Source organism: Hydrogenophaga sp. SL48 (assembly GCF_021729865.1).
Taxonomy (GTDB): domain Bacteria; phylum Pseudomonadota; class Gammaproteobacteria; order Burkholderiales; family Burkholderiaceae_C; genus Hydrogenophaga.
Map to the genome: position 1 here is coordinate 5,252,672 of NZ_CP063400.1, position 55,223 is coordinate 5,307,894.

The following is a 55,223-nucleotide window of genomic DNA, read 5'->3' on the forward strand; positions in this document are numbered from 1 at the left end:
CGCCGGTGTCATCGCGGGCATCGGCCGCGTGAGTGGGGTGGACTGCATGATCGTCTGCAACGACGCGACGGTGAAGGGCGGCACCTACTACCCGCTGACCGTCAAGAAGCACCTGCGCGCGCAGGAAGTGGCGCAGCAAAACAACTTGCCCTGCATCTACCTGGTGGACTCGGGCGGCGCCAACCTGCCGAACCAGGACGAGGTGTTTCCCGACCGCGACCACTTCGGTCGCATCTTTTTCAACCAGGCCAACATGAGCGCCAATGGCATCGCGCAGATCGCGGTGGTCATGGGCTCGTGCACGGCGGGCGGTGCCTACGTGCCAGCCATGAGCGACGAGACCATCATCGTCAAGAACCAGGGCACCATCTTCCTGGGCGGCCCGCCGCTGGTGAAGGCCGCCACGGGCGAGGTGGTCACGGCCGAAGACCTGGGCGGTGGCGACGTGCACACGCGCCTCTCGGGCGTGGCCGACCACCTGGCGCAGAACGACCTGCACGCGCTGGCCCTGGCGCGCCAGGCGGTGAAGAACCTCAACGCGCGCAAGGTGCCACCGATCACGACCATCGACCCGGTCGCGCCGCTGTACCCGGCCGAGGAGCTGTACGGCGTGATCCCGACCGACACGCGCAAGCCGTTTGACGTGCGCGAGATCATTGCCCGCATCGTCGATGGCAGCGACTTCGACGAGTTCAAGTCGCGCTTCGGCACCACCCTGGTCTGCGGCTTCGCGCGCATCGAAGGCATGCCGGTCGGCATCATCGCCAACAACGGCATTTTGTTCAGCGAATCGGCGCTCAAGGGCGCGCACTTCATCGAACTGTGCTGCCAGCGCAAGACGCCGCTGGTCTTCCTGCAGAACATCACCGGCTTCATGGTCGGCCGCAAGTACGAGAACGAAGGCATCGCGCGCAACGGCGCCAAGATGGTGACGGCTGTGGCCACCGCCGCGGTGCCGAAGTTCACCGTGATCATCGGCGGCAGCTTCGGCGCCGGCAACTACGGCATGTGCGGCCGCGCCTACAGCCCGCGCTTCCTCTGGATGTGGCCCAACGCGCGCATCAGCGTCATGGGCGGCGAGCAGGCCGCGAGCGTGCTGGCCACCGTCAAACGCGACGGCATCGAAGGCAAGGGCGGCAGCTGGAGCGCGGAAGAAGAAGCCGCGTTCAAGGCGCCCATCAAGGAACAGTACGAGGTGCAAGGGCACCCCTACTACGCCACCGCCCGCCTGTGGGACGACGGCGTGATCGACCCGGCCGACACGCGGCGCGTGCTGGCGCTGGGGCTGAGCGCTTCGCTGAACGCGCCGATCCCTGAGACGAAGTTTGGACTTTTCCGCATGTGATGTGTATGATTTTCTGATTTCATACACATTTAAGGAGGTTCGACATGCGAACCAATATCGTGATCGACGACAAGCTCATGGCGGATGTGATGGCCAGTGGCGACTTCAAGACCAAGCGCGAGGCGGTGGAAGAGGGCTTGCGCATGCTCAAGCGGCGCAAGGTCTATGACGGTTTGCTGGCCTTGCGCGGGAAGTTGCAGTGGGACGACTCCGACGAGGGCTGGGCAAGGTACCGGGCGGAACAGCAGGCCTTGAAGATGGCAGGCTCGCCTTATGACCGCGACATTGACGCGGCAGCAGATGTCCAGGCGGTCGTTCACCCGCAGGCGCTTCAAGAGCCAGCGCCGCCATCGCTGGCGGTCAAAGCCCGAAAGAAACCATGATTCTGGTGGACTCCAGCGTCTGGATTGATTTCTTCAACCAGGCCCAAACCCCGGAATGCCTGCAACTGGTGCGCTGGCTGGAAGCTGGCGATGTCTCCGTTGGAACGGCCGATCTGGTGGTGTTTGAGGTATTGCGCGGCTTCCGCAACGACAAAGCGTGTCTGGCTGCCCAGAAACTGATGCTGGAGCTGCCCGTGATGGACATTGGCGGAGCGGCCAACGCGCTCAGCGCGGCGGCGCTGTACCGACGTCTGCGCGCACAGGGCCGCACCGTGCGCAGTCCGATCGACGTGCTGCTCGCCAGCTACTGCATCACCCACGGCCACACGCTGCTGCACCGGGACGCCGATTTTGAATCGCTCAGAACTTTGGGAGGGTTGGACACATGGCCGCAATGAGCCCCTCTTTGAGTCCCTTTCACACCCACTTCACCCGACAGGCGCGTTACCACGTCTGGGCCACGCACCGCCTGCTCGACGCGGTTTCCCGTCTGACCGATGAAGAGTACCGGCGCGACGTGGGCCTGTTCTTCAAGAGCATCCACGGCACGCTGAACCACCTGCTGGTGGGCGAGCACCTGCTCTGGTACGCGCGCTTTTCCAAAGGCGCTTCGCCGCTGCTGGCGCTGGATGCGGAAATCGAACCCGACCGCGAACGCCTGGGCCAGGCGCTCAAGGGCGGCGCCGCCAACTGGGAACACCTGATCGCCAGCTGGCCCGCCGAGCGCTTCGACGGCCAGCTGGACTACCAGACCATGAAGGGCGTGCCGCAGTCGCTGCCGTTCGCGGCCACGCTGGCGCACGTGTTCAACCACGCCACCCACCACCGCGGCCAGATCACCGCCGCGCTCACCGCCCTGGGCCAGCCCGGCCCGGAGCTGGACTGGGTGTACCACCTGCAACTGGAAGCCGCCGAGGCGAAGAATTCGTGAGCACCGCCATGACCCCAGCCCTGACCATCGCGGTGCAAGACCGCATCGCCCGCATCACGCTCAGCCGCCCCGAGGTGCGCAACGCCTTCAACGACGAAGTGATTCAGGAACTCAAGGCCGCATTTGAAGCCGTGAGCGAACGCGACGACGTGCGCGCCGTCGTGCTCGCAGCCGTGGGCCCGGCCTTCTGCGCCGGGGCCGACCTCAACTGGATGCGCCGCATGGCCGACTACACGCGCGACGAAAACGTGGCCGATGCGGGCCAGCTCGCGGCCATGCTCCAGACCATCTACGAATGCCCCAAGCCCACCATCGCGGCCGTGCAGGGCGACGTGTTCGCCGGTGGCATGGGCCTGGTGGCAGCCTGCGATATGGCTGTGAGCGTGGACACGGCGACCTACTGCCTGAGCGAAGTGAAGCTCGGCCTGATCCCGGCCACCATCAGCCCCTACGTGATCCGCGCCATGGGCGCGCGCGCCTCGCACCGTTACTTCCTCACCGCCGAGCGCTTCAGCGCGCAGGAGGCGCACCGCATCGGCTTCGTGCACGAGCTGGTGGGCGCCGAGGCGCTGGACGCGAAGGTGAATGAACTGGCCCAGGCGCTGGTGAGCGCCAGCCCGGCCGCCGTGCGCGCCTGCAAGCGGCTGGTGCAGGACGTGGCCGAGCGCACCATCGACGCCGGCCTGATCGCGGCCATGGTGCAAGGCATTGCCGACATCCGCGCGAGCGAACAAGGCCGCGAGGGCGTGCAATCGTTCCTGCAGAAGCGCAAGCCCGCGTGGCTGGCGGGCTAGGCGGTTGCTTCCCTGAAGGAGAACACCATGGACGCACTCTGGACCACCCTCGTCAACTGGCTGCACGGCCTGGGCCTGCACGCGGGCACGGGCGTGGTCCATGAAGTCGGTGGCCAGGTGGTCGAGGGCGTGAGCGCCGCCGCCGGCCAGCTCGACATGCCCAGCCTGCTGGCGCTGGCCGCCGCGCTCGGCTGGGTCAGCGGCTTCCGGCTCTACGCGGTGGTGTTCATCGTCGGCATCGCGGGCTGGGTCGGCTGGATTCCGCTGCCCGAAGGCCTGCAGGTGCTGCAGCACCCGGCCATGCTCATCACCAGCGGTGCACTGCTGTTTGTGGAATTTTTCGCTGACAAGATTCCTGGGCTCGACTCGCTGTGGGACATGGTCAACAGCGTGATCCGCATTCCCGCCGGTGCCGCGCTGGCGGCTGGTGCGCTGGGCGCTGACGGCAGCACCATGGCCCTGGTGGGCGCGCTGCTCGGCGGCACGCTCGCGGCCAGCAGCCAGGCCGCCAAGACCACCACGCGCGCGGCCATCAACACCTCTCCCGAGCCCTTCTCCAACATCGCCATGAGCCTGGTCGAAGACGGCCTGGTGGTCGGCGCGGTCTGGCTGGCCACCAACCACCCGCTGGTGTTCGGCGTGCTGCTGGTCATCGCCGTGGTGCTGATGTGGATCGTCACCTGGATGCTGTTCAAGTTCCTGCGCGCGGTGTTCCGCCGCGCGCAATCCCTGTTTTCTTCTGCTACCGCCTGAGGCCTCGAATGTTCACCAAGATCCTGATTGCGAATAGAGGCGAGATCGCCTGCCGCGTCGCCGCCACCGCCCGCCGCATGGGCGTGCGCACCGTGGCCGTGTACTCCGACGCCGACGCCAGCGCCAAACACGTGGCGGCCTGCGACGAAGCGGTGCACATAGGCGGCAGCGCGCCGAAAGACAGCTACCTGCAGTGGCAGCGCATCCTCGATGCCGCCAAGGCCACAGGTGCCCAGGCCATCCACCCGGGCTACGGCTTCCTGAGCGAGAACGAAGCCTTCGCCAACGCCTGCGCCGAAGCCGGCCTGGTGTTCATCGGCCCGCCTGCGTCTGCCATCCAGGCCATGGGCCTGAAGGCCGAGTCCAAGCGCCTGATGGAGAGCGCCGGCGTGCCGCTGGTGCCGGGCTACCACGGCGCCGACCAGGACCCGCACATGCTGCAGCACGAGGCCGACCGCATCGGTTACCCGGTGCTGATCAAGGCCAGCGCCGGCGGCGGCGGCAAGGGCATGCGCGCGGTGGAGAAAGCCGAAGACTTTGCCGCTGCGCTGGCTTCATGCAAACGCGAGGCCATCAACAGCTTCGGCAGTGACGCGGTGCTGGTGGAGAAATACGCCCAGCGCCCGCGCCACATCGAGATCCAGGTGTTCGGCGACACGCACGGCAACTGCGTGTACCTGTTCGAGCGCGACTGCTCGGTGCAGCGGCGCCACCAGAAGGTGCTGGAAGAGGCGCCCGCGCCGGGCATGACGCCCGAGCTGCGCCAGCAGATGGGCCTGGCGGCCGTGGCCGCGGCGCGCGCCGTGAACTACGTGGGTGCCGGCACGGTGGAGTTCATCGTGGAGCAGCCGCCCGAAGGCGGCATGCGCTTCTATTTCATGGAGATGAACACGCGCCTGCAGGTGGAGCACCCGGTGACCGAAGCCATCACCGGCCTCGACCTGGTGGAGTGGCAGCTGCGCGTGGCCAGCGGCGAGCCGCTGCCGCTGACACAGGAGCAGCTGCACATCGACGGCCACGCCATTGAAGCGCGCATCTGCGCCGAAACGCCGGACAACCAATTCCTGCCCGCCACCGGCCGGCTCGACGTCTACCGCAAGCCCGCCTGCACCAGCTTCGAACGCGGCTCGGTGCGAATCGACGACGGCGTGCGCGAGGGCGACGCGATCAGCCCGTTCTACGACTCCATGGTCGCCAAGCTGATCGTGCACGGCCGCACCCGCGCCGAGGCGCTGGCCCGGCTCGACGCCGCGCTGGCACAAACACGCATCGTCGGCCTGTCCACCAACGTGCAGTTCCTGCGCCACGTGGTCGCCAGCCCCTCGTTTGCCCAGGCCAACCTGGACACGGCGCTGATCCCGCGCGAAGCGGGCGTGTTGTTCCACCAGGACAAGGTCGGCCGCAACCTCGCCGTGGCCGCCGCCGTGGCGCAGACGCTGCTGGCCGAGCGCGCGAGCGAAGGCAAGGACCCGTTCTCGCGCCGCGACGGCTGGCGACCTCATGGCCTGACGGTGCGCCGCTTCGACTTCGAATACCAGGGCGAGGCGATGCAGGCGAGCCTGACCTACCTGCACGACGGCGCGCTGCAACTGGCATTCGGTGAAACCAGCGGCCTGCTGGCCTTCGATGCCCTGCCTGCGGAAAACGGCACGCTGATGGACCTGCGCTTCATGGGCCAGCGCCAGACGGTGCAGACCTGGCAGCGCGAAGAGATCGTGCACATCTTCTGTGCCCTGGGCGCCACCCAGATCACCGAACTCGACGCGCTGGCCCACGCCGGCGAAGCGGCACACGACGTGGGCCGTCTCACCGCGCCCATGCCGGGCAAGGTGGTGTCGTTCTCGGTCAAGGCCGGCGACGTGGTGAAGAAGGGCCAGCCCCTGGCGGTGATGGAAGCCATGAAGATGGAACACACCATCGCCGCGCCGGCCGACGGCACGGTGGCCGAGCTGCTCTATGCGCCGGGCGACCAGGTGGCCGAGGGCGCGGAGTTGCTGAAGATCGCTGCAGCAACCGCGTGACAGCGCTGGTCTTGCTGCTTGGCTAAGCTTGCCGCATGAACATCACCTTCTGCTGCACCGACACCAAAGCCGAACCCTGGCTCGATGGCTTGCGCGCCGCACTGCCCGGCGCACAGGTCGAGGTCTGGCAACCCGGCGCGCCGCAAGCCGACCACGCCGTGGTCTGGGCGCCACCCCAACAGTTTCTCGACGAACAGCAGGCGCTCAAGGGCCTGTTCAACATCGGAGCCGGGGTGGACGCGCTGCTCAAGCTGCGCCTGCCGCCCGGCGTGAAGGTGGTGCGTCTCGATGACGCGGGCATGTCGGTGCAGATGGCCGAGTACGTGTGCCACGCGGTGATCCGGCACTTCCGTGAATTCGACGGTTACGAGGCCGACGTGAAGGCGGGCCGGTGGTCGTACCGCAAGCCGCGCGAGCGCCAGGACTTCTCCGTCGGCGTGATGGGCCTGGGCGTGCTCGGCGAGCGCGTGGCCCAAGCGCTGCGGGTGTTCGAGTTTCCGGTGCACGGCTGGAGCCGCAGCCACAAGGCCATCGAGGGCGTGGTCACGCACAGCGGAGAGGCCGGGTTCGATACCTTCCTCTCAAACTGCCGGGTGCTGGTGAACCTGCTGCCGCTCACGCCCGACACGCGGGACATCCTGCGCCGCGAGACGCTGGGGCGCCTGAAGCCCGACGCTTATCTCATCAACGTGGCGCGCGGCGCGCACCTGGTCGAGGACGACCTGCTCGCGCTGCTGGAGAGCGGCCACCTGGCCGGCGCCACGCTCGACGTGTTCCGCACCGAGCCGCTGCCCGCCGAACACCCGTTCTGGAACCACCCGAAGATCACGGTCACGCCACACACCTCCGCGCGCACGCTGCGCGAGGAAAGCATCGCGCAGATCGCGGGCAAGATCGCGGCGCTGGAGCGCGGCGACCCGGTGGCCGGGGTGGTGGACCCGGTGCGCGGATACTGAGAGGCGGAGAGATGAGCTCCACGACCTCCACCTCCACCGTTCGCCGGTTCTTCGGCCTGCTGGGCTGGATCCTTCTGGTGCCCAGTGCCCTGACCGCGCTGGGCTCGGCCTGGCTGCTGGCCTCCAGCCTGAACTTCTCGGGCGAGATGCAGACGGCACAGGGTCGCGTGGTGGGGCACCACGACAGCTTCGTGGGAACGTCGACCCGCCGCGCGTTGGCCCAGCAGAGCATCGTGGAATTCGTGGCCAGCGATGGCCGCACCCTGCGGTTCACGGATTCGGTGCTGCGGCAGCTGCAGGCGGTGCACGAGGTCGGCGAAACGGTCACGGTGCGCTACCCGGCTCACGATCCGTCCAGGGCCGAGATCGGCAGTTCCGGCATGTTGAAGGTCTTCATCGGCTCGGTCCTGCTGCTGTTCAGCGGCGTCGGCATGGCTGTCGGCTGGCTGTTGCTGCGCCTGCGACCCAGGCCGGGCGATGCCACCGCCATGGCCTGAGGCCGGCCGCTCCCACCGGGCCGGCGGCACCCATCCGGGGGTCACCGCCCTCTGATAGGCTGTTCCGCTTTCATGTCACCAGGGATGTCCTTCATGCACCGTTGCCTCTCGCGCCCCCCGGCGCTGTTTCCCGCCCTGATCGCCGCCGCGCTCGCGCTCGGCGCCTGTTCGGCGAAGGACGAACCACAGGCCGTGTCCGCCCCGACGCGCGACGCCGCGCCCGAGATGTCCGCCAAGATGATGGCGGGCGCGCCCGCGCCCATGGCTGCCGCGGCGGGTGGCGCCGAGGCCGTGTCGCCGCGCCACATCGCCGTGAGCCACGCGCTGGAGGTGGTGGTGCCGGCCGCGCAGATCACCGAGGCCTGGAAGGCCGTGGCCGACACCTGCGCCAAGCTCGATTGCGAGGTGGTGTCCTCGTCCGTGCGCAAGGAGCTGCGCGACCAGCCCGGCGGCGCCGAGCTGGAGATGCGTGTGAACCCGAAGGACGCGCCGCAGCTGCTGGGCCAGATCGACGGCGTGGGCCGTGTGGCCTCGCACAACACCAGCAGCGAAGACAAGACCGCGCAGGTGGTCGATGTCGAGGCGCACATCAAGAACCGCACCGAGTTCCGCGACAGCCTGCGCGCGCTGCTGCAGCAACCGGGCGCCAACCGCAAGCTGTCGGACGTGCTGGACATCCAGCAGACCCTGTCGCAGACCCAGGCCGAACTCGACAGCCACGCCACCCAGCTCAAGCTGCTGATGCAGCAGACCACGCGCCAGCACGTGCAGGTGGCGTTCCGCCCCGAGGTCACGCTGACCGAAGGCCGCGCCGCCAACCCGATCTGGACCGCGCTGCGCGACGCCGGTCAGGTGATGGCCGACAGCGTCGCCAGTCTGATCACCCTGGTGGCGGCGTTCATTCCCTGGCTGGTGCTGCTGGTGCCGCTGGGGTGGGCGCTGCGCCGCGCCTGGGCCTGGCGGGCACGCCGCCGGGCGCCGCCCGCCGCCTGATTTGTCCTGAAAGAGGTTTCCCCATGTCCATGTCCATGCCCACCCGTGTCCAGCTCATCGACGTCGGCCCGCGCGACGGCCTGCAGAACGAAAAGCAGCCCGTGCCCGCCGCGGTCAAGATCGAACTCGTGCACCGCCTGCAGGCCGCCGGCCTGAAAGAGATCGAGGTCACCAGCTACGTGAGCCCGAAGTGGGTGCCGCAGATGGCCGACAACCACGAAGTCATGAGCGGCATGCGGCGCCAGGCGGGCGTGCGCTATTCGGTGCTCACGCCCAACCTCAAGGGCTTCGAGGCGGCCCTGATCGACCAGCCTCACGAGATCGTGGTGTTCGGCGCGGCCAGCGAGGCCTTCAGCCAGAAGAACATCAACTGCTCCATCGCCGAGAGCATCGAACGCTTCGCGCCCGTGGTCGCGGCGGCGAAGGCGGCCGGCATCGCCGTGCGCGGAGCGATGAGCTGCACCGTGGGCTGCCCCTACGAAGGCGAGATATCGCCCGAGCGCGTGAGCTACCTCGCGGGCCTGATGAAAGGCATCGGGGTTGAACGGGTGGACGTGGCCGACACCATCGGCGTGGGCACGCCGCGCAAGGTGCAGGCCGCCCTGGAGGCGACGCTGAAGCACTTCGAGGTGGACCACATCAGCGGCCACTTCCACGACACCTACGGCCAGGCGCTGGTCAACACGATGGCCTCGCTGGAGCTGGGGGTCTGGAACTTCCAGTCCTCCGTGGCCGGGCTGGGCGGCTGCCCCTACGCCAAGGGCGCCACGGGCAATGTGGCGACCGAAGACGTGGTGTACCTGCTGCACGGCATGGGCATCGAAACCGGCATCGATCTCGACGCGCTGGTCGACGCGGGCCAGTACATCAGCGAGTTCCTGGGCCGCCCCAGCGGCTCGCGCGTGGCGCGCGCGCTGCTGGCCAAGCGGGCCAGCGCGTGAAGTGAAACACCCCCGCCGCGCTTCGCGCGACCCCCTCAAAAGGGGGCGGCACTGACCGTCCGTCCTGAGCTTTTCGAAGGGCGGCCCGGCGGTGCCCTGGGTGGCCCCGTTTCATGCGGCGGGGTTGCGCTCCGGTGCCCTGGATAACTGATTCGGCTCTGAGTCAGCGGTCCGTGGCCAGCCAGGTGCGCACCTGGCTGCTGGTGGCCTGCGTGACGCCGGGCAACTGGCTCACGACATAACGCGCCTGATCGACATCGCCAGGCTGCTGGGCCCAGCCTTGCAGGCGGGCCGTGCCTTGCGACACCTCGACGGTGATGTCCTTGGCCTTGTCTCCCATGGCGCTCACCAGGGCCTGCTGGGCGCTGGCGGCGGTGGTCGTGGCGTCGGCGGCGTGGGCCTGGATCGATCCGGCAAGACCCAGGGCGATGGCGAGGGCGGCGAGAGGGGCTTTCATGGTGCGGTTCCTTTTCATGAAGTGGGCGCGCCACCGTTGGGCGGTGGGCGGCGGTTCCGGGGAACGGTTGGAATGCCGGTGGCCGGGTTCGTTCACTGTCCGGAAGGCACCCAGGGTGAATACCTGATGAGCGGCAAAGCTGTGCGGTGATGGTGTCACGGCGTCTGTGCCCGGCCCGGCCTACCGCCCCTCGAACTTCGCCGCGCGTTGGTCCAGCCGGGCGCGCATGCCCTCGTGTTTGTCGGCCGTGGCGAAGGTGGTCTGGAACGCCGCGCGCTCGAAGGCCAGGCCGGCAGACAGCGGCGTTTCCATCGCCATCAGCACCGACTCTTTCACCAGCCGCAGCGCCACCGCCGGCAGCGCCACCAGTTGCGCGGCCAGGGCCAGCGCGCGCGGCTCGACCGCCGTGTCGTCCAGCACCTCGCTCACCAGGCCCCAGCGCTGCGCGGTCTCGGGGTTGATGGGGTCGCCCAGCAAGAGCATCTGCAGCGCGGCGTGTTTGCCCACGGCGCGCGTGAGCCGCTGCGTGGCGCCGCCGCCGGGCATGATGCCGACCTTCACCTCGGGCTGACCGAAGCGCGCGCCGTGCCCGGCCACGATCAGGTCGGCGTGCAGCGCGAGCTCGCAACCGCCGCCCAGCGCGTGGCCGTTGACCGCCGCGATCACCGGTTTGCTGCAGGCGGCGATGGCGCCCCAGAGCAGGTCGTGGCGGCGCTGCAGCAGGTCCACCGGTGTGGCGTCCACGTACTCGTTCAGGTCGGCGCCGGCGCAGAAGGCGCGGGGGCCACCGGCCAGCACGATCACGCGCACCGAGGCGTCGAGGTCGAGCCGGCGGAAGGCCTCGGCCAGCGCGCGGCGCAACGCCAGGTTGAGCGCGTTGAAGACCTCGGGCCGGTTCAGGCGCAGCAGCGCCACGCCCTCGGCCGGGCGCTCTTCCAGCAGGATGTCTGGCGGGGTGTCGCTCATGCCGCGTCTCCCGTGAACCGGGGCGCGCGCTTCTCGAAGAACGCGGCCACGGCCTCGGCGTGGTCGGCCGTGTGGTGCGCCAGGCCCTGCAGGCGGCCGGCGGCGTGGAGTGCTTCGTCCAGCGTGCCGGTGCGCGCCTGCTGCAGCAGCTGGCGCGTCCAGCGCAGCACCTGCGGCGGGTTGGCTGCGATGCGCCCGGCCAGGCGGAAAGCCTCGTCGAGCAAGGCCTCGGGCGCGACCACGCGCGACACCAGGCCGAAGCGCAGGGCCTCTTCGGCGTCGATGGCGTCGCCGGTGAGCGCCATCTCGGCCGCGCGCGCGTGGCCGATCACGCGCGGCAGCAGCCAGCAGCCGCCGTCGCCAGGGATGATGCCGACCTTCACGAAGCTCTCGGCGAAGCGCGCGGTGGTGGAGGCGATGCGCAGGTCGCACATGCAGGCCAGGTCGTTGCCCGCGCCGATCGCCGGGCCGTTGACCGCCGCGATGATGGGCACCTGCAGCGCCTCGAACGCGCGCGGGATGCGCTGGATGCCTTCGCGGTAGCGCTGCGCGATCTCTTCGGGCGAGCCAGCGAACATGCCGCTGCGGTCGCGCATCTCGGCCACGTTGCCGCCCGAGCAGAAGGCGCTGCCCGCGCCGGTGAGGATGGCCACGCGCACGTTCAGGTCCGCGTTCAGCGCGGCAAAGGTCTGCTCGAAGGCCGCGAACATGGCCTCGCCGCTCAGGGCGTTGCGTGTGTCGGGCCGGTTGAGGGTGAGCAGCGCGACGTGGCCGCGCTGTTCGAGGCGGATGGGTTCGTTCATGCTTTGGTTTCCACGTTTTCAATCGCCATGGCCACGCCCTGACCCACGCCCACACACATGGTGATGAGCGCGTAGCGCCCGCCGCTGCGCTGCAGCTGCCGCGCGGCGGTGAGCACCAGGCGCGCGCCGCTCATGCCCAGCGGGTGACCGAAGGCGATGGCGCCGCCGTTCGGATTCACGTGCGGCGCGTCGTCGGGCAGGCCGAGCGCGCGGGTCACTGCCAGGCCCTGCGCAGCGAAGGCTTCGTTGAGTTCGATCACGTCGAAGTCGCCGATGCGCAGACCGGTCTGCGCCAGCAGCTTGTGCACGGCGGGTACCGGGCCGAAACCCATCACGCGCGGCGCGATGCCGGCGCTGGCGTAACCGATCACGCGGGCGACGGGCTGCAGGCCGTGGCGCTGCACGGCCGCTTCGCTGGCCATGAGCAAGGCGGCGGCGCCGTCGTTCACGCCCGACGCGTTGCCGGCGGTGACGCTGCCGTTTTGGCGGAAGGCGGGTTTGAGGCTCGCCAGGCTCTCGGCCGTGGTGTCGGCGCGCGGGTGTTCGTCTTCGCTGACCGGTGTCACCGCGCCCTTGCGGCCGGGCACCTGCACCGGAACGATCTCCTGCGCCAGCACGCCCGAGCGTTGGGCAGCTGCCGCGCGCTGCTGGCTGCGCAGCGCAAACGCGTCCTGGTCGGCGCGCGAGATGCCGTGTTCTTCCGCCACGTTCTCGGCCGTCTCGCCCATGGCGTCCACGCCGTGCAGCTGCACCATGCGCGGGTTCACGAAGCGCCAGCCAATGGTGGAGTCGTGGATCTCGGCGTGGCGCGAAAACGCCGCCGTGGGTTTGGGCATCACCAGCGGCGCGCGGCTCATGCTCTCCACGCCGCCCGCGATGGCGAGCTGCAGGTGCCCGCAGGCCAGGCCGCGCGCGGCCTGCGCCACGGCCTCCAGCCCCGAGCCACACAGCCGGTTGACCGTGATCGCCGCCGCCGTCACCGGCAGGCCCGCGAGCAGCGCGCTCATGCGCGCCACGTTGCGGTTGTCCTCGCCCGCCTGGTTCACGTTGCCGTAGACCACCTCGTCGAGCTGGTCCCAGTCCAGCCCGGGGTGGCGGACCATCAGGGCCTGCATCGGCAATGCACCGAGGTCGTCGGTGCGGATGCCGGAGAGCGCGCCGCCGTAGCGGCCGATCGGCGTTCGCACGCCGTCACAAAGAAATGCGTTCATCACAAAGAAGATTCGGAAGAAACGAAGGGAAGTTCAAACCAGGACGCCGCGGAACCGGCTTCGCCGGGCCGCCAGCGTCGCCCCCCTGGGGGGGTGGCGGCGAAGCCGACGCGGGGGGGGTTACAAGCCGAGCAAGTGCTCGGCGTTCCCGTGCATGATTTTTTCCATCACCTCGGGCTTGTAGCCCAGCTCGTCCCACTCACGCAGGATGCGCTCATAGGGCAGGCTGGGGTAGTCACTGCCGAACATGATCTTGTCCTGCAGGCGGCCGCGGATGTCCACCTTGAGGTTGCCCGGGAAGTGCTTGGGCGCCCAGCCCGACATCTCCCAGTACACGTTGCCTTTGTGCAGAGCCACGGCCGTGGTCTCGTCGACCCAGGGCCAACCGGGGTGGGCCATGATGATCTTGAGGTTCGGGAAATCGGCCGCGAGCTGGTCGATGTGCTCGGGGTGGGCGTGGCGCACCAGCGCGCCGTTGCCGCCCGGCATGCCGGCACCCATGCCGGTGGTGCCCACGTCCACCATCACCGCCGCGCCCATGGCGTTGATCTCTTCGAACAGCGGGTAGTGGCGGCGGTCGCTCACGGCGAAGTGCTGCATGATGGGGTGGAAGTGAAAGCCGATGAAGCCCAGTTCCTTGATGGCCTTGCGGGCCTGGATCATCGCGATCTCGCCCTTGGCCGGTTCCACCGCGCCCCAGCACTGGATCACGCGCTGCGGGTGGCGTTTCCACATGCCGTGCACGTACTCGTTGGTGCAGGGCGGGGCGGCCACGGTGGTCTCCAGGTCGAGCGCCACGAGGCAGGCCTCGACGCCCGCGCCGGTGAACTCGGCGATCACGTCCTTTTCGCTCTTGCCCACCCAGTCGCGTTTCCAGTAGCGGGCGAGTTCGGCCGGGTAGGGCCCTTGTGATTCGATCCAGGTGGGGGTGCCCGGGTAGCAGTGCAGGTCGATGATGCGCATGGTGTGTCTCTTGTGGTGTGGGGTCAGTGGGCGGTGGCGGCGGAAGCTGCGGCAGTTTGTTCGGCCTGCAGCTTCTGGGCGACCAGTTCGCCCAGCGCTTTCTTGGACACCTTGCCGAAGGTGGAGACCGGGAAGTCGGGCAAGACCTCCAGCCGCTCGGGCAGCTTGAACTTGGCGATCTCCTTGGTCAGCAGGAAGCCCACCAGTTCCTTGAGGTGCAGGGCCTTGCCCGGCTTGAGGATCACGAAGGCGCACATCTTTTCGCCCATGGCCGGGTCGGGCATGGGCACGCAGGCCACGTTCTGCACCGCGGGGTGCATGAGGATCAGGTTCTCCACCTCTTCGGCGCTGATCTTTTCGCCGCCGCGGTTGATCAGGTCCTTCTTGCGGCCCTCGACGATGTAGTTGCCGCTCGGGTGCTTGCGCATCAGGTCGCCGGAGCGGTAGAAGCCCTCGGGCGTGAACTGGCGCGCGTTGTACTCGGGCACGCCGTAGTAGCCGCGCAGCGTGTACGGCCCGCGCACGGTGAACTCGCCCACCTCGCCGTCGGGCACGGGGTTGCCTTCGTCGTCGAGCAGAAGCACCTCGTCGTCCTCGCACACCGGGCGACCGCAGGTTTCCAGCTTGACCTCTTCGGGGTCGCTGGCGCGCACGAACATCAGCGTGCCTTCGGACATGCCGAAGTTCTCCTGCACGAACACGCCGGGGATCAGCGCACGCGTCTTGGCGCGCACCTCGGGCTGCATGCGCTGGCCGCCGCTCTGGATCACTTTCAGGCTGTCGAGCCGATGGTCCTCGACCGCCGGGTCGTTGATCAGGCGGATCAGCAGCGCGGGCACGACCTTCAGGTGCGTGACCTTGTGCTTTTCGATCAGCGCGCACATCTCGGCCGGCCGCGTGTTGCCGTGCAACACCACCTTGGCGCCCTTGAACATGAAGCCCTGGATGCCGGGGCAGGCCAGCGGCAGGTTGTGCGCGATGGGCAGTACCAGCAGCAGCGTGGAATCGGCCGTGATCTCGGTCACCTCGGCGGCCACCTTGGAGTTGTAGGCGTAGTCGTTGTTGGTGCGCGGGATCAGCTTGGGGATGCCGGTGGTGCCGCCCGAGAGCTGGAAGATGCAGGGGTCGGTCGGGTCGATTTTTATGTCGGCCAGGCGCGAGGCCGGCAGCGTGGCGGGCTTCTTGATCAGCTCGCGCAACGACACCTCGCCCGCGCCGGCCTCACCCAGCACGATGCGGAACCTCAGCGACGGGTTCTCGGCCTGCACGCGGGTGATCACTGGCGCAAAGGCGAAGTCGCCCGACGTGTCGGGGTAGACCGCCGTCGTGGCGCCGGACAGCTGAACGAACTGGCTGATCTCGGCGTAGCGGTGGGTGACCAGGGCCGCGATGGGGATGCAGCCGATCTTCTGCAGCGCGAAATACAGCACCACGAACTCGTGCACGTTGGGCAGCGTGGGCACCACGCGGTCGAGTGGCTGCAGGCCGAGTTCGAGCAGGTTGAGCGCGAGGTTGGAGCTGACGCGGTCGAGCTCGGCGTAGGTGTAGATCACGTCGCCGTCGATCAGCGCCACGCGGTCCGCGTGCTGTCTGAACACCGCGTCGAATTCCTGCGCCAGCGACCGGTCCTGCCAGTAGCCCTTGGCGCGGTAGCGCGCGGCGTAGTCGGGAGGAAAGGGAACGAATCCTTCAAGCATGGAAGTCTCCTGAAAAACAAAGAACGCAAGAGGTCTGGCCGGCGGTAACGCCCAGGGCACCGCCGGGCTGGCTTTGCCAGACGGCCAGTGCCGCCCCCTTGAGGGGGTCGCGCGCAGCGCGGCGGGGGTGGGTCAGGTTGAACTGGTGAAACCGCCGTCGATGACGACGACCTCACCCGTGACGAAGCGCATGCCGGTGATGAGGTTCAGCATCACCTCGGCCACGTCGTCGGCGGTCACGCAGCGCTTGAGCGGCGTGGCCTTGGCGCGGGCACCCATGAGCGCGTCGTACTTGTCGCCCAACATGCGTTCCATCCAGTCGCCCTCCATCCAGCCGGGGGCGACGGCGTTCACGCGGATGTCCGGCCCCAGGTTCCAGGCCATCATCTTGGTCAGGCTCACCACGGCGGCCTTGCTGGCGGCGTACGGTGGCGGCTGCGGGCCGGGGCGCAGGCCCACGATGCTCGCGGTGTTGACGATGGACGGCTCACCGCCCTGTTCCTTGCTTTTCCTCAGCAGCGCCACGGCCGCACGGCTCACCTGGAAGTTGCCGCGCACGTTGACCGCGAAGGTGCGGTCCCAGGCGTCCATGTCCAGGCTCTCCAGGTCCTTGACCTTCCAGGTCGCGGTGGTGCCGGCGTTGTTGATCAGCGCGTCGAGGTGACCGAAGGCCTCGCCCACCTTCGCCAGCATCTGGCGCACCGCCGCGTCGTCGCTCACGTCGCACTGCAGCAGCAGGGTTTGGGCGCCCAGGGCCTGGGCTTCTTCTGCCACGGCCTGCGCGGCCTTGGCGCTCGATGCGTAGTTGATGGCGACGTCAAAACCGGCGGCCGCGAGGGCCAGCACGGCGCTGCGGCCGATGCCGGTGCCGCCGCCGGTGACGAGGGCCTTTTTGCGGGTGGTCATGGGAAGGTGCTCCTGTCTCAAAAGGGATGGGCCGAGTTCGTCCCGGGCACCGGCTTGTCCGGTACCTTCGGGCCGAGAAAAGGGAAGGGCGGTTTACTGCGCTTGCACGCCGAGCTCGTTCACCAGGCGCTTCATCGCGCCCTGCTGCTGCACGAAAAACTCGTGCGCGCCGGCCACGCTGTCCTGGCGCGGGTACACGCCCATGTCGCCCAGGCGGGCGGTCACCTCGGGCGAGGCGGTGATGCGGTTCACGTCGGCGTTGATGCGCTCGACGATGGCGGCCGGCGTGCCGGCGGGCACGATGATCTGGAACCAGCCGATGGCCTCGTAGCCCGGGTAGGTCTCGGCCACGGCCGGCACGTCGATGCCCGGCAGGCGCTTGGCCGATGTCACCCCGATGGCGCGCAGCCGGCCCGACTTCACGTGCTGCAGCAGGCCGGGCACGCCGTCCACGGTGAGCGTCGCGTCGCCCGACAACACCGCCGTCACGGCCTCGGGCGGCGCGCGGAAGGGGACGGTGAACAGGCCCATCGCGCCCGCCTTGCTGACCATTTCACCGGCCAGGTGGGGGAGCGAATTGAGCTGCGGTGCCGCGAAGTTCACCTTGCCGGGGTGGGCCTTGGCGTGCTTCGCCAGATCGGCCACCGACTGGATGCCGCTGCTCGACGGTACCGCGAGCATCAGCGGGCTGATGCCCACCGTGGCGGCCGAGGTGAGGTCGGTGTCGGGGTTGAACTGGGGGTTCTTGAACACCAGCGGCGTGATGGTGCCCATGGCTGCGGGCACGAAGCCGATGGTGTAGCCGTCCGGGGCCGAGCGAGCCAGCGCCGACATGCCGGGGATGCCGCCCGCGCCGGGCTTGTTGTCCACGATCACGCCCTGGCCCCAGGCGGCGGCCAGCTTCTCGCCCACGATGCGGGCGATCACGTCGGGCGCGGCGCCGGCACCGGCCGGCACGATCAAACGCACCGGCTTGCTGGGCCAGGCCTGGGCCATGGCCTGGGTGCTGGCCAGCGCAAGCAGGGAGAGGGCGGCCTGCAGAACGCCGCGCTTGGAAATCAGGGTCATGTCGTGTCTCCGGATCGTTGGTGTGGTGAGTCCCCGGCATCGGGGCTGGAGCGGACTGTAGGCACGCACGCCGTTTCAAATAAGATGGCGCGATCCACAAAGCGATTCACAAATCGCATCCCCCCTGTCGCACACACCCGCCCATGAAACTCGACCAGTTGCAGCACCTGATGGCCATCGTCGAACACGGCAGCCTGCGCTCGGCGGCCAAGCGGCTGGACGTGCCGCAGCCCGCGCTGACGCGCAGCGTGCGGGCGCTGGAGAGGGAGCTGGGGGTGAGCCTGTTTGCGCGCCAGACCACGGGCATGGTGCTGACCGCCGAAGGGGTGCGCTTTCACCGGCGGGCCTGCGTGATCACCAGCGAGGCGCGGCGCGCGCGCGAGGAGGTGCAGCAGCCCGGGCCCAACTACGAGGGCACGGTCTCGGTGGCGCTGTCCATCATGCCGCACCTGGGCATGCTGCCCGACGCGCTGCCGGTGTTCCGCCGCACCTACCCCAAGGTGAAGCTCAACCTCACCGAGAGCCTGATGCCGGCGGTGGAAGGCGCGCTGCGCGACGGCAGCGTGGACTTCTACCTGGGCGCCGCGCCCTGGCTGAAACCCGCGCCGGGGCTGGCGCTGCAGCACCTGTGCGACAACACTCGCGTGGTCGTCTGCCGCAAGGGGCATCCGCTGGCGCGGGTGCGCAGCCTCAAGGCGCTGGCGGGCGCCGAGTGGGCGACCACCACCATCGACCACAACGCCGAAGAAGACCTGGCGCGGCTGTTTGCTTCCCACGGGCAGGCCGCGCCGCGCGTGATGTTGAGCGCGCACTCGGCGCTGTCGGTCGAGGTGGCGCTGGTGCAGACCGACCTGCTCGCCATGCTGCCCAAACAGTGGATGAGCTTTGCCATGACGCGCGACCTGCTGGACGTGATTCCCGTGCGCGAGCGCCTGCCCGCGCCGGCCATTGTGTTGGTGCGCCGGCCGGATTTGCCGTTGTCGCCGCCTTCGGAGTTCTTCTGCGACGTGCTGCTGCGCGGCCTGCCGCGCGGCTGAGCCTCAGCGCGCCACGGCGCGCCGGATGAAGTCGCCCAGCGGTCCGCTCACCGTGGTGTCGGCGGTGCCGATGGAGGCGCCGGGCGAGAAGTGGTTGTGGTGCCGCCACCAGTGCAGCGCGGGCTGGAAGCCGTGTTGCCCCACCAGCCGCGCGAACAGCTCGCCGGCCTGCACCTGCATCTGCAACAGGTCGCGTTCGGCGGCGGCGACCAGCAGCGGGAAGGGCGCTGCGTCGATCTGCTCCACGACGCTGGCCTCGTCCCAGGTGGCGGTGTCGGGGCCGAAATAGGCCTCGTTGCGCGGGTCGGGCGAGGGGATGTGCAGCGCCTCGCGTGCGAGCCCTTCGAGCCGTGCGTGGTAAGGGCCGGAGAGCAGGGCGGCGCCGGCGATGCGCCAGCCCGGCGGCTGGAAACGGCGCATCAAAGTGGCCGCGGCCACGTGCGCCGCACCCGCCGATTCACCCACCAGGACCACACGCCCGGGATCGGCGCCCCAGGTCGGCGCCAGCGCCTGCAGGGCCAACCAGACGGCCGCCACGTCCTCGGGCCCGCTCGGCCAGCGGGCTTCGGGCGCGAGCCGGTAGTTGGCGAGCACCGTGACCAGGCCCTGCCTGGCGCCCCACCAGCCGATGTTGGCCCGGTCCTGTTTGTCGCCGCGCAGGAAACCGCCGCCGTGAAAAAACACCAGCAGGGGCGCCCCTTCGGGTGCCGGCCCAGCCGGCAGGTAGACGTCGAAGCGGTGGCGCGGGTGCCCGCCGTAGGGCAGATCTGGCCGGCAGCGCAGGCCGTCGCGTGGCTGTTCGGCGAGCCAGGGGGCGTACAGGGCCTGCACGCCCGGCGGGGTGGCGGCCGGGCCCAGGGCGGCGAGCGCGGCGATCAGGGCCGGGGGCATGGGGTCGTGGGGCGGCGGGGTGGTCATGCGGTGGGGTGGGGTCTGTGGTTCGCGCGATGGTGGCGCGGGACGGGGGTGCGGGGAAGATGGCGAACGGCACCGGGCGATCTGTTTCCGGCATCTCCCTGCGTCGGGCCCAGCCGCTTCCGGGCGCCCCGCAGCGCGCCGGGGCCTTGCAGAAACGGGCATCATCTCGGGCTGATCAAAACTTGGAGTGGGTTGTGGAACTGAACGTCTGGTTGGCCTATTTCGCGGCGGCCTGGGTGATCGCGCTGTCGCCCGGCTCGGGCGCGGTGCTGTCGATGACGCACGGCCTGGCCTATGGCGTGCGCCGCACGGGGGCCACCATCGTGGGCCTGCAGCTGGGGCTGATGGTGATCCTGCTGGTGGCCGGGGTGGGCGTGGGGGCGCTGCTGATGGCCTCGGCCACCGCCTTCACGGTGGTCAAGGTGGTGGGCGCGGCCTACCTGATCTGGCTGGGCTGGCGGCAGTGGGTGTCGCCGGTGGACCCGGCGCCCGCTGCGCCGTCCGGGTTGACCCAGGCAGCCGCGCCAGCGGCCCGCGACAGCGCCGGCCCCAGCGTCCGCGAGCGCGTGTTGCTCGGCTTTTTCACCAACGTGACCAACCCCAAAGGCATCGTCTTCATGGTCGCGGTGCTGCCGCAGTTCATCGACCCCGCGCGCAGCCTGGGGCTGCAGCTGCTGATCCTGCTGGTGACCACGGTGTTCACCGACGTGCTGGTGATGCACGGTTACGCGTTCCTCGCCTCGCGCGCGCAGCGCTGGCTGGCGACCGCCAAGGCGCGCCGCGCGCAGAACCGCGTGTTCGGCGGCGTGCTCATGGCCATGGGCGCGAGCCTGTTCATGGTCAAAAGAGCCGTGGCCTGAATGCCTGCGGCCGACCGATACCATTCGTGCGCATGAACGAACCCGTCTTGAACCCCCCCGAACGATCCGCCGGCGTGCAGCGCGTCACCGACGCCCTGGCCGCGCTCGGCCACCCGCACGCGCCCGTGATGCTGAGTGACGCCGCGCGCACCGCGCAGCAGGCGGCCGATGCCCTGGGCGTGGCGCTGGGCCAGATCGCCAAGAGCATCATCTTCCGCCGCAAGACGGACGACGTGGCCGTGCTCGTCATCACCTCGGGCGACCTGCGCGTGGACGAGAAGAAGGTGCAGGCCATCGTCTGCGCCGAGGGGGGCAAGCTGGGTCGGGCCGACGCTGATTTCGTGAAAGACAAGACCGGCTTCTCCATCGGCGGTGTCTCGCCGCTGGCGCACGCCACGCCGCCCGTGACGCTGATCGACGACCAGCTGTTCCGCTTCGACGTGATCTGGGCGGCGGCGGGCCATCCGCACGGGGTGTTCCGCCTCACGCCCCACGACCTGCAACACCTCACCGGCGCGCCCGTGCACGACGTGACCGTGCCCGCCATGCCCTGACCCCCATGTTCCTCAAGAAGCTGTTTGCCCGAACCCCGGCGCCCGTGCCCCGGGTGCTGCCCCTGATCAACCTCGAGGACGCGCGCGCGCGCCACGTGGACCCCGAGGTGCCGTCGCCCTGCATCTCGGTGTGCCAGATGAACCCCGCCACCGACCTCTGCAGCGGCTGCTACCGCACGGTGGACGAGATCGCGGCCTGGAGCGGGCTGGACGATCCGGAGCGGCTCGTCGTGTGGGAGCGCATCGAGGCGCGGCAGCAGCCCCAGGTGTGAACCGGCATCGGATCGAAAGGCCCTCACCATGACCGCGACCGACTTCGACCCCGCGCCCCCGTCCGTCACCCTGCACGAGCTGACCTTTTTCTACGACCCGATTTCGCCCTACGCGCACCTGGCGTTCGAGAGGTTGCCGCAGGCGCTCATGGGCCTGAGCGTGCACGTGCGCTACCGGCCTGTGCTGTTCGCCGCACTGCTGAAGGCACACGGGCAGCTCGGCCCGGCCGAGATCCCGGGCAAGCGCGAATGGACCTACCGGCAGATGGCCTGGCTCGCTCACCAACAGGGCGTAAGGCTCGACATGCCGGCGGCCCACCCGTTCAACCCGCTCTCGCTGTTGCGGCTGGGGTTGTGCACCGCCACCGACGACGCGCCCGGTGACACCAACCGCTACGTGACCGGGCTGCTGTTCCAGCACGTGTGGCACGGCGGGCTGGACGCCACCGACCCCGCGCGCCTGGCCGCGCTGCAGGCCCGGCTGCAGGACCACATGGCCGAGCGGCAAAAGCCCTGGCACGCGCCCGACAGCGACACCGTGAAACAGCGGCTGCGCGACAACACCGAGGCCGCGCTCGCCGCCGGACTGTTCGGCGTGCCGTCGATCGTGGTGAACGGGCGCGTGTTCTGGGGGCAGGACGCCCTGCCCATGCTGCGTGCCTGCCTGGACGGCGACCCCTGGTTCCAGTCCGGCGCCTGGGAGGCGGCGGACCAGCTGCCGGCCGGGGTGCGCCGAGGTTGATCCCCGCGGTTTTCTTGATCCGGCGCATGGCGCGGACCCCGGTGCTTGACTAGACTGCTCGCAGGTTGACGCCGCGTGCCACGTCGCGCGATGGGACCGCACCGCCATGCCCCTCACTCACAAGGAGATCCGCCATGTTCAAGAAAATCCTCGTTCCCACCGACGGTTCCGCGCTCGCGCAAAGCGCGGCCACCACCGCCGCCCAGCTGGCCAAAAGCCAGGGCGCTGAGGTGATCGGCGTCTATGTGATCGACCCCTTCCCCTACATCGGCATGGGCGAAGCATCGGCGGCCGGGCTTCAGTCTTACCTGACCGAGTCCCGCAACCTGGCGGGGCAGGCGCTCGACGCGCTGGGCAAGGTCTGCGCCGCCGAAGGCGTGCCCTTTGCTGGCGACACCATCGAGCGCAATGTGGTCTACGAAGGTGTGATCGAAACCGCCCAGGCCGAGGGTTGCGACCTGATCGTGATGGCTTCGCACGGTCGCCAGGGCATGAAAGCATTGATCCTGGGGAGCGTGGCTCAGAAGGTGCTGACCCACGCCAGTGTGCCGGTGATGATCGTCAAGGGGTGACGACGGTGCAGCGGCTTCGCCACACGCGGCGGCAGGAACACAGTCTTTTGGGTGACAAGTTCCTGGCCAGAGTGTAGCGATTCGTAACAGATGCGGGATGTGTAACGTTTCAAGGAACGGGGTCGGATGAGGCTACGTAGAGTCGCCTCTCATGCGAACGCACCTTCCACCCGATTCGTCCTTCTGTCCGACCGGTTTGTTGCGGTGGATGGCCTGCGTCAGCCTGCTGGCCGTGCTGGCCTCATGCGGAGGTGGAGAGGCCGAGAGAGGCGCTGGCACTGACACCGCCGCCAAGGCGTCGGCGGCTGCCGACGACGGCGGTGGCGCGCAGGGCTCCTTGTCGGAAGGATCGCCGTCGTCCTGGGCCGGGGTGATGGGCCCGATCGACGACACCCTGTCGAAGATCGGGATTTCGGGCGGGCCCAAGGCGCTCACCTCCCAGGGGGACGCTGTCAGGCTGGCCCATCAGGCCACGTTCGGCCCGACCGAGGCCCTGGTCCGAGAGATCGGGGAAGAGGGCGCCACGCACTGGATCGCCGACCAGATGAGCCTTCGGCGGACCTTCAAACGGTCGCTCACCGGCACCGAGGTCGTGCCGATGCCGCTGTCGCGCTACACCAGCGGTGGCACCAACGCGGTTCACAAACACACCAGCAGCACCGTGGAGTTCTGCCAGGGCAGGGGAGACAACTGCTGGCGCGACTGGTCATCGAGCACCCCGCTGGTCTGGGACTTCTACCGCAACGCCGTCAACAGCCCCGACCAGCTGCGCCAGCGCGTCGGCCTGGCCCTGCAGCAGCTGATGGTGGTGTCCAACTTCGAGGTGTCGGGTACCTACGGACTGCGCAACTACAACAACATGCTGCTGGACCACGCGTTCGGCAACTACCGCGACCTGTTGCGCAAGGTGATCCTCTCGCCGGTGATGGGCGATTACCTGGACCACGTCAACAACGACAAGCTGGCGCCCAACGAGAACTTCGCGCGCGAGCTGCTGCAGCTGTTTTCGCTGGGCACCTGCGAGCTCAACACCGACGGCACGCTCAAGAGCGGCGCCTGCATCCCGACCTACAACAACGAGCAGGTGCGCGCCTACGCCTTCGCGCTCACCGGCTGGACCTACCCCGCCGGCGGCGCGACGCCCTGGGGCTGCTGGCCACGGGGAGCGAACTGCCAGTTCTACGACGGCGACATGGTCACGGTGGCGGCCTTTCACGACACCCAGCCGCGCGCGCTGCTGTCGGGTGTTTCGCTGGCCTCGGGGCACAGCGCCGCCACCGCGCTCGACGCGGTGCTCACCAGCCTGATGAACCACCCCAACATCGGGCCCTTCGTCAGCCGCCACCTGATCCAGCAGCTGGTCACCAGCAACCCGAGCCCGGCCTACGTGCAGCGTGTGGTCACGGCCTTCAACACCGGTCGTTTTGATCGCTTCGGGAGGGGGGTCAAGGGCGACCTCGCGGCCACCGTGGCCGCCGTGCTCCTCGACGGCGAGGCCCGGTCGGCGGCGACCAGCAACGGCGGGCGCCTGCGCGAGCCCATCCAGCTGTTCACCGGCGCCGTGCGCGCCCTCAACGGTCGCACCGACGGCGACGCGCTGGGCTGGTGGTGGGGCGAGGAGTTGCGGCAACACGCCTTCCGCTCGCCCTCGGTCTTCAACTTCTACCCGCCGGACTACCCGGTGGCCGGCACGCCGCTGGTGGGGCCGGCCTTCGGCATCCACAACGCCAACACCGCGCTCAACCGCCTCAACTTCCTGAACTACCTGATCATGTGGGACGGCTCCAATCCCTCGTCCAGTGTGCCGAACGCGGTGGGTACCAAGGTGAACCTGAGCGCGTTCACGACCGATGCGACCAACCCGGAGCGGCTGGTGGACCGCCTGTCGTTGCTGGTGCTGGGCGAGCGGTTGCCCGATGCGTCTCGGAACGCGGTGCTCACCGCCGTGAGCAGCATCACGCAGAGCAACAGCGGTAGCGCTTACCTGACCACCCGCGTCAAGCAGGCCGCCTTCCTGGTGTTGGCCTCCCCGCAGTACCAGATGACCCGTTGAGATCCACATGACACACCCCCATTCCATGGAAGCGCTGCTGATGAACCGCCGTCGCTGGCTGAAGCTGGGCGGGGCCTCCCTCGCGGGAGCCTTCGGTGCGGGCAGCCTCTCGGCCCTGCTCCAGAACCCGGTCAATGCCCAGGCCGACGGCTACCGGGCGCTGGTGTGCGTGTTCCTCTACGGCGGCAACGACGGCATGAACATGGTGGTGCCGACCGACGCCACGCGCCATGGCCAGTACGCCGCCGTCCGGCAGACCCTGGCGCTGCCGCAAAGCAGCCTGATTCCGATCACCGGCACCGGCTTCGGCCTGCACCCGTCCATGACGGCGCTGGCCTCGGTGTGCAACGCTCAGAAGATCGTGCCGGTGATGAACGTGGGCCCGCTGTTCGGCCCCTTGACCAAGGCAGAGTTCCGCAGCCTGCCCGACACGCACCAGCTCATCCCCGACAACCTGTTTTCCCACTCCGACCAGCAGATCCAGTGGGAGTCGTCGAGCGCGACCTCGCTGGTGCGCACGGGCTGGGGCGGGCGCGCGGTGGACGCCATGATCACCGCGAACCCCTCGATGAACCCGGTGATCTCCGTGGGCGGCAACGGCCACTACGGCCTGTCGGCTTGGGGCACACCGCTGGTGCTGCCTGGCCCGGGTGGCACCTTCGGTGTCGACAACCTGACGAGCACGGGGGCCACCACCGTGGCGCGCAAAGCGGCACTGGAGGCGATGTATGCCTCGGCCAACCTGGGCAGCGCCAACGTGCTGCTGGGCAGCTACGCGCAACAGCAGCGCACGGCTTTCGAGATGTCGACCCGGCTCGGCACGATCGTGAAAGTCAGGCCCGCGCCGACAGCGCCCACCGCGATCGACACCGCGTTTGCGCCGCTCACCGACGCCAGCGGCAACATCACCACGCCCCTGGGCCGCCAGCTGTACCAGGTGGCCAAACTCATCCAGGGCCGCGCGACAGTGCAGGGCGACAAACAGATTTTCTTTGCGCAGCAGGGCGGCTTCGACACCCACAATGAGCAGATCGCCGCCACCAGCCTGGTGGGCGAGCACGCCCGGCTGATGCAGTCCCTGGCGGATGCCATGGCCTGCTTCTACAACGCCATGAATGCCATCAACATGGGCCACAACGTGACCCTGTTCACCCAGAGCGACTTCGGCCGGACCTTCGCGCCCAACAGCAGTTCCGGCACCGACCACGCCTGGGGCAACCACCACCTGGTCATGGGTGGGGCGGTCAACGGGGGCGCGGTCTACGGCACCTACCCGACCTTGGTGCTGGGTGGGCCGGACGATGTGGGCGAGGCCAGCTGGGAGCGGCAAGGCCGCTGGATTCCCACGACCGGCGTCGACCAGTACGCCGCCACCTTGCTCAAATGGTTCGGCGCCAACGACAGCCAGCTCAACACCATCCTGCCCAACCTCACCAACTTCGGTTCGGCCCGCGACCTCGGCTTCCTGGCCGCCTGATCGCGGGCGGCGGTGCGTTCACCGCCGGAAGCGGCCCGAGTCGTCGATGATGGACAGGTCGACGAACTCCAGGCCGGTGTGGTCGCTCGGGCCGTAGCCCAGCTCCAGCCCGCCGAGGTCCAGCTTCTTCAGGCCTTCCAGTGCGTCGCGCAGCTTGGCCCGCGTCGGGTTGGCGCCCGCGCGCTGCAGCCCGGCCACCAGCACCTTGGCGGCCGCATAACCCTCCAGCATCGCCGGACTCAGGCCTTCCAGGCCCTTGGCCTTCGCGAGGTCGCCTGCCTCCTTCACGATGGCCGCGGCCAGCGAACGCTCGTTGGGAAACACCTGGGTGACGATGGTGCCGGTCGCGTTGGCGCCCAGCGACTTCACGAAGCCGCCCGAGGCGTTGTTGGAGTTGGTGATGATCTGCGCCCGCGAACCGGCTTTGCGGATCGCCGCGATGCCGTCCGCGACGGCCACGCCCGACCCGATGAACAGCACGGCCTGGGCCCCCGAACTGGCCACCAGTGGTGCGAGGCGGCTGTAGTCGGGCTTGGCCCGGTCGAACTTCTCGATGAACAGCGGTGTCTTGCTGACGGAGGCAAAACCCTTCTGGGCGCCCTCGAGCAGGTCGGCGCCGAAGCTGTCGTCCACGTGCACCACACCGATGCGGTGAATGCCGATCAGGCTCAGGTGCTGCACCGCGCGCTCCGATTCGCGCTGGTAGGGCGCGCGCACGTTGAACAGCCAGGGGTGCGTGGGTTTGTGCAACGCCATGGCGCCGGTCGACGGCGCCACCAGTGGCACCTTGAATTCATCGAGCAGGGGAATGATGGCCTGGGTGTGCGGGGTGCCACGGGTGAGGAAAAGGCTGAGCACCTGCCGGTCGGTGATCAGGGTGCGGGCGTTGTCGGCCGCGAGTTTCGGGTCGAACTTGTCGTCCAGGGACTCAAGCTCGATCTTCTGTCCGTTGATGCCGCCTTTGGCGTTGATCGCGTCGAAATAGAGCTTCGCGCCATCGGTCGTCTCCTTGACCCCGGCGGCCACGGCGCCGCTGAAACCGGCGGTCTGGCCGATGCGCAGCTGTGCCCAGGTGGGGGTGGCCAGGGCCGAGAACAAGGCCGCTGCGGCGAGGGTCAGGCGCAGATGGCCTGGGCGGGGGGTGTTTTTCATCTCGTTGTCTCCTTCTGTGCACACAGTCTATGGGGCCGGTGCCGCTTGGGGATTGTGGAAATGACGTAACGCCGCAGCGGCCCGATGGCTGGCGCTCCTAGAATGTTTGCCTCTCCACCGGAAGCCCCTTCATGTCTGATGCGCACCCGCTCCTGAACCCCTCTTCTTCGCCCGAGCCTGGGGAGGCCGCGCAGGCCCCCGCAGAAACCGGGCTGATCCGCATCCGGGGCGCGCGCCAGCACAACCTGAAAAACATCGACCTCGACATCCGCACTGGTGAGCTCACGGTGGTGACCGGGCCCAGCGGCTCGGGCAAGTCCAGCCTGGTGTTTGACACGCTGTTCGCCGAGGGCCAGCGCCGCTACGTGGAGACCTTCAGCGCCTACGCGCGCCAGTTCCTCGACCGCATGGACAAGCCGGCGGTGGATCGGGTGGACGGCGTGCCGCCCGCCATCGCCATCGACCAGACCAACCCGGTGCGCAGCTCGCGCTCGACGGTGGGCACGATGACCGAGCTGAACGACCACCTGAAGCTGCTGTTCGCGCGCGGCGCCGACCTGTTCGACCGCGAGACCGCGCTGCCGGTGCGGCACGATTCGCCGGAGTCGATCTACGCCGAGTTGCAGAAGCGTTGTGTGGGATTCACCGCCGGGCCGCCCCAAGGTGAATCAGCCCCCTCGGGGGGCAGCGAACCACGCGCAGCGGGGAGCGTGGGGGCAAATGGTTCCGATCCCCGGCTGGTCGTGACCTTCCCGGTCGAGCTGCCCGCCAGCACCACACCCGAAGAAATCGAACAGTGGCTCTCTGCCAGCGGTTACACGCGGGTGCAGGCCGAACGGATCGTCCAGCGCGCTGCGCCGGCGCCCGATGCCAAAGCGGCGAAAGCCGCCAAAACCACCAAGGCCAAGGGTGCTGCGCCCAGCGAATCGGTGAAGGTGCTCGACGTGGTGGCCGACCGCTTCCGCATCGGCACCGCCGAGCAGGTGCGTGTGATGGAGGCCATCGAAGCCGGCCTCAAGCGCGGCAGCGGCAAGCTGATGGTGTATGTGCTGGGCGAGGAGGGAGCGAGCCGCCCCGACGCCGGGCCGCCCCAAGGCGGGGCAGCCCCCTCGGGGGGCAGCGAACCACGCGCAGCGGGGAGCGTGGGGGCCTCCATCGTCTGGCGGTTCTCGACCGGCCTGCATTGCCCCGAAAGCGACATCCGCTACACCGACCCGACGCCGTCGATGTTCTCGTTCAACTCGGCCGTGGGCGCCTGCGAGGCCTGCCGCGGTTTCGGCCGCGTGATCGGGGTGGACTACGGGCTCGTGATCCCGAACGACAAGCTCACCTTGCGCAACGGCGCGATCAAGATCTTCCAGACCCCCGCCTGGAAAGAAGCGCAGGACGACCTGATGCGCCACGCTGAAAGCGCGGGCATCCCGCGCGACACGCCCTGGAACAAACTCACGCCCGAGCAGCAGCACTGGGTCAAGGCCGGTTCGCCGAACTGGAACGGCAAGTGGAACCAGCACTGGTTCGGCATCGCGCGCTTCTTCGAGTACCTGGAGAGCAAGGCCTACAAGATGCACATCCGCGTGCTCTTGTCCAAGTACCGCAGCTACACCGAATGCCCGAGCTGCGGCGGCGCGCGCCTGAAGACCGACAGCCTGCTCTGGCGCATCGGCACCAAGGCCCAGGCCGACGCGGTGCTGCCGCCCGAAAGACGCTACCTGCCGAAGGGCGTGAAATGGTCGCGTGCGCAGCTGGAGGCTTTGCCCGGCCTGTGTCTGCACGACCTGATGCTGCTGCCGCTGGACAAGTTGCGGGTGTTTTTTGCGGCGCTGGACAAGACGCTGGTCCCGGCGGGCTCGGACCTCGCGGGGGCCGGCCAGGCGCAGGCGGTGCGCCTGCTGTTCGAAGAAATCAACACCCGCATCCGCTACCTGTGTGAGGTCGGCATCGGTTACCTCACGCTGGACCGCCAGAGCCGCACGCTCAGCGGCGGCGAGGTGCAGCGCATCAACCTCACCACGGCGCTCGGCACCTCGCTGGTGAACACGCTCTTCGTGCTCGACGAACCCAGCATCGGCCTGCACCCGCGCGACATGGCGCGCATCAACGACGCCATGCTGCGCCTGCGCGACGCGGGCAACACGCTGGTGGTGGTGGAGCACGACCCGGCCGTGATGCTGGCCGCCGACCGCCTGATCGACATGGGCCCAGGCCCGGGCGAGCGCGGCGGACAGATCGTGTTCGACGGCACGCCCGAAGCGATCCGCAGCGCCGACACGCTGACCGGCGCCTACCTCGGCGCGCGCAAGACCGTGGGCATGGGCTTCAAGCGCATGGTGACCGACAGCACGCCCAGGCTCATCCTCGAAGGCGCGCGCGAACACAACCTGCAGAACGTGAGTGTCGAGTTCCCACTGCAGCGGCTGGTGGTGATCACCGGCGTGTCCGGCTCGGGCAAGTCGAGCCTGATCCAGGACGTGCTCGCGCCCGCGCTGCTGCGCCACTTCGGCAAGTCCACCGACGCGCCGGGCGCACACGACCGCCTGCTCGGCGCCGACTTCCTGAGCGAGGTCGTTTTCGTCGACCAGTCGCCCATCGGCAAGACCGCGCGCTCCAACCCGGTGAGCTATGTGGGCGCCTGGGACGCCGTGCGCGCCCTGTTTGCCGACGCGCCGCTGTCGCGTCAGCGCAGCTACACCGCGAGCAAGTTCAGCTTCAACAGCGGCGACGGGCGTTGCCCCACCTGTGGCGGCTCCGGCTTCGAGCACGTGGAGATGCAGTTCCTGAGCGACGTGTATTTGCGCTGCCCGGATTGCGACGGCAAACGCTACCGGCCCGAGATTCTGGAAGTGAAGATTGAACGCGGTGCCCGCTGGTTCAACGTGGCCGACGTGCTGGACCTCACCGTGAGCGAGGCCGCCGCGCTGTTTGCGGCCGATCGCGAAGTCATCCGCGCGCTGCAGCCCATCGTGGACGTGGGGCTGGAGTACGTGAAACTGGGTCAGCCGGTGCCCACGCTCTCGGGCGGCGAGGCGCAGCGCCTGAAGCTCGCGGGCTTTCTCGCCGAGGCCGCCAAGACGGCGAGCGCCAGCCGCCAGCCGATCTCGCGCAAGGGCACGCTGTTCCTGTTCGACGAACCCACCACCGGCCTGCACTTCGACGACATCGCCAAGCTCATGCGCTCGCTGCGCAAGTTGCTGGACGCCGGGCATTCACTGATCGTGATCGAGCACAACCTCGATGTGATCCGCGCCGCCGACTGGCTGATCGACCTCGGTCCCGAGGGGGGTGCGGGCGGTGGCCTGGTGGTGGCCGAGGGCGCGCCCGAAGAGGTGCGGCAACACGCCAGCAGCCACACCGCCAAGGCCCTGCGCGACTACGCCGAGTCCATGGGCGAGGTGCACGCGGTGCACGAAGGCCGGCTGGTCGACTACCTGAAGCAGCCGCAGCGCCAGCGGGCTTCGGCCGCGCGCGCCGCGGGCCACAGCAACGCCATCCGCATCGTCAACGCCAAGGAGCACAACCTCAAGAACCTGAGCGTGGACATCCCGCGCGGCCAGTTCAACGTGATCTCCGGCGTGAGCGGTTCGGGCAAGTCCACGCTGGCCTTCGACATCCTGTTCAACGAAGGCCAGCGGCGCTACCTCGAATCGCTCAACGCCTACGCGCGCAGCATCGTGCAGCCGGCCGGCCGGCCCGAGGTGGATGCGGTCTACGGCATCCCGCCCACGGTGGCGATCGAGCAGCGGCTCAGCCGCGGCGGGCGCAAGAGCACGGTGGGCACCACCACCGAGGTCTGGCACTTCCTGCGCCTGCTCTACGTGAAGCTGGGAACACAGCATTGCGTGCACGACGGCGCTGCGGTCATGCCGCAGAGCCCCGAGAGCATCGCCGCCGCCATCCTCACGCGCTACGCCGGCCAACACATCGGCCTGCTGGCGCCGCTGGTGGTCAACCGCAAAGGCGTCTACACCGAGCTGGCCGACTGGGCGCGCCCTCGCGGCCACACGCACCTGCGCGTGGACGGCGAGTTCCTGCCCACCAGCGGTTTCCCGCGCATCGACCGCTTCAAGGAGCACACCATCGAACTGCCGGTGGCCGACGGCGTGGTGGACCCGGCCAACGAGGCCTGGTTGCGCAGCCAGCTCAGCAAGGCGCTGGAGATCGGCAAAGGGCAGGTGCATGTGCTGCACCAGATGCAGGGCCTGGCGCAGGCCATGGTGGACGGCACGTCCACCGTGGGCCTGGGCAAACTGGAGGTCTTCTCCACCAACCGCGCCTGCCCGGTCTGCGCAACCAGCTACCCCGAGCTGGACCCGCGCCTGTTTTCGTACAACAGCAAACACGGCTGGTGCCCCGACTGCGTGGGCACGGGCCTGGCGCTCTCGCGCGAGCAGCGCAAGGCGCTGGACGATTCGGTGCGCGACGACAACGAACGTGGCCGCGAACAGAGTTTCGCCGAGCCCGAGGTGGAAGACCTGGCCGATCGACCCTGCCCGGCTTGCGAAGGCACCCGTCTCAATGCGCAGGCCCGTGCGGTGAAGTTCGGCGGTGTGGGGATCACCGACGTGGCCCGTCTGTCGGTGAATGAAGTCCGCTCTTGGGTGCAGGGCTTGCTGAAAGTGGCCGCGCTGACGAGCCGCGAAGCCGACATCGCGCGCGACCTGCTGCCCGAGATCGAAAGCCGCCTCGCCTTTCTCGAAGAGGTGGGCCTGAACTACCTCACGCTCGACCGCGGCGCGCCCACGCTCAGCGGTGGCGAGGCGCAGCGCATCCGCCTGGCCGCGCAGCTCGGCAGCAACCTGCAGGGCGTGTGTTACGTGCTCGACGAACCCACCATCGGCCTGCACGCCCGCGACAACGCCATCCTGCTCAACGCCCTGCACAAGCTCGGCGAGATGGGCAACACCCTGGTGGTGGTGGAACACGACGAAGACACCATCCGCCGCGCCGACCACATCATCGACATCGGTCCCAGCGCGGGCAAACGCGGTGGTCGTGTGGTGGCGCAGGGAACGGTCGCCGACCTGTCTGCGAATGAAGAGTCCGTCACCGGGCGCTACCTGCTGCACGCGATGAAACACCCGCTGCAGCCGCGGCGAGCCGTGGATGCGGCGGCTCCTGCACTCGAAGTCCGCGGCGCCAAGCTGCACAACCTGCAGAACCTCAACGTCGCCGTCCCCCTGCAACGCCTGGTCGTCATCACCGGCGTCAGCGGCTCCGGCAAATCCACCATCGCGCGCGACGTGCTGCTCACCAACGCGGCCGCCGCGGTGTCCGCCCGCAGCACCTTCGCCGGTCGTCAGGCCTGGGACAACGACGGCGTGCGCCCGGCCTGGGTGGGCTGCGACAAGCTGCTGGGCTCCGAGGTGGTGGACCGCGTGCTCGAAGTCGACCAGACCCCCATCGGCAAAACGCCGCGCAGCTGCCCGGCCACCTACATCGGTTTCTGGGACACGGTGCGCAAGCTGTTTGCCGACACGCTGGAAGCCAAGGCGCGCGGCTACGGCCCGGGCCGCTTCAGCTTCAACACCGGCGAAGGCCGCTGCCCGGGCTGCGAAGGGCAGGGCATGCGCACCATCGAGATGAGCTTCCTGCCCGACGTGAAAGTGCCCTGCGAGGTCTGCCACGGCGCGCGCTTCAACCCCGAGACCCTGGCCGTGAGCTGGAAGGGCAAGAGCATCGGCGACGTGCTGCAGATGGAGGTGGACGAGGCGGTGGGGTTCTTCGCCAGCATGCCCAACATCAGCCACCCGCTGCAGCTGCTGAAAGACGTGGGCCTGGGGTACCTCACGCTCGGCCAGCCCAGCCCCACGCTCAGCGGCGGCGAGGCGCAGCGCATCAAGCTCGTCACCGAACTCAGCAAGGTGCGCGACGACGTCACGCGCCGCGGCCAGAAGGCGCCGCACACGCTGTATGTGCTCGACGAGCCGACCGTGGGCCTGCACATGGCCGACGTGGAAAAGCTCATCCGCGTGCTGCACCGCCTGGTGGATGGTGGTCACAGCGTGATCGTGATCGAGCACGATCTGGACGTGATGGCCGAAGCCGACTGGATCATCGACCTCGGCCCCGAAGGCGGCTCGGGTGGCGGACGCATCGTGGCGGCGACCACGCCGGAAGCCGTGGTGCGGCTGGGCACGCACACCGGCAAGGTGTTGGGGCCCGTGCTGGCCCGTGGCGCTCCAGTGGCGCTGGTGGCCTGAGGTCTTCCGGGGCCCCGGCGGTGTGGTGCCGCCGTTCAGGGGCGCCCGGCGCCCGGCACGCTGACCGTCGTGGTCCAGATCGCGGCCTCGCGTGCCGCCTGGCGGGCGTGTTCGTTGAAGTCCGGGGCGACACAGACGAACAGGGTGCGCCCGTCCGGGCCGCCCAGCGTGCAGGCGAACGCGCCCTGGTCGCCGGTGGAAAGGCTGTCGAGCACCTCGCCGCCGGGGGCCATGCGCACCACGCGGTGGCCGACGGCGTCGGCGAACCAGACCGCGCCGTCGGCGTCGAGTGTGGCGCCGTCGGGCGCGGCCTTCAGGCTGCCCAGCACCGAGGCCATGTCGGTCAGCGCAGGCAGGTCGCCGAAGCGGGCCCAGTCGCGGCGGGGGCCCAGGCTGCCATCGGCCCGGATGTCGAAGGCCGAGATGCGGTTGCCCATGGTCTCGCCCACGATCAGGGTCTGGCCATCGGGCGTGATCATGCTGCCGTTGGGGAAGTAGAGCCCGGTGGCCGCTTCGTGCACCGAGCCGTCGGGATCAACCCGCGCCAGCGTGGCCGTGTGCGGCGTGCCGCCGCCCATCAGGTCGAAGCCGAAGTTGCCGACGTAGGCGCGGCCCTGGGCATCGACCACCATGTCGTTGGCGTGGCCGCCCGCCACCGACGACAGGTCGGCGTGGGTGACGAGTTGGCCGTCGGCTTCCTGCCGCAGGACCCGGCGGTCGCGCATCGACACCACCAGCAGGCGGCCGTCGGGCAGCCAGCCCATGCCCGAGGGTTGCCCGGGCACCTCGGCCACCGGCGTCACCTCGCCCTGCAGGTCCACCCGCACGATCTGGTGGGTGTAGAAGTCCGACAGCCAGAGCTGCCCGTCGTGCCAGCGTGGGCTTTCAAAGAAGGTGTAACCCGAGATGAACGGCGAAAAAGGCGCGGGGATGCTCATGGTGTCTCCTGAATGTTGTGGGGGCGGGAACGGCGCCACCTTAGGGCACGACCCTGGCCGGCCGCAAGCAGAACCAATCACCTGCGCGACGCGGCGCTCCGCGAAGCCCGTGCGGTACCCTGCGCCGATGGAACACCAGGTCATCCACATCCACCCGGCCGCGCCACCCCAGCCGGCCGAGGGCGCGCCCTGCAACGGCTGCGGCGTGTGTTGCCTGGCCGAGCCCTGCCCGCTGGGCCAGCTGATCTCGCGCAAACGCACGGGTGCCTGCGACGCGCTGCGCTGGAGCGACGCCGAGGCTCGGTACCGCTGTGGCGTGCTGAGCGACACCGCGGGCGTGCTCGGTGCCCGCTGGCGCTGGGCCGCGCCGCTGCTGCGCCGGCTGGCACGGCGCTGGATCGCGGCGGGCATCGGCTGCGACGCGAGCCTGCAGAGCCAGCGGTGACAATGTCCGCATGCTGATCTGGCCCCTTCCCGCCCTGCTGACCTGGGCACTTGCCTGGGGCGTGTTCCTGGGGTTGCGAGCGAGCGGGCTGGGCGCCGTGGCGGCCTTCGTGCTGGCGCTGCTGGTCTCGGGCCTGCCGGCCTGGACGGGGCGCACGCCGTGGCGCCGCGTGTTCATGCTGGGCGGTTTCCCGCTCTCGCTGCTGGCCACAGGCGCGGCGGGCGGTCTGCCGGGCTGGGTCTGGCTGCTGCCGCTGGCGCTGCTGCTCGCGCTGTACCCGCTCAACACCTGGCGCGACGCGCCGCTGTTTCCCACACCCACCTTGGCGCTGAAGGGCCTGGCCCTGAAAGCGCCGCTGCCCGAGGGCGCGCAGGTGGTGGACGCGGGTTGTGGGCTCGGTGCCGGCCTGAAGGCCTTGCGCGGCGAATACCCGATGGCCCAGCTTCACGGCCTGGAGTGGAGCTGGCCGCTCACGCTGCTGTGCGCGCTGCGCTGCCGCTTTGCCCGCGTGCGCCGGGCCGACATCTGGGCCACCGACTGGTCAGGGTATGACCTGGTGTACCTGTTTCAGCGCCCCGAGAGCATGGCCCGCGCGATGGAGAAGGCGACCGCCGAACTGCAGCCGGGCGCCTGGCTGGTGAGCCTGGAGTTCGAGGCCGTGGGCTGGAAGCCGAAGGCCAGGCTGGAGTCGGTGGCTGGCAAGCCGGTCTGGCTCTACCAGGCGCCGTTCCAGCGCTGAAATGGTCTCCCCCCGCAGCGCTTCGCGCTACCCCCACGGGGGCTGAGGGCCGTGGCTCCAAGCCTGCCTGCGTAGGCTTGGACAGCCCGAAGAAGCCTCACCGTCCGGCAAAGCCGGCCCGGCGGTGCCCTGGGTGCACCGCGTCATGGGCAGGTTGTGGCGCTTCCCGCGGCCTGGAAAACAGATTGGGCTTCAGCGCCAGATCACCCAGACCCAGGCGAGCGCCAGCAGCGCCATCCCCCACAGCAGCAGTCGGGTGCGCACCCGCAACACCTCCACCGCGGCCACCAGCCTGGCGTTCTGCTCGGCGAGTTCGGCCAGGGTCTGTGTGAGCTGGTCCTGCGCCTGGGCCTGGCTGTCGATCTGTTGCTGTGCCGCGAGCAGGCGCTGGTGCAGCGCTGCCGCGCTGGGCGGTTCGGCCGAGGGCATGGGGATCACGCTGTCGCCAGCAGCGGGCACGCTCTTGGGGGCGCGCTGACGCTCCATCAGCTTGCGCGCGGCGTTCAGCACCTTGGGCGCGTGTTCGATCACGTCGCCCCAGGGGATCACCTTGAGCGCAACGAGCCAGGGAATGGCCATGGGGGAGTCCTTTGTGGGTGGAAAAACGGCTGCGGTGGGAGCGGGCCAGCAGCTTAACCCGCGTGCCAGATGCGTCCGGGCTTGCGCAGCGTCAACCCTTGGAGCGGTTGGGTGGCATAACATGCTCAACTGCGCATATACAGATAAATGGAATCATCATGGACTGGACGACCGGGATCGAACGCTGGGGCGAACCCACGGTGCTCGCGCTGTGCGGGCTGGCGGTGGGGCTGGGTTTCGGCTTTTTTGCACAGCGCTCGCGCTTTTGCCTGCGCGCGGCGGTGGTGGAGTTCTGGCACGGCAAGTTCGGCGAGAAGCTGGCCGTGTGGCTGCTGGCGTTCGCCACGGCGGTGGTGGTGGTGCAGCTGTTCGTGGTGAGCGGGACGCTGGACGTGAGCACCGCGCGCCAGCTCGCCACCCGCGGCAGCCTCTCGGGCGCGCTGGTGGGCGGGCTGATCTTCGGCGTGGGCATGGTCATGACCCGCGGCTGCGCCAGCCGCTTGCTGGTGCTGTCGGCCAACGGCAACCTGCGGGCGTTGCTCTCGGGCCTGGTCTTTGCGGTGACGGCGCAGGCGGCGCTCGGCGGCGCGCTGGCGCCACTGCGCGAGGCCATCGCCGGCTGGTGGGTGGTGGACGGTGGCCCCTCGCGCAGCCTGCTGGCCCTGATGGGCGTGGGCCCGATGGACGGTCTGGCCTTTGGGGCGCTGTGGCTGGTGGTGGCCGGGTTCTTTGCCCATCACAGCGGCTGGAGCTTCTGGAAGTGGGCCGGCGGCGTCGGCACGGGCCTGATGGTGGCGCTGGCCTGGGCCGGCACCTACCAGGTGATGAGCCACTCCTTCGAACCGGTGCAGATCCAGGGGCTCACCTTCAGTGGCCCCTCGGCCGAGTGGCTGATGCGCGTGCTGGCCGAGCCCGGTGAGCCCTGGACCTTCGGTCTGGGCCTGATGCCCGGGGTGTTCGTCGGCTCGCTGATCGGTGCGCTGGTCGGGGGCGACTGGAAGCTCGAAGGTTTCGGCGGCGGCTACACCATGCCGCGCTACATCGTGGGGGCCATCTTCATGGGCTTCGGTTCCATGCTGGCCGGCGGCTGCGCGGTCGGCGCGGGCATGACGGGCGGTGCCATCTTCGCCGTGACCGCCTGGCTCACGCTGGGCGGCATGTGGGTGGGCGGCGGCCTGGCCGACCGGCTGTTCGACAGGGCGCACGCCCCCGCGCCGGCCCCGGCCGTGCCCTGATCAACCCGCTCGGTGGGCGCGGCGCAGCAGCCACCAGCCCGGCCCGGCCACCGCGAGCAGCAGCGCGGGAAAGCCCAGCACCGGCGCCCAGTCCAGCATGGCCGCGCCCAGGGCCGGCGCCAGCACGCCACCCAGCGTGTACGACAGCACCAGCACGGCGGTGCTGTTGACCAGGGTGATGCCTTCTTCGCGCGAGCCGATGTCGATCATGGCCAGCGTGTAGAGGCAGCCACCCGCGCCGCCCCACAGAAACGCCACCGGCGCGGCCAGCCAGGGCGTCTGCGCCACGAACGGGATCACCAGCGTGGCCAGCAGCGTGATGACGGCGCAGCCGTGCAGCAGCCGAAGCCGCACCGTGTGGGCGTCGCCGAAACGCCGTCGCGGGTGGGCGCTCATCCGATCGGCCAGCAGGCCGGCGGGCAGCATCATCAGCGCGCTGCCCAGGCCGCTGGCCGAGACCAGCAGCGTCGCCGCCGTGACCCCCAGGCCCAGGCTCAGGCCGTACAGCGGCAGGATGGACGTGAGCCCGCTCTCGAAAAAGCCGCCGACAAAGCCCACCGTCATGATCAGCGGGTGGGCGCGCAGGGCGTGCCACACGCCGTGCAGGCCCACGCGCGCGCTGTGCGCGTCGGCGGCGCTGGGCAGCGGCGGGATCAGCAGGCTCCAGACCAGCCCGATGGCCAGGCTGCCCAGCACCAGCCACAGCGCCACCGGGTTCTGTGGGCCGACCCACGCCAGCAGCGCGGGGCCGATCACGAAGGTGGTGCCCACCATGGTCTCGAACAGACCGACCATGCGCCCGCGTTGCTGCGGCGGCGCGAACTCGGCCACCACCGCCTCGGCCAGCACCCAGCGCAGGCCCGAGGCCGCGCCGGCGATGAAATCGAGCACGAACCACGCCGGCAGCCAGTCGGTGAACAGAAAGCCCGTGGTGCTCACCACCGGCACCGCCGCCGCCAGCCAGAGCGTGGGCCGCCGCCCCAGCCGCTGCGTGATGGCCGAGGCAAACGGTGTGATGACGAACACCCCCACCCAGCCGCTGGCCGCGAACAGCCCGGCCAGGGTGGTGGACACGTCGGCGCCCTTGAGCCGCAACAGCAGCAGCGGCAGCAGCATGAAATAGCCCACCAGCTCGAAGAAGGTGGAGCCGAAGATGGCCCAGAGGCCGAGCCGGGCATGGGGCGGTGGCGCCGCGGGCAGGGCGGTGCCGCTGTGGCCGGGTGGCAGCGGGTGTTCGCTCACGAGGCCTCCCGCGCCGAGAGCACGGCCTGCGCCACCTCGGCAAAACCGGCGCCGCGCTCGCGCTGCGTCACATACCGCGGCCGGTGCGCGAGCCGGTCCCAGAAGCGAGCCACATTGGCCACGCCCACGCTGTGAGGGCAGTGGCCGAACATGGTGGCGTCGTTGGTCGAGTCGCCGACATAGACCCAGCGCCGCAGCTCGGCGTCGAGGTCGCGGCCGAGCCGCTCGCGCACGATCCAGCGAGCGCCGGCCAGCTTGTCGTGGCCGCCGATCCAGCCGTTGATGTGGATCGAGCTCACGGTGGCGTTCAGCCCGCCGTCCTGCATCAGCCGCACCACCTGAGCGATGGTCGCCTCGTCCAGTTGCGTGAACTCGCTGTGGTCGATGGCGATGTCGGTTTCGCGGCCGGGGCTGTCCTGCGACAGCCGGGTGTGCGGCAGCGCGCTCAGGATGTGCTGCGCCACCGCCTGCAGCTGGGTTGCGTTGGCGCGCCGCGTGGCCTCGTCCTGCAGCCAGGCCTTGCACAGCGCGCCGTCCGCCCCGCGCCACAAGGCCACGGCGCCGTTCTCCGCGACGATGGCGTTCACCGGCCAGGCCAGTGCAAAGGCCTCGCTCCAGCCCGCCGGGCGCCCGGTGATGGCGAACACCGGCAGGCCGACCGCGCGCAGCCGGTGCAGTGCGGCCAGCGCGTCGGGCGTGATGGCGCCTTCGGTGGTGAGCGTGTCGTCGATGTCGGTGAGCACCCCGTGGATGCCGGCGCGCTCGGTCTGCGGCCAGTCGGCCAGTGACGGGGAAAGGGGGAAGTGGGGCATAAAGGGGGAGCAGTTTCGCAGATGTCAAAAAACCGGGGCTGCGGTAGAATCCCCCGATCCGAGGAGCGTTGCAGCGCACCCCTGACCACCGGTCAGCGTGGGGCGTGAGGCTCGGAAATCCATGCAACGACGCTCATCCACTGACGTGTGATGGGCTTTTTTTTGCCTGTTCATGCCAGTGGTTCTTGCCAACCTCATCTGGAGTTTCCATGAACGCTCGCATCCCGACCGCCGTCAACACCGACTGCGCCATCACCGACATCAGCCTGGCCGCCTGGGGCCGCAAAGAAATCCGCATCGCCGAGACCGAAATGCCCGGCCTGATGGCGATCCGCGAAGAGTTCGCCAAGGCGCAGCCGCTCAAGGGCGCGCGCGTCACCGGCTCGCTGCACATGACCATCCAGACGGCCGTGCTGATCGAAACCCTGCAGGCCCTGGGTGCCCAGGTGCGCTGGGCCTCGTGCAACATCTTCTCCACGCAGGACCACGCCGCCGCCGCCATCGCCGCCAGCGGCACGCCGGTGTTCGCCATCAAGGGCGAGAGCCTGGCCGACTACTGGGACTACACGCACCGCATCTTTGAATTCGGCGCCGCCGGCACCGAAGGCGAAGGCCCGAACATGATCCTGGACGACGGCGGCGACGCCACCATGCTCATGCACCTGGGCAAGCAGGCCGAGAAGGACCAGAGCGTGCTGGCCAACCCCACGAGCGAAGAAGAGCAGATCGTCTTCGCCGCCATCAAGGCCAAGCTGGCCGTGGACCCGACCTGGTACAGCCGCAAGGGCGCGCAGATCATCGGCGTGACCGAAGAGACCACCACCGGCGTGCACCGCCTGAAGGAAATGAGCGTCAAGGGCTCGCTGATGTTCCGCGCCATCAACGTGAACGACTCGGTGACCAAGAGCAAGTTCGACAACCTGTACGGCTGCCGCGAGAGCCTGGTGGACGGCATCAAGCGCGCCACCGACGTGATGATCGCCGGCAAGGTCGCCTGCGTGGCCGGCTACGGCGACGTGGGCAAGGGCTCGGCCCAGGCCCTGCGCGCCCTGAGCGCCCAGGTCTGGGTGACCGAGATCGACCCCATCAACGCCCTGCAGGCCGCGATGGAAGGTTACAAGGTCGTGACCATGGAATACGCCGCCGACAAGGCCGACATCTTCGTGACCACGACCGGCAACAAGGACGTGATCCGCCACGAGCACATGGTCGCCATGAAGGACCAGGCCATCGTCTGCAACATCGGCCACTTTGACAACGAGATCCAGGTCGCCACGCTGGAACAGTACGAGTGGGAAGAGATCAAGCCCCAGGTCGATCACGTGATCTTCCCGGACGGCAAGCGCATCATCCTGCTGGCCAAGGGCCGTCTGGTGAACCTGGGCTGCGGCACCGGCCACCCCAGCTTCGTGATGTCGTCGAGCTTCGCCAACCAGACCATCGCACAGATCGAACTGTTCACGCACAGCGATTTCTACGAAGTGGGCAAGGTCTATGTGTTGCCCAAGCACCTGGACGAGAAGGTCGCGCGCCTGCACCTGAAGAAGGTGGGCGCCATGCTGACCGAGCTGAGCGACGAGCAGGCCGCGTACATCGGCGTGCCGAAGCAGGGCCCGTACAAGCCCGACACGTATCGGTACTGAGTACCCCCCGCGCCGCCTTCGGCGTCACCCCCCAAGGGGGCGGCGCTGGCGGCCCGGCGGAGCCGGTTCCGCGGCGCCCTGGGGTCTCGCGGCCTTCGGACCGCTCGTTTCGCTCCGGCGAAGTCGCTTTACCCGTTGCATTGAGTCTCCATGCGTGCCGATCAATTGCTCGTTGACCGCGGCCTTGCCGCATCCCGTTCGCAGGCCCAACGGCTGATCGCCGCGGGGGTGCGCTGGCGTGTGTCACCCGGCGACTGGAAAGCCGTCACCAAAAACGGCGAGGAGCTGCGCGAGACGGTGGAGCTGGAGCTGCTGGACACGGCGGAGTCCCGCTTTGTGTCGCGCGGTGGCTTGAAGCTCGACGGCGCACTCACGCACTGTGGCCTCGACGTGACCGGTCAACGCTGCCTCGACGTGGGGCAGAGCAGCGGTGGTTTCACGGACTGCCTGCTGCAACGCGGCGCCGCAGCGGTGGTGGGCGTGGACGTGGGCCAGGGCCAGTTGCACCCCAAGCTGCGCAGCGATGCGCGGGTGGCCTGCATCGAGAAATGCAACGCCCGCGAACTCACGGCGGAGCAACTGGTGCAAACCGGGGGCGAGGCCGCTTCCGCACCGTTCGACCTGATCGTGGGGGACCTGTCGTTCATCTCGCAGACGCTGGTGTGGCCGGCCATCGTGCCGCTGTTGAAAGACGGTGGCCACCTGCTGATGCTGGTGAAGCCGCAGTTCGAACTGCAGCCGGGCCAGATTGGCAAGGGAGGCCTGGTGAAGGACGCGGCGAGCTATGTGCTGGTGCGCGAGCGCATCACGCTGGCCTGTGTGGACAACGGTCTGACACTGCAGGATTTTTTTGAAAGTGCCATCACCGGCGGTGACGGCAACCGCGAATTTTTCGTCTGGGCGAAGCGGGCTGCGTGAAGCTGTCCCGCGGACCCGGCGCTCGACAAGGAACCACCATGGCGCTGCCATTGAGTTTTGAATTCTTCCCGCCCAAGACGCCCGAAGGCGTCGAGAAACTGCGCGCCGTGCGCCAGCAGCTGTATGTGCAGAAGCCCGAGTTCTGCTCGGTGACCTACGGCGCCGGCGGTTCCACGCAGCAGGGCACCTTCGACACCGTGGGTGCGATCCTCGCCGAGGGCGTGGACGCGGCCTCGCACTTCTCGTGCATCGGCGCCACCAAGGCCAGCGTGCGCGAGCAGCTCGCCACGCTCAAGGCCATGGGCGTGAAGCGCCTGGTGGCGTTGCGCGGCGACCTGCCCAGCGGCTACGGCATCGGTGGCGAGTTCCACCACGCCAGCGATCTGGTGGCCTTCATCCGCGAAGAGACCGGGCGCGACTTCCACATCGAGGTGGCGGCCTACCCGGAAATCCACCCGCAGGCCAAGTCGCCCGAGGCCGACCTGCAGGCCTATGTGAGCAAGGTCCAGGCCGGCGCGGACTCGGCCATCACGCAGTATTTCTACAACAGCGACGCCTACTTCCGCTTCGTGGACGACGCGCACAAGCTGGGTGCCACCGTGCCGGTGGTGCCGGGCATCATGCCCATCGGCAGCTCCACGCAGCTGATGCGTTTCTCCGACGCCTGCGGCGCCGAGATCCCGCGCTGGATCCGCCTTCGCCTGCAAGGCTACGGCGACGACATCGCGTCCATCAAGGCCTTTGGTCTGGACGTGGTGACCGACCTGTGCGACCAGCTCCGCAGCGCCGGCGCGCCCGCTTTGCACTTCTACACCATGAACCAGAGCGCGGCCACGCTGGAGATCGTGAAGCGGCTGCAGCTGGGATAAGGTGCCGGGCTGGCCGACAACACCTGAGAGGACCGCCATGCCCATTCGCCCACGATCACGAACCCGCTGCGGCCGCGCACTGACCGCGCTGCTGTGGGTGGCCTTGCTGGCCGGCTGCTCCGCACCCGTTCCCGCGCCGGTGGGTGCGGCCCGCAGCGCCGACGCGGTGGACAGCGGCCGACCCGCCGCTGCTCCGCCCGCGTCCCCATCCGTCTCAGTGCCTCCGGCGGAACCGCCTGCGAGCGTGGACCCTTCTCCCGAGCTGGCCCCGCCCGCTGTCACCCCGTCGGCCCCCGATCAGCTGATCGACCGTGGGCTGGCGTCCTGGTACGGGCGCCGGTTTCACGGCCGCCGCACCGCCAGCGGTGAGCGCTACGACATGCACGATTTCACCGCCGCGCACAAGACCCTGCCGTTCGGCACCCGGGTGCGGGTGCGCAGCCTGCAGACCGGCAAGGAGGTGGTGGTGCGCATCAATGACCGAGGCCCTTACCGGCACCGGCGCATCATCGACCTGAGCCAGGCCGCGATCACGGCGCTGGGCGTGCGCCACCGGGGCGTGACCTCGGTGGAGTTGCTGAGAGAATGACGCCGGCCGCGCGGAGTCCCTGGCGCGGCCAACCATCCAGGAGACCCGCAACATGAAAATCGAAACCATCGCCGTGCACGGCGGCTACACCCCCGACCCCACCACCAAGGCGGTGGCGGTGCCGATCTACCAGACCGTGGCCTACGCGTTCGACGACACGCAACACGGCGCCGACCTGTTCGACCTCAAGGTGGCGGGCAACATCTACAGCCGCATCATGAACCCGACCAATGGCGTGCTCGAAGCGCGCCTGGCGGCACTCGAAGGCGGCATCGGCGCGCTGGCCATGGCCTCGGGCATGGCGGCGATCACGGCCGCGATCCAGACCATTGCCGAGTCGGGCGACAACATCGTCTCGGCCTCCACGCTCTACGGCGGCACCTACAACCTGTTCGCCCACACCTTCCCGCAGCAGGGCATCACCGTGCGTTTCGCCGACCCGCGCGACCCGGCCGCGTTCGCCGCGCTGATCGACGAGCGCACCAAGGCGATCTACTGCGAGTCCATCGGCAACCCGCTGGGCAACGTGACCGACATCGGCGCGCTGGCCGCCGTGGCCCACGCCGCCGGCGTGCCGCTGATCGTGGACAACACCGTGACCAGCCCCTACCTGTGCCGCCCGTTTGAACACGGCGCCGACATCGTGGTGCACTCGCTGACCAAATACCTCGGCGGCCACGGCACCACCATCGGTGGCGCCATCGTCGACAGCGGCAAATTCCCGTGGGCGGAGCACAAGGCCCGCTTCAAGCGCCTGAACGAACCCGACGTGAGCTACCACGGCGTGGTTTACACCGAAGCGCTGGGCGCGGCGGCCTACATCGGCCGTGCGCGCGTGGTGCCGCTGCGCAACATGGGCGCGGCGCTCTCGCCGATGAACGCGTTCCAGATCCTGCAGGGCATCGAGACCCTGGCGCTGCGCATGGACCGCATCTGCGAGAACGCGGTCAAGGTCGCCACGCACCTGCAGAACCACCCCAAGGTGGACTGGGTCAACTACGCCGGCCTGCCCGGCCACAAGGACCACGCGCTGGTGCAGCAATACATGGGTGGTCGCGCCTCCGGCATCATCAGCTTCGGCCTGAAGTCGGCCGACGCGATTGCGGCCGGCACACGTTTCCAGGACGCGCTGCAGCTCTTCACCCGCCTGGTCAACATCGGCGACGCCAAGTCGCTGGCCTGCCACCCGGCCACCACCACGCACCGCCAGCTCAACCCCGACGAGATGAAGAAGGCCGGCGTGAGCCCCGACATGGTTCGCCTGTCGATCGGCATCGAGCACATTGACGACCTGATGGCCGATCTGGAGCAGGCGCTGGCGAAGGTGTGAAGCACCGCCAGCGTTCATGAAGAGGCCCGCTTCGGCGGGTCTTTTTTCTGGCGCCCGTTGCGCACCCGTCTTGATCTCGCGCAGTCACAGGCGCCATTCCCGTGGCATATTGGGTTGCTCTGGTCGCGGTGGCACAGCGGCCTGGCGGACAAGGAGGAAGACACATGGACAGACCCTGGCTCAGTCAATACCCGGCCGGCGTGCCGGCGGACATCGACGTTCAGCGATTCGCTTCACTCAAGGACGTGCTGGCCAGCAGCTGCGCACGGTTTGCCGACCGGCCGGCCTACAGCTCGATGGGCACGGCGATGAGCTTTCGCGAGCTCGACGATGCCAGCCGTGCCTTCGCCGCCTGGCTGCAGAAGGTGGCGGGTCTCCAGCGCGGCGATCGGGTCGCCCTCATGATGCCCAATCTGCTGCAGTACCCGGTGGCGCTGTTCGGCGTGTTGCGCGCCGGCATGGTGGTGGTGAATGTCAACCCCTTGTACACCCCGCGCGAGCTGGAGCACCAGCTGAAGGACGCCGGCGCCCGGGCGATCGTGGTGGTGGAGAACTTTGCCCACACGCTGGAGCAGGTGATCGGTGCCACCCAGGTGCGCGCGGTGGTGACGACGCAGGTGGGTGATTTGTTGCCACCGTTGAAGCGGCTGCTGACGAACGCGGTGGTCAAACATGTGAGGAAGCTGGTGCCCCCGTGGCGGCTGGCCGGCGCCGTGGACTTCAGGCATGCGCTGTCGGCGGGCCGCGCGCAGACGCTCGACGACGTCCCTCTCCAGCACGGCGATCTCGCTTTCCTTCAGTACACCGGCGGGACCACCGGGGTGGCCAAGGGCGCGATGCTCAGTCACGGCAACATGGTCGCCAACGTGCTCCAGGTGGCCGCGTGGATGTCGCCCAACCTGAACGACGGCGAGGAGACGCTGATCCTCCCGCTGCCGATGTACCACGTGTTTGCACTGACCGGTGCGCTGTCCTTCTTCTGCAAGGGGGCGCAGGCGGTGCTGATTCCCAACCCGCGCGATCTGCCGGCCTTCCTCCAGGTGCTGCGGAAGACCCGCTTCACCGCGATCATCGGGGTCAACACCCTGTTCCGCGCCCTGCTCGACGCACCGGGTTTCGCCGAGGTGAACCTGGGTTCCCTCAAGCTGGCGGTGGCCGGCGGCATGGCGGTGCAGCATGTGGTGGCGCACCGCTGGAAAGAGCGGGCGGGCGTGCCCCTGGTGGAGGGCTATGGCCTCACCGAGAGCGCCCCGGTGGCGATCGCCAACCCGGTCACCATCCCGGAATGGAGCGGCCAGATCGGCGTGCCGCTGCCGAGCACGGAGGCGGCCATTCTGGACGACGACGACGCGCCGGTTGCACTCGGCGAGGTGGGCGAAATCTGCCTGCGCGGCCCGCAGGTGATGCAGGGCTACTGGAACCATCCCGAGGAGACGGCCAAGGCATTCACCGCCGACGGCTGGCTGCGCACCGGTGACATGGGTGTGATGGACGAACGCGGCAGCATCCGCATCACCGACCGCAAGAAGGACATGATCGTGGTCTCGGGTTTCAAGGTGTTCCCCAACGAGATCGAGGACGTGCTGACCATGCACCCCGGGGTGCTGGAGGCCGCGGCGATCGGCGTGCGCGACGAGCGTTCGGGCGAGGCGGTCAAGGTGGTGATCGTGCCCATCACTCCGGGGCTGACCGAAGCCGAGGTGCTCGCGCACTGCAAGCTGCACCTGACCGGCTACAAGATGCCGCGTGTGGTGGAGTTTCGCAGTGAGCCGTTGCCCAAGACCAACATCGGCAAGATCCTGCGCCGCGAACTGCGCAATGGTGCGGTTGCGACGGCGGCGTTGACGGCCCCCGTGGCCTCATCCCGGCCTGCCGGGCCGGGTTGACGCCGGTCGGCGCTCAGCTCACGGCCCTGGGGCCGACGAGACCGTCACGCCGCGTCCCGGCGGTGCAGCGCCTGGTGCAGGATCACCTCTCGTCGTAGCTCACCACCAGTTGATCGGTGGTGGGCCGCGCCTGGCAGCTGAGCACAAAGCCCTTCTCGGTTTCCCAGGGCTCCAGCGTGAAGTTCTTGTCCATCGTGACCGCGCCTTCCATCACCTTGGCGCGGCAGGTGCAGCACACGCCGCCGCGGCACGACCAGGGCAGGTCCAGGCCGGCGTTGAGCGCCACGTCGAGCACGTGCTCGTCCTTGCCCATGCGCAACTGGTGCGGCTTGCCATCGAGCACCACGGTCAGCGCCACTTCGCCGTCGGTGCGAACGGCCGGGTGGCCGAGCACGGCGGCCTGACGCTGATCGGTGGGCAGGGCGTCCAGCGTCGGCGAAGTGAATCTCTCGGTGTGCACACGGTCGGGCCGCACGCCGGCCGCCAGCAGCGCTTGCTCGGTCGCTTCGATCATGGCCTCGGGGCCGCAGATGAAGACCTCGTCCATGCTGCCCACGGGCAGCAGTGCGCCGATGAGCTCGCGCACCTTGTCGCCGTCGATGCGGCCTTCGAGCAGCGGCACTTCCTGCGCCTGGCGCGAGAGCACGTGGATCAGCGTGAGGCGGCCGGGGTACTTGTCCTTCAGGTCCTGCAGCGCTTCGTTGAACATCACGCTGGCCATGCGGCGGTTGCCGTAGACCAGGGTGAATTTCGCCTCGGGCGACTCCTCCAGTGTGCTGGCCATGATGGACAGGATGGGTGTGATGCCCGAACCCGCCGCGAAGCCCACGCGGTGGATGGCGCGGGGTTTGTGGACGGTGAAGCGGCCGTCGGGCGGCATCACGCGCAGGGTGTCGCCGGCTTTCAGTTCGGCCGCCGCCCAGTTGGAGAACACGCCGCCTTCGACCGGGCGGATGCCCAGCGTGAGTTCGCCCTGCCGCGTGAGCAGGCTGCGCGGGCTGCTGATCGAATAGCTGCGCCGCACGTCCTGCCCGCCGATGGTGGTGCGCAGCGTGAGGAACTGACCCGGTTCGAAGGTGAAGGCGTCGCGCAGTTCCGGCGGAATGCGCAGCGACACCGCCACCGATCCGGCTGCCTCGGGGTGGATGCGCGAGACGGTGAGCTCGTGGAAGCGGGGGGCGGCGTTGCTCATGGTGTCAGTACGGCTTGAAGTAGTCGAAGGGTTCCAGGCAGTCGAGGCACTTGAAGAGTGCTTTGCACGCGGTGGAGCCAAAGGGCGAGGTTTCCGTGGTGTTGTGCGAGCCGCACTGGGGGCAGGGCACCGCGGTGTGACTGACCGCGTGGCGGCTGAACTTCACCACCCCGGCGGGCGTGTCGGCATGGCTGCCGCATTGCGGCGGCGCGATGCCATAGGCGCGCAGCTTCTCGCGCGCTTCGTCGCTCATCCAGTCGGTGGTCCAGGCGGGCGAGAGCTGCGTGATGACGCGGCCGGGCAGTCCGGCGGCGCTCAGGGCCGCGTGGATGTCGTCCTCGATCTGGCCCATGGCCGGGCAGCCGCTGTAGGTGGGCGTGATCACCACCTCGGGCACGCCGTCGGCGCCCTCGCGCACCCCGCGCAGGATGCCCAGTTCGCGCAGGCTGATGACTGGAATCTCCGGGTCGGCCAGGTGCGCCAGTGCCTCGGTGATGGCCTGCAGCGAAGCGTGGGTGGCCGCATCCATGGTGTTCACCAGACGGCGGTCGGGTGCGCTCGGGCCAGGCTCTGCATCTCGGCCAGCAGGAAACCCAGGTGCTCGGAGTGCACGCCTACATGGCCCTGGGCCACGTAGCCCGCGTGCGGTTGGTCGTGGCGCGTGAGCGTGGCCTCGGCCAGGGTGTCGTTCACCAGCGCATTCCAGTGATCGCGCAGCGTTGCCGTGTCCACGCCGCTGCCGTTGGATGCAGCCGCCTGTTCGGCGGGCGACGCCTGCCAGAAGGCTTCGCAGTACGGCAGCAGGTGGTCCAGCGCGGCCTGCGCGCGGCGGTGGGATTCTTCGGTGCCGTCGCCGAAGCGCACCAGCCAGTCCGATGCGTGGCGCAGGTGGTAGCTCACCTCCTTCAGCGACTTGGCCGCGATGCCGGCCAGCTGCGCATCCTTCGACGCCTGCAGGCTGTCCCACACCAGCACCATGAGCGCGCTGACGAGGAAGTTGCGCGCGATGGTCACGGCGTAATCGCGCTCGCTCACCGCGTAGCCCACCAGCGGGCCGTGGTGCGGCAGCTCCATCAGCGTGTGATTGCGGAACTCGGCGGTGTCGCGGAAATAGGCCAGCGTGTCTTCGGCGATCAGGCCGTTCTGGCGCGCGCCCTGCAGGTGCGCGAAACGCTGGGCCTCGGCTGGGTCGGCGTTGATGAGGCGGGCCGCGTGCTGGTAGAGCAGGCGCGCCTGGCCGATCAGGTCCAGGCTGTTGTTGGCCAGCGCCAGGTCCTCTTCGAGGACGGGGCCGTGGCCACACCACTCGGCGTTGCGCTGGCCGAGCACCAGGGCGTTGTCGGCCAGGTGCAGCAAATACTCAACCGGCGCCGCCATCACATGTGCCCCACTTTTTCAGGAATGTCGTAGAAGGTCGGGTGGCGGTAGATCTTGTCGGCCGCCGGGTCGAAGAAGCTGTCCTTGCTGTCGGGCTCGCTGGCGGTGATGGCGTTGGACGGCAGCACCCAGATGCTCACCCCTTCCTGGCGGCGGGTGTAGACGTCGCGAGCCATCTGCAGCGCGTGTTGTGCGTCGCTGGCGTGCAGGCTGCCGCAGTGTTTGTGTTCCAGGCCCTGCTTGCTGCGGACGAAGACTTCCCAGAGCGGCCATTCTTTCAGTGCGGGTGTTGATGCGGGCGCTCCCTCTCCCTTGGGGAGAGGGTTGGGGTGAGGGCTTTTGTTCATGCGGCTTCCTTCAGGTTGCGGGCTTGCTGTCTGGCGGCGTGGGCCATGGCGGCGTCGCGCACCCACTGGCCTTGTTCGTGGGCTTTCACGCGGGTGGCCAGGCGTTCCTTGTTGCAGGGGCCGTGGCCGTTGACCACGGCCCAGAACTCGTCCCAGTCGATCACGCCGTAGTCCCAGTGCCCACGCGCTTCGTTCCACTTCAGGTCGGGGTCCGGCAGGGTCACGCCCAGCACCTCGGCCTGCGGCACGGTGGCGTCCACGAACTTTTGCCGCAGGTCGTCGTTCGAGATGCGCTTGATGCCCCAGCGCATGCCCTGCACGCTGTTGGGGCTGTCGGCGTCGGGCGGGCCGAACATGGCCAGGCATTTCCACCAATAGCGGTTGACGGCGTCCTGCACCATGGCTTTTTGCTCAGCCGTGCCCTGCATCATCACCAGCAGGGCCTCGTAACCCTGGCGCTGGTGGAAGCTCTCTTCCTTGCAGACGCGGATCATGGCCCGGGCGTAAGGCCCGTAGCTGCAGCGGCACAGCGGGATCTGGTTCATGATCGCCGCGCCGTCCACCAGCCAGCCGATCACGCCCACGTCGGCCCAGTTCAGCGTCGGGTAATTGAAGATGGAGCTGTACTTGGCTTTGCCGCTGTGCAGCCCGTCGAGCATCTGGTCGCGGCTGGTGCCGAGGGTCTCGGCGGCGCTGTACAGATAGAGGCCGTGGCCGCCTTCGTCCTGCACCTTGGCGATCAGGATGGCCTTGCGCTTGAGGCTGGGCGCGCGGCTGATCCAGTTGCCCTCCGGCAGCATGCCCACGATCTCGCTGTGCGCATGCTGGCTGATCTGGCGCACCAGGGTCTTGCGGTAGGCCTCGGGCATCCAGTCGCGCGGCTCGATCTTGCCGTCGGCGTCGATCACGGCATCGAAATGGGTTTGCAAGGCCGTGTCTTCGGCGCTGGCCGGCGCTGCGACGGCCTTCAGGCCGGGCTTGGCCTCACTGTCGGCGACCGAAAAAGATTGGGTGTACATGCGCGTCTCCTGACCCCGAAACCGGGTGCCTGATGGGGTGAGACGGCAGTATATGCAATTAACCGACCGATCGGTTGGTTAATTGAGGCGGGTGCGATCAGGGTTTTCCGGGGGGTGGGTGTCATTGCAGTGGCGCCATGTTCGCCACCATGGATCGCACGACCGGGTTTCCTTTCTCGTGGAAGGCCGCAGGCCGGTCGGTGGCCGTGGCGTATGCCATGTTGTTCGCCCCCTTGGTGTCGGGTGAGCCTGTGGATCGCCAGACCCGTTGTGGTCTGCCCGGCTTTCGCGCGGCGCTGGAGGCACGGATCAATGCCGTCCGGGCCCAGCCACGGATGTGCGGGTCCAGGGCCATGCCCGCTGTGCACCCCCTTTGAAAACCTGGCGTGGGGCGAGCTCTCGGTGGAGGGGGTGATCGCGGGCTGGCTGTCCAGCCCCGGGCACTGCAGCAACCTGATGAGCCGCGACTTCGCCGAGTTCGGTGCCAGCTGCGTGCAGCAAACGGCCAGCCCCAACGTCCCCTACTGGGCGCTGGTGCTGGCACGGCCTTGAGCCGGCGCAGCGGTCAGCCGCCAGTGTCGAGCGTTTGTGCCTTGCCCCGGCCGCGGCCGAGGTGGGTCAGCAACTGGGGCAGTGCAACCTGCAGCGCCGCCTTGAGCGTGTGCGGCGGGTTGATGACAAACATGCCGCTGGCGGTCAGGCCGGGCCGGTCGTCCGGGCCGTCTGTGGGGTCCTGGCCGATGGCCAGGGTGGCGTTCAGCCACGGCCGCTGGGCCTGGTTGGCCAAGGTCTTGAGGCGCCGGGGCAGGTCGTGCGCCTCGGGCCGCGGGATGATGGGGTACCAGACCAGGTAGGTGCCGGTCGGGAAGCGGCGCATGATTTCCTGTATGCAGGCGCTCACTTTGCCGTAATCGCTTTTGATCTCGTAACTGGGGTCGATCAGGACGGCCGCGCGCTTGGAGCCTGTGGCCGATGGCGGCGGCGGCAGCAGAGGTTTGACGCCTTCAAAACCGTCCTGCAGCGCCACCGCGATCTGGCGGCCCGCTTCGAGTTGGCCGATGTTGGCCGTCAGCGTGCGGCTGTCGGTGGGGTGCAGTTCGAACAGCTTGAGCTTGTCGCGTGACTCGGTGCGCAGCAGCGAATGCAGGACAAACGGCGACCCGGGGTAGACGCGCAGCAGGCCCGAGGGGTTGAAGCTGGTGATCAGGTCCAGATAGTCGTCGATGGCCGGCGCGGCGGGCACGGGCGCCGCCCCCGCCGGACGCAGCGCGGCCATCAGCTTGACCACGCCGTCCTTGGCCTCGCCGCCGGTTTCCGTGTAGTCACCATCCAGGCGGTACAGTCCGGCGCCAGCGTGGGTGTCGATCAGGGTGATGCCCGCCTCTTTCTGCATCAAATGGCGCAGGGTGGCGATCAAGGTGATGTGCTTGAGCACATCGGCATGGTTGCCTGCGTGGAAGGCGTGTCGGTAACTGAACATGCCTGAATGGTAGCGCCGGGCCGGGTTGGCCGGGGGTAGTGGTGCAGTTTGAGCCCCACTATATTTACAAAGCCTAGCCCAGGACTGCACTGCGTGCTAGCCTACCTGCATGCCGAAAAAAGACTTTTCACAGATCGCTTTCGACGTGGTGCAGAGAGCCACGGGAGAGAGGCCTAAGCAGCAGCCGAAGCCCCAAAAAGAAACCGCGCCCAAGGAGACCAAGGGCGCGGCTCAAGGCGGGCAAACCAAAAAAGCTGCTTCAAAGTAGTGGAAGCGTGTCGCCCTTCTTTGTGAACGCCCTGTTCATGATGGACATGAACGAATCCCATTCGTCAGATGCCCTCATGAACCCTATGACAGCGTACAAGTGTTGGGCCAAAGCTGGATTCCCAATATCTTCCGTCAGCCATTGATGGTGCTTGGCCTTTCTGCGACCCATCCCGTCTGATGGGTTTTTCCGCTCCAGCTCTCTCAGCACGCCTGGACCAAGGCGCTCATAAATCAAGTCTTTGATGTAGTAGCTGACAACACCAGGGCGGCGTGATGAACCAGTCCACCGCCATTTCTTCAGCCTGTAAAGCTCCTGGAAAAATTCATCTGGGAACGCCTTAACCCATGCCGCAAGCTCGGCTCTCAGGAACCGCTCAAGGTAAGCCTGCAAGGCGTCGCGGGCTCTAACTTGCTGATACCCGGTGGCCTCGTCAACGAGCGCAACAATCCCGGTTTCCGCAAGGCCCCGAACCAGCATGTCTGCCTTCTGCGCGATGTGTATTTGGCTCGGCAAAAGCAGCTTCTGATCCCTTGCTCTCAAGTACACGTTACATACTTGCGGCAATGCCTCAGCCCTGAATCCATAGCCAGAGCCACCTGTTGGAAGCCTAAATTTTACGGGTCTTGTCGACTCGAAAAGTTCTTTTGAAATCAATGGCTTAAGGTTGGATGCGGCCAGAAAAGCGGGTAGGTTGTCGACCTCATCGCTCGACGCCGCGCCGGTCCCTCCTTTTGCCTTTTTTGATCGCCCAATGGCCGACAGAAAACCCTCCTGCGTTAGAACCCGAGTCCCGTCGCTCAGCACGTAACAAGGTATCTCGGCTTCAAGGAGCTTAAGAGGGCGATCCAGCGACCCGTATTCAGCCATAGGCAGTGCTGGATCGTCCTGACGAGCCTTCTTCGCAAGGCCGCCCTTCCTGGCAATTTCACTTCTTCGCTCTGGCGTTAGTTTTTCCGCTCTGGCGACACCGCCTTTTGCTCTACCCACTGGTTTTTCAGGTTCGATCATGCAAGCACTCCTTCAGAAAAGTGCTTGCATCATGGCATACGCATGCTTAGCATGCAAGCACAAAGTGAAAACGTGCTTGCATAAAGCAATGTTACGAAATACAATTCAAACTGACTTATGCGAAAGCAGTCCATGAACAAGCTCTCCATCCAAGACCGCGTTGCCATCCTGAACATCCTCTCCGAAGGCGCAGGCATCAACGCTGCTTCACGGATCACGGGGAAGAGCAAGAACACGGTGTTGAAGCTGCTGGCCGAAGTGGGGCAGGCCTGCGCTGCGTATCAAGATCGCGTCATGGTCAACCTGCCGTGCAAGCGCATCGAATGCGATGAAATCTGGTCCTTCGTCGGCGCCAAGCAAAAGAACGTGCGCGATGACGATGAAGCCCATGCCGACTATGGCGATTGCTACACCTTCACCGCCATCGACCCCGACACAAAGCTGATGCCTTGCTGGTTGGTTGGGGTGCGTACCGCACGATGCGCTCAGGACTTCATGGCCGATCTGGCGCCCCGTCTTGCAAAGCGCGTGCAACTCACCACGGACGGCCTGCAGGTCTACGTCGATGCAGTTGAGAACGCATTCCGTGGAAATGTGGACTACGGCATGCTGAACAAGTCCTATGCAGGCGAAGCCATGCAGAAGGAGGCAAAGCGCCGCTACAGCCCGGCCACCTTGACCAGCGTGGAGAAAATCCGCGTGTTCGGCAACCCGGTAGAGGCCGACATCAGCACGTCAATCGTTGAGCGTGCGAACCTGAGCATGCGGATGGGGATGCGCCGCTTCACACGGCTGACCAACGCTTTCAGCAAGAAGCTTGAGAACCATATGCACGCGGTCAGCTTCTACTTCATGGCCTACAACTTCGTGAAGATTCACAAGACCATCAAGACCACGCCAGCCATGGAAGCCGGTGTGACTGATTTCCTGTGGAGCATGGAAGACATCGTGATGATGTCGGAGACGATGGGGCAATAAAAAAGCCCGCTGATGCGGGCTTTTGGCGACAAAAAAATCTCAAGCGTGCTCGGGCAAAGTGGGCACGCAAGGCTCTTCGGCCAGAAGTTTATCTAGCGCAGCATTCACTGAGCGAATCTCAGAAATCGCTTCTTCGAGCGCCATACTGGTATCGCGAGCATTCTTTGGATGAAGCATCGCGAAGAGATCGAATTTTAGATCTTTCATGTTCACCGCCTTTCTCTTTCTGTTACACAACTGCCTGCTTGGTCAATTTTTCTATAGCCTGGGTGTATCTAGGCTCATCGTTGTTCTTCAACGCATCCGCCAGATCCTGCACCCACAAAATCTGCTGCTTTGAGTTTGAAACCAGCCGCTGCTCTGAGTAGTCAAGCACATGATGGATCCCATCCAGCAACGCCTCAATGGCCTTCAAACTAAGAATGATGTCCTCAATAGAAGGACTGATCTTGTCTGAGAACTTTTCAAAGCCGAACTTGAAATGCACCTTCAGAATCTTGTCGGCTGTCTGGAAAATTTCTCCCCAGATTACCTCTACTTGACTGGCGACAGAACTCCAAGCCTGCTGTGCTGTGGGATTCATCTCTTGTTCTTGAAGTTCCGCTGTTCTCGCTTCCACGTCTGTTCCCTTATCTAAAACTGCCATGTCCCCACACATAGAAGGAAGTGCATGCAAAAATTACATCACTAGCACACACCTACGAGCAGCCTTAGATTGTACTTATAACGAGGATCCTCTGCATAGACTTTAGTGGATACGTATCCACACACTACACGCAGTGGCCGGTATGTCAAGATATATAA

Annotated in this window: 55 protein-coding genes and 1 riboswitch (1 of these 56 cut by a window edge); of the genes, 32 read left to right on the top strand and 23 right to left on the bottom strand. The window is 67.9% G+C overall.

Translation table 11 applies throughout. From position 1 onward, the window contains the following. The 11 genes from IM738_RS25025 to IM738_RS25075 all read left to right on the top strand — a co-directional run. Window positions 1-1,345: the 3' portion of a carboxyl transferase domain-containing protein gene (locus tag IM738_RS25025; protein ID WP_236963692.1), read on the top strand. It extends 278 nt beyond the left edge of the window; 1,345 of the gene's 1,623 nt are visible here — the last part of the coding sequence; the start codon falls outside the window, past its left edge; its stop codon occupies window positions 1,343-1,345. Window positions 1,346-1,389: 44 nt separating this feature from the next. Next, window positions 1,390-1,728: a type II toxin-antitoxin system VapB family antitoxin gene (locus tag IM738_RS25030; RefSeq protein WP_236963693.1), complete on the top strand. Its 339-nt coding sequence runs from the start codon at window positions 1,390-1,392 to the stop codon at window positions 1,726-1,728. After that, a complete protein-coding gene (gene vapC, locus IM738_RS25035; protein ID WP_236963694.1) occupies window positions 1,725-2,126 on the top strand; it encodes a type II toxin-antitoxin system VapC family toxin in 402 nt (133 codons plus the stop codon). Before IM738_RS25030 ends, vapC begins: the two co-directional genes overlap by 4 nt. After that, on the top strand, window positions 2,123-2,659 hold the full coding sequence (locus IM738_RS25040) for a DinB family protein (RefSeq protein WP_442908471.1): 537 nt from the start codon (window positions 2,123-2,125) through the stop codon (window positions 2,657-2,659). Before vapC ends, IM738_RS25040 begins: the two co-directional genes overlap by 4 nt. Before the next feature lie 8 nt (window positions 2,660-2,667). Beyond that, window positions 2,668-3,453, top strand: coding sequence for an enoyl-CoA hydratase/isomerase family protein (locus tag IM738_RS25045; protein WP_236963696.1), 786 nt, complete (start codon window positions 2,668-2,670; stop codon window positions 3,451-3,453). A gap of 27 nt (window positions 3,454-3,480) precedes the next feature. Then, window positions 3,481-4,206 carry a DUF4126 domain-containing protein gene (locus IM738_RS25050; RefSeq protein WP_236963697.1) on the top strand — a complete coding sequence of 242 codons (726 nt, stop codon included), beginning with the start codon at window positions 3,481-3,483 and terminating at the stop codon, window positions 4,204-4,206. Between the two features lie 8 nt (window positions 4,207-4,214). Continuing rightward, complete coding sequence (locus tag IM738_RS25055) at window positions 4,215-6,227, top strand: acetyl/propionyl/methylcrotonyl-CoA carboxylase subunit alpha (protein WP_236963698.1); 2,013 nt, start codon at window positions 4,215-4,217, stop codon at window positions 6,225-6,227. Between the two features lie 35 nt (window positions 6,228-6,262). Then, complete coding sequence (locus IM738_RS25060) at window positions 6,263-7,183, top strand: 2-hydroxyacid dehydrogenase (protein WP_236963699.1); 921 nt, start codon at window positions 6,263-6,265, stop codon at window positions 7,181-7,183. Window positions 7,184-7,194: 11 nt separating this feature from the next. Next, complete coding sequence (locus IM738_RS25065) at window positions 7,195-7,680, top strand: DUF3592 domain-containing protein (protein WP_236963700.1); 486 nt, start codon at window positions 7,195-7,197, stop codon at window positions 7,678-7,680. A gap of 84 nt (window positions 7,681-7,764) precedes the next feature. Continuing rightward, on the top strand, window positions 7,765-8,673 hold the full coding sequence (locus IM738_RS25070) for a DUF4349 domain-containing protein (protein ID WP_236963701.1): 909 nt from the start codon (window positions 7,765-7,767) through the stop codon (window positions 8,671-8,673). A 29-nt stretch (window positions 8,674-8,702) separates the two neighbouring features. Then, a complete protein-coding gene (locus tag IM738_RS25075) occupies window positions 8,703-9,614 on the top strand; it encodes a hydroxymethylglutaryl-CoA lyase (protein WP_236966413.1) in 912 nt (303 codons plus the stop codon). Between the two features lie 163 nt (window positions 9,615-9,777). Here the strand turns inward: IM738_RS25075 and IM738_RS25080 are convergent, their stop codons facing one another. The 8 genes from IM738_RS25080 to IM738_RS25115 all read right to left on the bottom strand — a co-directional run bounded on the left by IM738_RS25080 (window position 9,778) and on the right by IM738_RS25115 (window position 17,685). Further along, on the bottom strand, window positions 9,778-10,071 hold the full coding sequence (locus IM738_RS25080; protein WP_236963702.1) for a BON domain-containing protein: 294 nt from the start codon (window positions 10,069-10,071) through the stop codon (window positions 9,778-9,780). Window positions 10,072-10,251: 180 nt separating this feature from the next. Continuing rightward, window positions 10,252-11,037, bottom strand: a complete 786-nt coding sequence (locus IM738_RS25085; protein ID WP_236963703.1) for an enoyl-CoA hydratase-related protein — start codon at window positions 11,035-11,037, stop codon at window positions 10,252-10,254. Continuing rightward, window positions 11,034-11,840 carry a crotonase/enoyl-CoA hydratase family protein gene (locus IM738_RS25090; RefSeq protein ID WP_236963704.1) on the bottom strand — a complete coding sequence of 269 codons (807 nt, stop codon included), beginning with the start codon at window positions 11,838-11,840 and terminating at the stop codon, window positions 11,034-11,036. Before IM738_RS25090 ends, IM738_RS25085 begins: the two co-directional genes overlap by 4 nt. Next, window positions 11,837-13,051, bottom strand: coding sequence for a 3-oxoadipyl-CoA thiolase (gene pcaF, locus IM738_RS25095; RefSeq protein WP_272907729.1), 1,215 nt, complete (start codon window positions 13,049-13,051; stop codon window positions 11,837-11,839). The genes IM738_RS25090 and pcaF overlap by 4 nt, the downstream gene beginning before the upstream one ends. Window positions 13,052-13,171: 120 nt before the next feature. Then, window positions 13,172-14,014 carry an amidohydrolase family protein gene (locus IM738_RS25100; RefSeq protein ID WP_236963706.1) on the bottom strand — a complete coding sequence of 281 codons (843 nt, stop codon included), beginning with the start codon at window positions 14,012-14,014 and terminating at the stop codon, window positions 13,172-13,174. 23 nt (window positions 14,015-14,037) lie between these two features. After that, complete coding sequence (locus IM738_RS25105) at window positions 14,038-15,711, bottom strand: (2,3-dihydroxybenzoyl)adenylate synthase (RefSeq protein WP_236963707.1); 1,674 nt, start codon at window positions 15,709-15,711, stop codon at window positions 14,038-14,040. A gap of 132 nt (window positions 15,712-15,843) precedes the next feature. Further along, the gene (locus tag IM738_RS25110; RefSeq protein ID WP_236963708.1) at window positions 15,844-16,617 is read right to left on the bottom strand and encodes an SDR family NAD(P)-dependent oxidoreductase; all 774 of its coding nucleotides are present in this window, start codon (window positions 16,615-16,617) and stop codon (window positions 15,844-15,846) included. Between the two features lie 93 nt (window positions 16,618-16,710). Continuing rightward, complete coding sequence (locus IM738_RS25115) at window positions 16,711-17,685, bottom strand: Bug family tripartite tricarboxylate transporter substrate binding protein (protein ID WP_236963709.1); 975 nt, start codon at window positions 17,683-17,685, stop codon at window positions 16,711-16,713. A gap of 143 nt (window positions 17,686-17,828) precedes the next feature. Here IM738_RS25115 and IM738_RS25120 point away from each other — a divergent pair, with 143 nt between their 5' ends. Continuing rightward, a complete protein-coding gene (locus IM738_RS25120; RefSeq protein WP_236963710.1) occupies window positions 17,829-18,722 on the top strand; it encodes a LysR family transcriptional regulator in 894 nt (297 codons plus the stop codon). 3 nt (window positions 18,723-18,725) lie between these two features. On the opposite strand, the gene IM738_RS25125 is transcribed toward IM738_RS25120, so the two are convergent. Continuing rightward, entirely contained in the window at window positions 18,726-19,640 is a 915-nt protein-coding gene (locus IM738_RS25125; protein ID WP_236963711.1) for an alpha/beta hydrolase, read from the bottom strand. Between the two features lie 194 nt (window positions 19,641-19,834). Between IM738_RS25125 and IM738_RS25130 the strand changes: the two genes are divergently transcribed. The 7 genes from IM738_RS25130 (at window position 19,835) to IM738_RS25160 (ending at window position 26,170) form a co-directional block, all read left to right on the top strand. Further along, on the top strand, window positions 19,835-20,500 hold the full coding sequence (locus IM738_RS25130) for a LysE family transporter (RefSeq protein ID WP_236963712.1): 666 nt from the start codon (window positions 19,835-19,837) through the stop codon (window positions 20,498-20,500). Window positions 20,501-20,532: 32 nt separating this feature from the next. After that, a complete protein-coding gene (locus tag IM738_RS25135; RefSeq protein ID WP_236963713.1) occupies window positions 20,533-21,054 on the top strand; it encodes a YbaK/EbsC family protein in 522 nt (173 codons plus the stop codon). Between the two features lie 5 nt (window positions 21,055-21,059). Further along, on the top strand, window positions 21,060-21,326 hold the full coding sequence (locus tag IM738_RS25140; RefSeq protein ID WP_236963714.1) for a DUF1289 domain-containing protein: 267 nt from the start codon (window positions 21,060-21,062) through the stop codon (window positions 21,324-21,326). A 70-nt stretch (window positions 21,327-21,396) separates the two neighbouring features. Beyond that, complete coding sequence (locus tag IM738_RS25145) at window positions 21,397-22,068, top strand: 2-hydroxychromene-2-carboxylate isomerase (RefSeq protein WP_236966414.1); 672 nt, start codon at window positions 21,397-21,399, stop codon at window positions 22,066-22,068. A 134-nt stretch (window positions 22,069-22,202) separates the two neighbouring features. Continuing rightward, window positions 22,203-22,640, top strand: coding sequence for a universal stress protein (locus IM738_RS25150; protein WP_236963715.1), 438 nt, complete (start codon window positions 22,203-22,205; stop codon window positions 22,638-22,640). Between the two features lie 151 nt (window positions 22,641-22,791). Beyond that, entirely contained in the window at window positions 22,792-24,693 is a 1,902-nt protein-coding gene (locus IM738_RS25155; RefSeq protein ID WP_236963716.1) for a DUF1800 domain-containing protein, read from the top strand. 7 nt (window positions 24,694-24,700) lie between these two features. After that, entirely contained in the window at window positions 24,701-26,170 is a 1,470-nt protein-coding gene (locus IM738_RS25160) for a DUF1501 domain-containing protein (protein ID WP_236963717.1), read from the top strand. An 18-nt stretch (window positions 26,171-26,188) separates the two neighbouring features. On the opposite strand, the gene IM738_RS25165 is transcribed toward IM738_RS25160, so the two are convergent. Beyond that, window positions 26,189-27,322 (bottom strand): ABC transporter substrate-binding protein, encoded by a 1,134-nt coding sequence (locus IM738_RS25165; protein WP_236963718.1) that lies wholly within the window; start codon window positions 27,320-27,322, stop codon window positions 26,189-26,191. A gap of 131 nt (window positions 27,323-27,453) precedes the next feature. Between IM738_RS25165 and IM738_RS25170 the strand changes: the two genes are divergently transcribed. Continuing rightward, window positions 27,454-33,522 (top strand): excinuclease ABC subunit UvrA, encoded by a 6,069-nt coding sequence (locus IM738_RS25170; protein ID WP_236963719.1) that lies wholly within the window; start codon window positions 27,454-27,456, stop codon window positions 33,520-33,522. A 35-nt stretch (window positions 33,523-33,557) separates the two neighbouring features. Here IM738_RS25170 and IM738_RS25175 read toward each other — a convergent pair whose 3' ends face one another. Next, window positions 33,558-34,460: an SMP-30/gluconolactonase/LRE family protein gene (locus IM738_RS25175; protein ID WP_236963720.1), complete on the bottom strand. Its 903-nt coding sequence runs from the start codon at window positions 34,458-34,460 to the stop codon at window positions 33,558-33,560. 127 nt (window positions 34,461-34,587) lie between these two features. On the opposite strand from IM738_RS25175, the gene IM738_RS25180 reads away from it, so the two are divergent. Both IM738_RS25180 and IM738_RS25185 read left to right on the top strand, forming a co-directional pair. After that, a complete protein-coding gene (locus IM738_RS25180) occupies window positions 34,588-34,905 on the top strand; it encodes a hypothetical protein (protein ID WP_236963721.1) in 318 nt (105 codons plus the stop codon). Window positions 34,906-34,915: 10 nt separating this feature from the next. Then, complete coding sequence (locus IM738_RS25185) at window positions 34,916-35,644, top strand: class I SAM-dependent methyltransferase (protein ID WP_236963722.1); 729 nt, start codon at window positions 34,916-34,918, stop codon at window positions 35,642-35,644. A 192-nt stretch (window positions 35,645-35,836) separates the two neighbouring features. On the opposite strand, the gene IM738_RS25190 is transcribed toward IM738_RS25185, so the two are convergent. Continuing rightward, on the bottom strand, window positions 35,837-36,223 hold the full coding sequence (locus tag IM738_RS25190; RefSeq protein ID WP_236963723.1) for a hypothetical protein: 387 nt from the start codon (window positions 36,221-36,223) through the stop codon (window positions 35,837-35,839). Between the two features lie 158 nt (window positions 36,224-36,381). Here IM738_RS25190 and IM738_RS25195 point away from each other — a divergent pair, with 158 nt between their 5' ends. After that, complete coding sequence (locus IM738_RS25195) at window positions 36,382-37,458, top strand: YeeE/YedE family protein (protein WP_236963724.1); 1,077 nt, start codon at window positions 36,382-36,384, stop codon at window positions 37,456-37,458. On the opposite strand, the gene IM738_RS25200 is transcribed toward IM738_RS25195, so the two are convergent. Then, a complete protein-coding gene (locus IM738_RS25200; RefSeq protein WP_236963725.1) occupies window positions 37,459-38,700 on the bottom strand; it encodes an MFS transporter in 1,242 nt (413 codons plus the stop codon). Further along, window positions 38,697-39,512 (bottom strand): HAD-IIB family hydrolase, encoded by an 816-nt coding sequence (locus tag IM738_RS25205; protein WP_236963726.1) that lies wholly within the window; start codon window positions 39,510-39,512, stop codon window positions 38,697-38,699. Before IM738_RS25205 ends, IM738_RS25200 begins: the two co-directional genes overlap by 4 nt. A gap of 54 nt (window positions 39,513-39,566) precedes the next feature. Further along, a riboswitch (S-adenosyl-L-homocysteine riboswitch) is annotated at window positions 39,567-39,654 on the top strand. Between the two features lie 67 nt (window positions 39,655-39,721). Between IM738_RS25205 and ahcY the strand changes: the two genes are divergently transcribed. The 6 genes from ahcY (at window position 39,722) to IM738_RS25235 (ending at window position 46,747) form a co-directional block, all read left to right on the top strand. Next, window positions 39,722-41,155 carry an adenosylhomocysteinase gene (ahcY, locus tag IM738_RS25210; RefSeq protein WP_236963727.1) on the top strand — a complete coding sequence of 478 codons (1,434 nt, stop codon included), beginning with the start codon at window positions 39,722-39,724 and terminating at the stop codon, window positions 41,153-41,155. Between the two features lie 150 nt (window positions 41,156-41,305). After that, window positions 41,306-42,073, top strand: coding sequence for a TlyA family RNA methyltransferase (locus IM738_RS25215; RefSeq protein ID WP_236963728.1), 768 nt, complete (start codon window positions 41,306-41,308; stop codon window positions 42,071-42,073). 38 nt (window positions 42,074-42,111) lie between these two features. Next, the gene (metF, locus tag IM738_RS25220) at window positions 42,112-42,942 is read left to right on the top strand and encodes a methylenetetrahydrofolate reductase [NAD(P)H] (RefSeq protein WP_236963729.1); all 831 of its coding nucleotides are present in this window, start codon (window positions 42,112-42,114) and stop codon (window positions 42,940-42,942) included. 37 nt (window positions 42,943-42,979) lie between these two features. After that, on the top strand, window positions 42,980-43,531 hold the full coding sequence (locus IM738_RS25225; RefSeq protein WP_236963730.1) for a septal ring lytic transglycosylase RlpA family protein: 552 nt from the start codon (window positions 42,980-42,982) through the stop codon (window positions 43,529-43,531). Window positions 43,532-43,583: 52 nt separating this feature from the next. Next, window positions 43,584-44,861 (top strand): O-acetylhomoserine aminocarboxypropyltransferase/cysteine synthase family protein, encoded by a 1,278-nt coding sequence (locus IM738_RS25230; RefSeq protein ID WP_236963731.1) that lies wholly within the window; start codon window positions 43,584-43,586, stop codon window positions 44,859-44,861. A 164-nt stretch (window positions 44,862-45,025) separates the two neighbouring features. After that, on the top strand, window positions 45,026-46,747 hold the full coding sequence (locus IM738_RS25235) for an AMP-binding protein (protein WP_236963732.1): 1,722 nt from the start codon (window positions 45,026-45,028) through the stop codon (window positions 46,745-46,747). Between the two features lie 82 nt (window positions 46,748-46,829). On the opposite strand, the gene IM738_RS25240 is transcribed toward IM738_RS25235, so the two are convergent. From IM738_RS25240 to paaA, 5 genes are read right to left on the bottom strand one after another with little or no spacing between them, the layout of a single operon-like run. Further along, window positions 46,830-47,939, bottom strand: coding sequence for a 2Fe-2S iron-sulfur cluster-binding protein (locus IM738_RS25240; protein WP_236963733.1), 1,110 nt, complete (start codon window positions 47,937-47,939; stop codon window positions 46,830-46,832). Window positions 47,940-47,943: 4 nt separating this feature from the next. Beyond that, entirely contained in the window at window positions 47,944-48,468 is a 525-nt protein-coding gene (gene paaD, locus IM738_RS25245) for a 1,2-phenylacetyl-CoA epoxidase subunit PaaD (RefSeq protein ID WP_236963734.1), read from the bottom strand. A 5-nt stretch (window positions 48,469-48,473) separates the two neighbouring features. Then, on the bottom strand, window positions 48,474-49,316 hold the full coding sequence (gene paaC / locus IM738_RS25250) for a 1,2-phenylacetyl-CoA epoxidase subunit PaaC (RefSeq protein ID WP_236963735.1): 843 nt from the start codon (window positions 49,314-49,316) through the stop codon (window positions 48,474-48,476). Continuing rightward, window positions 49,316-49,663: a 1,2-phenylacetyl-CoA epoxidase subunit PaaB gene (paaB, locus tag IM738_RS25255; RefSeq protein ID WP_236963736.1), complete on the bottom strand. Its 348-nt coding sequence runs from the start codon at window positions 49,661-49,663 to the stop codon at window positions 49,316-49,318. The genes paaC and paaB overlap by 1 nt, the downstream gene beginning before the upstream one ends. Next, window positions 49,660-50,682, bottom strand: a complete 1,023-nt coding sequence (gene paaA / locus IM738_RS25260) for a 1,2-phenylacetyl-CoA epoxidase subunit PaaA (RefSeq protein WP_236963737.1) — start codon at window positions 50,680-50,682, stop codon at window positions 49,660-49,662. The genes paaB and paaA overlap by 4 nt, the downstream gene beginning before the upstream one ends. Window positions 50,683-50,994: 312 nt before the next feature. On the opposite strand from paaA, the gene IM738_RS25265 reads away from it, so the two are divergent. After that, window positions 50,995-51,234 carry a CAP domain-containing protein gene (locus IM738_RS25265; protein WP_236963738.1) on the top strand — a complete coding sequence of 80 codons (240 nt, stop codon included), beginning with the start codon at window positions 50,995-50,997 and terminating at the stop codon, window positions 51,232-51,234. Window positions 51,235-51,247: 13 nt separating this feature from the next. Here the strand turns inward: IM738_RS25265 and IM738_RS25270 are convergent, their stop codons facing one another. Continuing rightward, window positions 51,248-52,162: a 23S rRNA (adenine(2030)-N(6))-methyltransferase RlmJ gene (locus IM738_RS25270; protein WP_236963739.1), complete on the bottom strand. Its 915-nt coding sequence runs from the start codon at window positions 52,160-52,162 to the stop codon at window positions 51,248-51,250. A 109-nt stretch (window positions 52,163-52,271) separates the two neighbouring features. On the opposite strand from IM738_RS25270, the gene IM738_RS25275 reads away from it, so the two are divergent. Beyond that, window positions 52,272-52,430, top strand: coding sequence for a hypothetical protein (locus tag IM738_RS25275; RefSeq protein WP_236963740.1), 159 nt, complete (start codon window positions 52,272-52,274; stop codon window positions 52,428-52,430). Here IM738_RS25275 and IM738_RS25280 read toward each other — a convergent pair. Further along, window positions 52,422-53,441: a P63C domain-containing protein gene (locus IM738_RS25280; RefSeq protein WP_236963741.1), complete on the bottom strand. Its 1,020-nt coding sequence runs from the start codon at window positions 53,439-53,441 to the stop codon at window positions 52,422-52,424. The two genes, IM738_RS25275 and IM738_RS25280, sit on opposite strands and share 9 nt — an antisense overlap. Window positions 53,442-53,573: 132 nt before the next feature. Between IM738_RS25280 and IM738_RS25285 the strand changes: the two genes are divergently transcribed. Further along, window positions 53,574-54,419, top strand: a complete 846-nt coding sequence (locus IM738_RS25285) for an IS1 family transposase (protein ID WP_236963742.1) — start codon at window positions 53,574-53,576, stop codon at window positions 54,417-54,419. A gap of 39 nt (window positions 54,420-54,458) precedes the next feature. On the opposite strand, the gene IM738_RS25290 is transcribed toward IM738_RS25285, so the two are convergent. After that, window positions 54,459-54,632 carry a hypothetical protein gene (locus tag IM738_RS25290; protein ID WP_236963743.1) on the bottom strand — a complete coding sequence of 58 codons (174 nt, stop codon included), beginning with the start codon at window positions 54,630-54,632 and terminating at the stop codon, window positions 54,459-54,461. A 16-nt stretch (window positions 54,633-54,648) separates the two neighbouring features. Next, window positions 54,649-55,065, bottom strand: coding sequence for a hypothetical protein (locus IM738_RS25295; protein WP_236963744.1), 417 nt, complete (start codon window positions 55,063-55,065; stop codon window positions 54,649-54,651). Between the last annotated feature and the right edge of the window lie 158 nt (window positions 55,066-55,223).

Coding starts and splice junctions, on each gene's coding strand:
- IM738_RS25175 (WP_236963720.1), bottom strand. CDS start 34,460: ATGAGCATCCCCGCGCCTTTTTCGCCGTTCATCTCGGGTTACACCTTC.
- IM738_RS25195 (WP_236963724.1), top strand. CDS start 36,382: ATGGACTGGACGACCGGGATCGAACGCTGGGGCGAACCCACGGTGCTC.
- ahcY (WP_236963727.1), top strand. CDS start 39,722: ATGAACGCTCGCATCCCGACCGCCGTCAACACCGACTGCGCCATCACC.
- IM738_RS25070 (WP_236963701.1), top strand. CDS start 7,765: ATGTCCTTCATGCACCGTTGCCTCTCGCGCCCCCCGGCGCTGTTTCCC.
- IM738_RS25225 (WP_236963730.1), top strand. CDS start 42,980: ATGCCCATTCGCCCACGATCACGAACCCGCTGCGGCCGCGCACTGACC.
- vapC (WP_236963694.1), top strand. CDS start 1,725: ATGATTCTGGTGGACTCCAGCGTCTGGATTGATTTCTTCAACCAGGCC.
- IM738_RS25125 (WP_236963711.1), bottom strand. CDS start 19,640: ATGACCACCCCGCCGCCCCACGACCCCATGCCCCCGGCCCTGATCGCC.
- IM738_RS25045 (WP_236963696.1), top strand. CDS start 2,668: ATGACCCCAGCCCTGACCATCGCGGTGCAAGACCGCATCGCCCGCATC.
- IM738_RS25190 (WP_236963723.1), bottom strand. CDS start 36,223: ATGGCCATTCCCTGGCTCGTTGCGCTCAAGGTGATCCCCTGGGGCGAC.
- paaD (WP_236963734.1), bottom strand. CDS start 48,468: ATGGATGCGGCCACCCACGCTTCGCTGCAGGCCATCACCGAGGCACTG.
- IM738_RS25180 (WP_236963721.1), top strand. CDS start 34,588: ATGGAACACCAGGTCATCCACATCCACCCGGCCGCGCCACCCCAGCCG.
- metF (WP_236963729.1), top strand. CDS start 42,112: ATGGCGCTGCCATTGAGTTTTGAATTCTTCCCGCCCAAGACGCCCGAA.
- IM738_RS25230 (WP_236963731.1), top strand. CDS start 43,584: ATGAAAATCGAAACCATCGCCGTGCACGGCGGCTACACCCCCGACCCC.
- IM738_RS25065 (WP_236963700.1), top strand. CDS start 7,195: ATGAGCTCCACGACCTCCACCTCCACCGTTCGCCGGTTCTTCGGCCTG.
- pcaF (WP_272907729.1), bottom strand. CDS start 13,051: ATGAACGCATTTCTTTGTGACGGCGTGCGAACGCCGATCGGCCGCTAC.
- IM738_RS25215 (WP_236963728.1), top strand. CDS start 41,306: ATGCGTGCCGATCAATTGCTCGTTGACCGCGGCCTTGCCGCATCCCGT.
- IM738_RS25285 (WP_236963742.1), top strand. CDS start 53,574: ATGAACAAGCTCTCCATCCAAGACCGCGTTGCCATCCTGAACATCCTC.
- IM738_RS25100 (WP_236963706.1), bottom strand. CDS start 14,014: ATGCGCATCATCGACCTGCACTGCTACCCGGGCACCCCCACCTGGATC.
- IM738_RS25150 (WP_236963715.1), top strand. CDS start 22,203: ATGTTCAAGAAAATCCTCGTTCCCACCGACGGTTCCGCGCTCGCGCAA.
- paaA (WP_236963737.1), bottom strand. CDS start 50,682: ATGTACACCCAATCTTTTTCGGTCGCCGACAGTGAGGCCAAGCCCGGC.
- IM738_RS25110 (WP_236963708.1), bottom strand. CDS start 16,617: ATGACCACCCGCAAAAAGGCCCTCGTCACCGGCGGCGGCACCGGCATC.
- IM738_RS25270 (WP_236963739.1), bottom strand. CDS start 52,162: ATGTTCAGTTACCGACACGCCTTCCACGCAGGCAACCATGCCGATGTG.
- IM738_RS25060 (WP_236963699.1), top strand. CDS start 6,263: ATGAACATCACCTTCTGCTGCACCGACACCAAAGCCGAACCCTGGCTC.
- IM738_RS25240 (WP_236963733.1), bottom strand. CDS start 47,939: ATGAGCAACGCCGCCCCCCGCTTCCACGAGCTCACCGTCTCGCGCATC.
- IM738_RS25135 (WP_236963713.1), top strand. CDS start 20,533: ATGAACGAACCCGTCTTGAACCCCCCCGAACGATCCGCCGGCGTGCAG.
- IM738_RS25105 (WP_236963707.1), bottom strand. CDS start 15,711: ATGCTTGAAGGATTCGTTCCCTTTCCTCCCGACTACGCCGCGCGCTAC.
- IM738_RS25280 (WP_236963741.1), bottom strand. CDS start 53,441: ATGATCGAACCTGAAAAACCAGTGGGTAGAGCAAAAGGCGGTGTCGCC.
- paaC (WP_236963735.1), bottom strand. CDS start 49,316: ATGGCGGCGCCGGTTGAGTATTTGCTGCACCTGGCCGACAACGCCCTG.
- IM738_RS25155 (WP_236963716.1), top strand. CDS start 22,792: ATGCGAACGCACCTTCCACCCGATTCGTCCTTCTGTCCGACCGGTTTG.
- IM738_RS25295 (WP_236963744.1), bottom strand. CDS start 55,065: ATGGCAGTTTTAGATAAGGGAACAGACGTGGAAGCGAGAACAGCGGAA.
- IM738_RS25235 (WP_236963732.1), top strand. CDS start 45,026: ATGGACAGACCCTGGCTCAGTCAATACCCGGCCGGCGTGCCGGCGGAC.
- IM738_RS25275 (WP_236963740.1), top strand. CDS start 52,272: ATGCCGAAAAAAGACTTTTCACAGATCGCTTTCGACGTGGTGCAGAGA.
- IM738_RS25050 (WP_236963697.1), top strand. CDS start 3,481: ATGGACGCACTCTGGACCACCCTCGTCAACTGGCTGCACGGCCTGGGC.
- IM738_RS25165 (WP_236963718.1), bottom strand. CDS start 27,322: ATGAAAAACACCCCCCGCCCAGGCCATCTGCGCCTGACCCTCGCCGCA.
- IM738_RS25185 (WP_236963722.1), top strand. CDS start 34,916: ATGCTGATCTGGCCCCTTCCCGCCCTGCTGACCTGGGCACTTGCCTGG.
- paaB (WP_236963736.1), bottom strand. CDS start 49,663: ATGAACAAAAGCCCTCACCCCAACCCTCTCCCCAAGGGAGAGGGAGCG.
- IM738_RS25140 (WP_236963714.1), top strand. CDS start 21,060: ATGTTCCTCAAGAAGCTGTTTGCCCGAACCCCGGCGCCCGTGCCCCGG.
- IM738_RS25030 (WP_236963693.1), top strand. CDS start 1,390: ATGCGAACCAATATCGTGATCGACGACAAGCTCATGGCGGATGTGATG.
- IM738_RS25170 (WP_236963719.1), top strand. CDS start 27,454: ATGTCTGATGCGCACCCGCTCCTGAACCCCTCTTCTTCGCCCGAGCCT.
- IM738_RS25205 (WP_236963726.1), bottom strand. CDS start 39,512: ATGCCCCACTTCCCCCTTTCCCCGTCACTGGCCGACTGGCCGCAGACC.
- IM738_RS25160 (WP_236963717.1), top strand. CDS start 24,701: ATGACACACCCCCATTCCATGGAAGCGCTGCTGATGAACCGCCGTCGC.
- IM738_RS25115 (WP_236963709.1), bottom strand. CDS start 17,685: ATGACCCTGATTTCCAAGCGCGGCGTTCTGCAGGCCGCCCTCTCCCTG.
- IM738_RS25265 (WP_236963738.1), top strand. CDS start 50,995: ATGCCGTCCGGGCCCAGCCACGGATGTGCGGGTCCAGGGCCATGCCCG.
- IM738_RS25090 (WP_236963704.1), bottom strand. CDS start 11,840: ATGAACGAACCCATCCGCCTCGAACAGCGCGGCCACGTCGCGCTGCTC.
- IM738_RS25040 (WP_442908471.1), top strand. CDS start 2,123: ATGAGCCCCTCTTTGAGTCCCTTTCACACCCACTTCACCCGACAGGCG.
- IM738_RS25080 (WP_236963702.1), bottom strand. CDS start 10,071: ATGAAAGCCCCTCTCGCCGCCCTCGCCATCGCCCTGGGTCTTGCCGGA.
- IM738_RS25085 (WP_236963703.1), bottom strand. CDS start 11,037: ATGAGCGACACCCCGCCAGACATCCTGCTGGAAGAGCGCCCGGCCGAG.
- IM738_RS25055 (WP_236963698.1), top strand. CDS start 4,215: ATGTTCACCAAGATCCTGATTGCGAATAGAGGCGAGATCGCCTGCCGC.
- IM738_RS25120 (WP_236963710.1), top strand. CDS start 17,829: ATGAAACTCGACCAGTTGCAGCACCTGATGGCCATCGTCGAACACGGC.
- IM738_RS25075 (WP_236966413.1), top strand. CDS start 8,703: ATGTCCATGCCCACCCGTGTCCAGCTCATCGACGTCGGCCCGCGCGAC.